At 57.2% G+C, this 56,065-nt stretch carries 56 protein-coding genes, 1 other RNA gene and 1 pseudogene (2 of these 58 cut by a window edge); 32 read left to right on the forward strand and 26 right to left on the reverse strand.

Translation table 11 applies throughout. The features are described from left to right. The 4 genes from btuD to selO form a co-directional block, all read left to right on the forward strand. On the forward strand, positions 1-148 hold the 3' end of the coding sequence (gene btuD, locus FHN83_RS21195) for a vitamin B12 ABC transporter ATP-binding protein BtuD (protein WP_139564836.1). 608 nt of this gene lie to the left of the window's left edge; only the last 148 of its 756 coding nucleotides appear in the window; the start codon falls outside the window, past its left edge; its stop codon occupies positions 146-148. Between the two features lie 72 nt (positions 149-220). Continuing rightward, positions 221-685, forward strand: a complete 465-nt coding sequence (locus FHN83_RS21200) for an NlpC/P60 family protein (RefSeq protein ID WP_039029079.1) — start codon at positions 221-223, stop codon at positions 683-685. A gap of 286 nt (positions 686-971) precedes the next feature. Further along, positions 972-1,685 (forward strand): EAL domain-containing protein, encoded by a 714-nt coding sequence (locus FHN83_RS21205; protein WP_039029080.1) that lies wholly within the window; start codon positions 972-974, stop codon positions 1,683-1,685. A gap of 61 nt (positions 1,686-1,746) precedes the next feature. Then, entirely contained in the window at positions 1,747-3,189 is a 1,443-nt protein-coding gene (gene selO, locus FHN83_RS21210) for a protein adenylyltransferase SelO (RefSeq protein WP_039029081.1), read from the forward strand. Here selO and FHN83_RS21215 read toward each other — a convergent pair. The 8 genes from FHN83_RS21215 to FHN83_RS21250 form a co-directional block, all read right to left on the reverse strand. Next, on the reverse strand, positions 3,186-3,965 hold the full coding sequence (locus FHN83_RS21215) for a heme ABC transporter ATP-binding protein (protein ID WP_139564837.1): 780 nt from the start codon (positions 3,963-3,965) through the stop codon (positions 3,186-3,188). The genes selO and FHN83_RS21215 overlap by 4 nt on opposite strands. Further along, the gene (locus tag FHN83_RS21220) at positions 3,958-4,950 is read right to left on the reverse strand and encodes a FecCD family ABC transporter permease (RefSeq protein ID WP_139564838.1); all 993 of its coding nucleotides are present in this window, start codon (positions 4,948-4,950) and stop codon (positions 3,958-3,960) included. The genes FHN83_RS21215 and FHN83_RS21220 overlap by 8 nt, the downstream gene beginning before the upstream one ends. Further along, positions 4,950-5,771, reverse strand: a complete 822-nt coding sequence (locus FHN83_RS21225; RefSeq protein ID WP_139564839.1) for a heme/hemin ABC transporter substrate-binding protein — start codon at positions 5,769-5,771, stop codon at positions 4,950-4,952. Before FHN83_RS21225 ends, FHN83_RS21220 begins: the two co-directional genes overlap by 1 nt. After that, on the reverse strand, positions 5,768-6,796 hold the full coding sequence (locus FHN83_RS21230) for a hemin-degrading factor (protein WP_139564840.1): 1,029 nt from the start codon (positions 6,794-6,796) through the stop codon (positions 5,768-5,770). The genes FHN83_RS21225 and FHN83_RS21230 overlap by 4 nt, the downstream gene beginning before the upstream one ends. 44 nt (positions 6,797-6,840) lie before the next feature. Then, entirely contained in the window at positions 6,841-8,826 is a 1,986-nt protein-coding gene (locus FHN83_RS21235) for a TonB-dependent hemoglobin/transferrin/lactoferrin family receptor (protein WP_139564841.1), read from the reverse strand. A 69-nt stretch (positions 8,827-8,895) separates the two neighbouring features. Next, entirely contained in the window at positions 8,896-9,132 is a 237-nt protein-coding gene (hemP, locus tag FHN83_RS21240; RefSeq protein ID WP_039029087.1) for a hemin uptake protein HemP, read from the reverse strand. A gap of 166 nt (positions 9,133-9,298) precedes the next feature. Continuing rightward, positions 9,299-10,345, reverse strand: a complete 1,047-nt coding sequence (aroH, locus tag FHN83_RS21245; protein WP_139564842.1) for a 3-deoxy-7-phosphoheptulonate synthase AroH — start codon at positions 10,343-10,345, stop codon at positions 9,299-9,301. A gap of 153 nt (positions 10,346-10,498) precedes the next feature. Further along, positions 10,499-11,332 (reverse strand): pyruvate, water dikinase regulatory protein, encoded by an 834-nt coding sequence (locus FHN83_RS21250; protein WP_139564843.1) that lies wholly within the window; start codon positions 11,330-11,332, stop codon positions 10,499-10,501. 338 nt (positions 11,333-11,670) lie between these two features. Between FHN83_RS21250 and ppsA the strand changes: the two genes are divergently transcribed. Both ppsA and FHN83_RS28265 read left to right on the forward strand, forming a co-directional pair. After that, a complete protein-coding gene (gene ppsA, locus FHN83_RS21255) occupies positions 11,671-14,049 on the forward strand; it encodes a phosphoenolpyruvate synthase (protein WP_039029089.1) in 2,379 nt (792 codons plus the stop codon). A 546-nt stretch (positions 14,050-14,595) separates the two neighbouring features. Continuing rightward, positions 14,596-15,654 carry a hypothetical protein gene (locus FHN83_RS28265; RefSeq protein WP_176556510.1) on the forward strand — a complete coding sequence of 353 codons (1,059 nt, stop codon included), beginning with the start codon at positions 14,596-14,598 and terminating at the stop codon, positions 15,652-15,654. Between the two features lie 23 nt (positions 15,655-15,677). Here FHN83_RS28265 and rprA read toward each other — a convergent pair. Both rprA and ydiK read right to left on the reverse strand, forming a co-directional pair. Next, positions 15,678-15,788, reverse strand: an RNA gene (gene rprA / locus FHN83_RS21265) — antisense sRNA RprA. 188 nt (positions 15,789-15,976) lie between these two features. Then, positions 15,977-17,089, reverse strand: coding sequence for an AI-2E family transporter YdiK (ydiK, locus tag FHN83_RS21270; protein ID WP_039029091.1), 1,113 nt, complete (start codon positions 17,087-17,089; stop codon positions 15,977-15,979). A 206-nt stretch (positions 17,090-17,295) separates the two neighbouring features. Here ydiK and FHN83_RS21275 point away from each other — a divergent pair, with 206 nt between their 5' ends. Next, positions 17,296-20,352 carry an FAD-binding and (Fe-S)-binding domain-containing protein gene (locus FHN83_RS21275; protein WP_139564844.1) on the forward strand — a complete coding sequence of 1,019 codons (3,057 nt, stop codon included), beginning with the start codon at positions 17,296-17,298 and terminating at the stop codon, positions 20,350-20,352. Next, a complete protein-coding gene (gene menI / locus FHN83_RS21280; RefSeq protein ID WP_139564845.1) occupies positions 20,349-20,759 on the forward strand; it encodes a 1,4-dihydroxy-2-naphthoyl-CoA hydrolase in 411 nt (136 codons plus the stop codon). Before FHN83_RS21275 ends, menI begins: the two co-directional genes overlap by 4 nt. A 431-nt stretch (positions 20,760-21,190) precedes the next feature. Here menI and FHN83_RS21285 read toward each other — a convergent pair whose 3' ends face one another. Together FHN83_RS21285 and FHN83_RS21290 are read right to left on the reverse strand one after the other, a co-directional pair. Beyond that, positions 21,191-21,832: a winged helix-turn-helix transcriptional regulator gene (locus tag FHN83_RS21285; RefSeq protein ID WP_139564846.1), complete on the reverse strand. Its 642-nt coding sequence runs from the start codon at positions 21,830-21,832 to the stop codon at positions 21,191-21,193. A gap of 85 nt (positions 21,833-21,917) precedes the next feature. Next, complete coding sequence (locus FHN83_RS21290) at positions 21,918-22,577, reverse strand: helix-turn-helix domain-containing protein (protein WP_139564847.1); 660 nt, start codon at positions 22,575-22,577, stop codon at positions 21,918-21,920. 501 nt (positions 22,578-23,078) lie between these two features. On the opposite strand from FHN83_RS21290, the gene FHN83_RS21295 reads away from it, so the two are divergent. The 6 genes from FHN83_RS21295 to FHN83_RS21320 are packed head-to-tail and all read left to right on the forward strand — an operon-like array spanning position 23,079 to position 29,137. Beyond that, positions 23,079-23,609, forward strand: a complete 531-nt coding sequence (locus tag FHN83_RS21295) for a fimbrial protein (RefSeq protein ID WP_139564848.1) — start codon at positions 23,079-23,081, stop codon at positions 23,607-23,609. 59 nt (positions 23,610-23,668) lie between these two features. After that, positions 23,669-24,346, forward strand: coding sequence for a molecular chaperone (locus tag FHN83_RS21300; RefSeq protein ID WP_139564849.1), 678 nt, complete (start codon positions 23,669-23,671; stop codon positions 24,344-24,346). A 44-nt stretch (positions 24,347-24,390) separates the two neighbouring features. Continuing rightward, positions 24,391-26,898: a fimbria/pilus outer membrane usher protein gene (locus tag FHN83_RS21305; RefSeq protein ID WP_139564850.1), complete on the forward strand. Its 2,508-nt coding sequence runs from the start codon at positions 24,391-24,393 to the stop codon at positions 26,896-26,898. 24 nt (positions 26,899-26,922) lie between these two features. Beyond that, the gene (locus FHN83_RS21310; protein ID WP_139564851.1) at positions 26,923-27,930 is read left to right on the forward strand and encodes a fimbrial protein; all 1,008 of its coding nucleotides are present in this window, start codon (positions 26,923-26,925) and stop codon (positions 27,928-27,930) included. A gap of 13 nt (positions 27,931-27,943) precedes the next feature. Next, positions 27,944-28,456, forward strand: coding sequence for a fimbrial protein (locus FHN83_RS21315; RefSeq protein WP_139564852.1), 513 nt, complete (start codon positions 27,944-27,946; stop codon positions 28,454-28,456). A 42-nt stretch (positions 28,457-28,498) separates the two neighbouring features. Then, positions 28,499-29,137 carry a LuxR C-terminal-related transcriptional regulator gene (locus FHN83_RS21320; RefSeq protein ID WP_139564853.1) on the forward strand — a complete coding sequence of 213 codons (639 nt, stop codon included), beginning with the start codon at positions 28,499-28,501 and terminating at the stop codon, positions 29,135-29,137. Positions 29,138-29,191: 54 nt separating this feature from the next. Here the strand turns inward: FHN83_RS21320 and FHN83_RS21325 are convergent, their stop codons facing one another. Beyond that, complete coding sequence (locus FHN83_RS21325; protein ID WP_139564854.1) at positions 29,192-30,763, reverse strand: methyl-accepting chemotaxis protein; 1,572 nt, start codon at positions 30,761-30,763, stop codon at positions 29,192-29,194. Positions 30,764-31,238: 475 nt separating this feature from the next. Between FHN83_RS21325 and sufA the strand changes: the two genes are divergently transcribed. The 7 genes from sufA to ldtE all read left to right on the forward strand — a co-directional run bounded on the left by sufA (position 31,239) and on the right by ldtE (position 37,871). Continuing rightward, on the forward strand, positions 31,239-31,607 hold the full coding sequence (gene sufA / locus FHN83_RS21330) for a Fe-S cluster assembly scaffold SufA (RefSeq protein WP_138368803.1): 369 nt from the start codon (positions 31,239-31,241) through the stop codon (positions 31,605-31,607). An 8-nt stretch (positions 31,608-31,615) separates the two neighbouring features. Further along, positions 31,616-33,103, forward strand: coding sequence for a Fe-S cluster assembly protein SufB (gene sufB / locus FHN83_RS21335; protein WP_139564855.1), 1,488 nt, complete (start codon positions 31,616-31,618; stop codon positions 33,101-33,103). A gap of 16 nt (positions 33,104-33,119) precedes the next feature. After that, complete coding sequence (gene sufC, locus FHN83_RS21340; RefSeq protein WP_039029104.1) at positions 33,120-33,866, forward strand: Fe-S cluster assembly ATPase SufC; 747 nt, start codon at positions 33,120-33,122, stop codon at positions 33,864-33,866. Then, the gene (gene sufD, locus FHN83_RS21345) at positions 33,841-35,112 is read left to right on the forward strand and encodes a Fe-S cluster assembly protein SufD (protein ID WP_139564856.1); all 1,272 of its coding nucleotides are present in this window, start codon (positions 33,841-33,843) and stop codon (positions 35,110-35,112) included. The genes sufC and sufD overlap by 26 nt, the downstream gene beginning before the upstream one ends. After that, on the forward strand, positions 35,109-36,329 hold the full coding sequence (sufS, locus tag FHN83_RS21350) for a cysteine desulfurase SufS (RefSeq protein WP_139564857.1): 1,221 nt from the start codon (positions 35,109-35,111) through the stop codon (positions 36,327-36,329). The genes sufD and sufS overlap by 4 nt, the downstream gene beginning before the upstream one ends. 14 nt (positions 36,330-36,343) lie before the next feature. Further along, on the forward strand, positions 36,344-36,760 hold the full coding sequence (sufE, locus tag FHN83_RS21355; protein WP_139564858.1) for a cysteine desulfuration protein SufE: 417 nt from the start codon (positions 36,344-36,346) through the stop codon (positions 36,758-36,760). Between the two features lie 97 nt (positions 36,761-36,857). After that, positions 36,858-37,871 (forward strand): L,D-transpeptidase LdtE, encoded by a 1,014-nt coding sequence (ldtE, locus tag FHN83_RS21360; RefSeq protein ID WP_139564859.1) that lies wholly within the window; start codon positions 36,858-36,860, stop codon positions 37,869-37,871. Positions 37,872-37,933: 62 nt separating this feature from the next. Here the strand turns inward: ldtE and lpp are convergent, their stop codons facing one another. From lpp to FHN83_RS29020, 3 genes are all read right to left on the reverse strand, one after another. After that, on the reverse strand, positions 37,934-38,170 hold the full coding sequence (gene lpp, locus FHN83_RS21365) for a murein lipoprotein Lpp (RefSeq protein WP_001082307.1): 237 nt from the start codon (positions 38,168-38,170) through the stop codon (positions 37,934-37,936). Between the two features lie 310 nt (positions 38,171-38,480). Then, positions 38,481-39,902, reverse strand: coding sequence for a pyruvate kinase PykF (gene pykF / locus FHN83_RS21370; RefSeq protein ID WP_139564860.1), 1,422 nt, complete (start codon positions 39,900-39,902; stop codon positions 38,481-38,483). Between the two features lie 7 nt (positions 39,903-39,909). Then, positions 39,910-40,185 (reverse strand): hypothetical protein, encoded by a 276-nt coding sequence (locus FHN83_RS29020; protein ID WP_419146424.1) that lies wholly within the window; start codon positions 40,183-40,185, stop codon positions 39,910-39,912. Here FHN83_RS29020 and FHN83_RS28270 point away from each other — a divergent pair. The 5 genes from FHN83_RS28270 (at position 40,080) to fumD (ending at position 43,325) form a co-directional block, all read left to right on the forward strand. Then, positions 40,080-40,322 (forward strand): hypothetical protein, encoded by a 243-nt coding sequence (locus FHN83_RS28270; protein WP_176556511.1) that lies wholly within the window; start codon positions 40,080-40,082, stop codon positions 40,320-40,322. The two genes, FHN83_RS29020 and FHN83_RS28270, sit on opposite strands and share 106 nt — an antisense overlap. 163 nt (positions 40,323-40,485) lie before the next feature. Further along, a complete protein-coding gene (locus FHN83_RS21375; protein ID WP_039029110.1) occupies positions 40,486-41,508 on the forward strand; it encodes a methionine ABC transporter ATP-binding protein in 1,023 nt (340 codons plus the stop codon). After that, positions 41,501-42,169 (forward strand): methionine ABC transporter permease, encoded by a 669-nt coding sequence (locus FHN83_RS21380; RefSeq protein WP_032617773.1) that lies wholly within the window; start codon positions 41,501-41,503, stop codon positions 42,167-42,169. Before FHN83_RS21375 ends, FHN83_RS21380 begins: the two co-directional genes overlap by 8 nt. A 28-nt stretch (positions 42,170-42,197) precedes the next feature. Beyond that, positions 42,198-43,010 (forward strand): MetQ/NlpA family ABC transporter substrate-binding protein, encoded by an 813-nt coding sequence (locus FHN83_RS21385; RefSeq protein ID WP_039029111.1) that lies wholly within the window; start codon positions 42,198-42,200, stop codon positions 43,008-43,010. Between the two features lie 105 nt (positions 43,011-43,115). Further along, positions 43,116-43,325: a fumarate hydratase FumD gene (gene fumD, locus FHN83_RS21390; protein ID WP_032617775.1), complete on the forward strand. Its 210-nt coding sequence runs from the start codon at positions 43,116-43,118 to the stop codon at positions 43,323-43,325. Here fumD and FHN83_RS21395 read toward each other — a convergent pair. The 4 genes and pseudogenes from FHN83_RS21395 to FHN83_RS21410 form a co-directional block, all read right to left on the reverse strand. Next, positions 43,306-43,992 (reverse strand): amino acid ABC transporter permease, encoded by a 687-nt coding sequence (locus FHN83_RS21395; RefSeq protein WP_039029112.1) that lies wholly within the window; start codon positions 43,990-43,992, stop codon positions 43,306-43,308. The two genes, fumD and FHN83_RS21395, sit on opposite strands and share 20 nt — an antisense overlap. Next, positions 43,986-44,753 (reverse strand): amino acid ABC transporter permease, encoded by a 768-nt coding sequence (locus FHN83_RS21400; RefSeq protein ID WP_139564861.1) that lies wholly within the window; start codon positions 44,751-44,753, stop codon positions 43,986-43,988. Before FHN83_RS21400 ends, FHN83_RS21395 begins: the two co-directional genes overlap by 7 nt. Next, positions 44,753-45,629: pseudogene (locus FHN83_RS21405) on the reverse strand (amino acid ABC transporter ATP-binding protein). The gene FHN83_RS21400 and the pseudogene FHN83_RS21405 overlap by 1 nt, the downstream one beginning before the upstream one ends. 1 nt (position 45,630) lies before the next feature. Further along, positions 45,631-46,449, reverse strand: a complete 819-nt coding sequence (locus FHN83_RS21410) for an ABC transporter substrate-binding protein (protein WP_139564862.1) — start codon at positions 46,447-46,449, stop codon at positions 45,631-45,633. Positions 46,450-46,686: 237 nt separating this feature from the next. Here FHN83_RS21410 and FHN83_RS28275 point away from each other — a divergent pair, with 237 nt between their 5' ends. The 4 genes from FHN83_RS28275 to FHN83_RS21425 all read left to right on the forward strand — a co-directional run bounded on the left by FHN83_RS28275 (position 46,687) and on the right by FHN83_RS21425 (position 49,513). Further along, on the forward strand, positions 46,687-46,848 hold the full coding sequence (locus FHN83_RS28275; protein WP_072036633.1) for a hypothetical protein: 162 nt from the start codon (positions 46,687-46,689) through the stop codon (positions 46,846-46,848). A gap of 160 nt (positions 46,849-47,008) precedes the next feature. Beyond that, positions 47,009-48,337, forward strand: a complete 1,329-nt coding sequence (locus tag FHN83_RS21415) for a sensor histidine kinase (protein WP_139564863.1) — start codon at positions 47,009-47,011, stop codon at positions 48,335-48,337. After that, positions 48,330-48,941, forward strand: coding sequence for a response regulator transcription factor (locus FHN83_RS21420; RefSeq protein ID WP_139564864.1), 612 nt, complete (start codon positions 48,330-48,332; stop codon positions 48,939-48,941). Before FHN83_RS21415 ends, FHN83_RS21420 begins: the two co-directional genes overlap by 8 nt. Positions 48,942-49,030: 89 nt before the next feature. Beyond that, on the forward strand, positions 49,031-49,513 hold the full coding sequence (locus FHN83_RS21425) for a GlcG/HbpS family heme-binding protein (RefSeq protein ID WP_139564865.1): 483 nt from the start codon (positions 49,031-49,033) through the stop codon (positions 49,511-49,513). Between the two features lie 84 nt (positions 49,514-49,597). Here FHN83_RS21425 and FHN83_RS21430 read toward each other — a convergent pair whose 3' ends face one another. After that, a complete protein-coding gene (locus FHN83_RS21430; RefSeq protein WP_032617828.1) occupies positions 49,598-49,738 on the reverse strand; it encodes a hypothetical protein in 141 nt (46 codons plus the stop codon). Between the two features lie 128 nt (positions 49,739-49,866). Between FHN83_RS21430 and FHN83_RS21435 the strand changes: the two genes are divergently transcribed. After that, entirely contained in the window at positions 49,867-50,685 is an 819-nt protein-coding gene (locus FHN83_RS21435) for an MBL fold metallo-hydrolase (RefSeq protein ID WP_139564866.1), read from the forward strand. Positions 50,686-50,728: 43 nt separating this feature from the next. Continuing rightward, a complete protein-coding gene (locus tag FHN83_RS21440; RefSeq protein WP_138368814.1) occupies positions 50,729-51,364 on the forward strand; it encodes a carbonic anhydrase in 636 nt (211 codons plus the stop codon). Between the two features lie 40 nt (positions 51,365-51,404). Here FHN83_RS21440 and FHN83_RS21445 read toward each other — a convergent pair whose 3' ends face one another. The 5 genes in view from FHN83_RS21445 to hisD are tightly spaced (at most 11 nt apart) and all read right to left on the reverse strand, a layout consistent with a single transcriptional unit that may run on beyond the window. Beyond that, entirely contained in the window at positions 51,405-52,571 is a 1,167-nt protein-coding gene (locus FHN83_RS21445; RefSeq protein WP_139564867.1) for a cupin, read from the reverse strand. 11 nt (positions 52,572-52,582) lie between these two features. Then, positions 52,583-53,371, reverse strand: a complete 789-nt coding sequence (locus FHN83_RS21450; RefSeq protein ID WP_139564868.1) for an HpcH/HpaI aldolase family protein — start codon at positions 53,369-53,371, stop codon at positions 52,583-52,585. Beyond that, entirely contained in the window at positions 53,364-54,080 is a 717-nt protein-coding gene (locus FHN83_RS21455) for an alpha/beta fold hydrolase (RefSeq protein WP_039029123.1), read from the reverse strand. Before FHN83_RS21455 ends, FHN83_RS21450 begins: the two co-directional genes overlap by 8 nt. Before the next feature lie 8 nt (positions 54,081-54,088). Next, positions 54,089-54,853, reverse strand: a complete 765-nt coding sequence (locus tag FHN83_RS21460) for an SDR family NAD(P)-dependent oxidoreductase (protein ID WP_139564869.1) — start codon at positions 54,851-54,853, stop codon at positions 54,089-54,091. Positions 54,854-54,856: 3 nt separating this feature from the next. Beyond that, positions 54,857-56,065, reverse strand: partial view of a histidinol dehydrogenase gene (hisD, locus tag FHN83_RS21465; RefSeq protein WP_139564870.1) — the 3' portion only. 114 nt of this gene lie beyond the right edge of the window; 1,209 of the gene's 1,323 nt are visible here — the last part of the coding sequence; its start codon lies beyond the right edge, outside the window; it ends in the stop codon at positions 54,857-54,859.

Here is a 56,065-nt window from a genome sequence, read left to right on the forward strand (position 1 = left end):
CTGGCTGCTGAAGCGGGGCCAGCTGATTTCCAGCGGGGCGCGTGACAGCGTTCTGACGCCGCCCAATCTGGCTAAAGCTTATGATATGTCTTTCCGCCGTCTGGACATCGAAGGTCACAGAATGATCATTTCGACGTACCAGGAATAACCGCTTGTTGCACAGCGACATATTCACAGGCTAAATTACGGAAAATCCAAAAAATCAGAGGATTCGTCGGGAATGCGATTCTGTTTTCTATTGGTAGCCGCGCTATTTCTTGCAGGATGCAGCAGCCATCGCGCACCGCCGCCGAACGCGCGGCTGTCTGATTCTATCGCGGTGATTGCGGGTCTCAACGATCAACTGCACAACTGGGGCGGTACGCCTTACCGCTACGGTGGCATGACGCGCGGCGGTATTGATTGTTCGGGGTTTGTCTTGTTGACGTTTCGCGACCAGTTTGCGTTGCAGTTGCCGCGAGAAACGCGACAGCAGGCGACAATAGGCACCGAGATTGATAAAGAAGATCTGTTGCCTGGCGATCTGGTGTTCTTTAAAACCGGCTCTGGCGAAAGCGGCCTGCACGTCGGGATATACGATACCGATAATCAATTTATTCATGCCTCGACCAGTCGCGGCGTGATGCGCTCCTCTCTCAATAATGTTTACTGGCGCAAAAACTTCTGGCAAGCCCGACGCATTTAATCTCGTCGCGCCGGCCTGGCGCGACGCCGATCCTTTGTTTAAATGAGATTCGTTTCAGGACATTAATTCTGGATCTCCAGCAGGCGGAATTAATTTGAATCAATTCTGGCAGTTAGGGAAAACTGGCTATTAAGCTTTATCCAGGATAAGATTATTTTCAGGACTAAGGAAAATCCGAAAATTAAATGGAACGAATGAGATTATTCTTTATAAAATCCAAATGGTTGAATTACTTCAGCATATGTTTCAGGATGTCTTGTATCGTCTTTAAATCAGGACGGACGCCATGATTGTGATGCTGGATATTGCTTATCAAACAGAATTTTTATTAGTCCCCGCGCGCCATGATTCAGGGGCGCTTAAAGGTCTTGAAATAAACGTCAATTTTGTTGGTGTTAACAGCCCTGTGCGCATTCCTACTGAACTGGTGCGCCCGTTGTTAACGCCTGCGCAAGAGTTGATGCTTTTTCAGGAGCAACTTGCGCTGCTCGAAACCTGCAAACTCTTTTTTATTCAGCAACAGCTCCTGGCGTGGATAAATATCTCCCCGGTGATTGTTGAATATCTGCTAACAGAAGAAGAAGGTGTTTCAATATGTGAACGTCATCCGTGGCTGGAGTTCACCATTTATGAGAACTATCCGGATCTCAATAAAGGCAATTTGAATACCTCGCTAATGAATTTCGCACTGCGTTTTCCGCTGGTGTTAGGCAATTTTGGTGCCGGGGATGCCTCAACCAAAGCCATTTTTGACGGCATGTTTAAACGCGTGGCGCTGGATAAAAACTTCATTCAGCAACAGCTCACTCAAAATACCTTCGATCCTTTCTTACGGGCGATCTTTATCCAGATATCGCCGTACTGTCAGTCACTGATGGTAGCGGGCGTGGATGATGACGTTGCGCTGCGGCGGCTGTCGGTGTACGGCTTTAGCGCCATGCAGGGCAGCCTGTGGCCTGCCGTTCCCCTTGAGCGTATAACCTCCCTGGTGCAGGTATAACCCTTGTCTTACCCGGTGTTTAACCGCTGATAAACCCACTACACTAAAAGCAGGAGGACCTATGACCCTGTCTTTTACCGCGCACTGGCATGATGAATTACCCGGTTTTTATACGGCACTGAAACCCACTCCCCTGAATAATGCCCGCCTGATCTGGCATAACACGGCGCTGGCCGCCGAACTGGCGATCCCGGAATCGCTGTTCAGGCCGGAGCAGGGTGCCGGCGTTTTTGGCGGCGAAACGCTGCTGCCCGGCATGCAGCCGCTGGCGCAGGTGTACAGCGGACATCAGTTTGGCGTCTGGGCCGGTCAATTAGGTGACGGGCGAGGGATCCTGCTCGGCGAACAGCAGCTCGCCAACGGACAAACCATGGACTGGCACCTGAAGGGCGCCGGGCTCACGCCGTACTCACGTATGGGCGATGGTCGCGCCGTTCTGCGCTCTACCATCCGCGAAAGCCTGGCCTCGGAGGCGATGCACGCCCTGGGAATTCCCACCACCCGCGCGCTGTCGATTGTCACCAGCGACACCCCGGTGGCGCGTGAGACCATGGAGCAGGGCGCGATGCTGATCCGCGTAGCTCAGAGCCACGCCCGTTTCGGCCATTTCGAACACTTCTACTATCGCCGCGAGCCGGAGAAAGTGCGCCAGCTGGCGGACTTTGTCATTCGCCATCACTGGCCCCAGTGGCAGGACGAGGCCGATAAGTACATCCTCTGGTTCCGCGACGTGGTGGCACGTACCGCGTCGCTGATCGCCTGCTGGCAGACGGTGGGCTTTGCGCACGGCGTGATGAATACCGACAACATGTCGATCCTCGGCCTGACCATCGATTACGGTCCTTACGGTTTTCTCGACGACTACCAGCCGGGCTATATCTGCAACCACTCCGACTATCAGGGGCGTTACAGCTTTGATAACCAGCCTGCGGTGGGCCTGTGGAACCTGCAGCGTCTGGCGCAATCGCTCTCACCCTTTATCGACGTTGACGCGCTTAACGACGCGCTGGACAGCTATCAGGAAGTCTTGCTCCAGCAGTACGGCAAGCTGATGCGCCGCAAGCTGGGGCTGATGACTCAGGAGAAGGGCGATAACGAGCTGCTGAATAACCTGTTTGCGCTGATGGCCCGGGAAGGCAGCGACTATACCCGTACGTTGCGCATGCTGGGCCAGACCGAGCAGCACAGCGCCGCATCACCGCTGCGCGATGAGTTTATCGATCGTCAGGCGTTTGATGACTGGTTTGCGACCTACCGCGCGCGTCTGCAGCAGGAGAACGTGGCGGACGAGGTGCGTCAGGCGCAGATGAACGCAGTCAACCCGGCTATGGTATTACGTAACTGGCTGGCGCAGCGGGCGATCGAGCAGGCGGAGAAAGGCGATTACGCCGAGCTTCACCGCTTACACGAAGCCCTGCGGACGCCGTTTGCCGACCGCAGTGATGACTATGTCAGCCGTCCGCCGGACTGGGGCAAACGGCTGGAAGTAAGTTGTTCCAGTTAAGGTTTGAGAAAAACCTGGGGGCTGGCATTAAGCGGATGCTGCCCCACCTGCACCTGCGCGCCGTACCAGCGCGTCAGGTCGTCACCCTGTAACACCTCCTGTGGTGTCCCCTGCGATACAATTCTGCCGTCGTGCAGCAGCACCATCCGATCTGCCCATAAGGCCGCCAGATTGAGATCGTGCAGCACCACGCAGACGTACAGTGTTCCCTCCTGAACGAGAGCCTTTAGCAGACGCAGCAGATGCTGCTGGTGATAGAGATCCAGGGCCGAGGTGGGCTCATCGAGAAACAACCAGCCGCGCGGCGAGGCGGCATGCCAGAGCTGAGCCAGCGCCCGGGCGAGCTGCACCCGCTGCTGCTCTCCCCCCGAGAGGGCCGCATACTGGCGACCGGCAAGCGGCTGGCAGCCGGTAAGCTGCATCACCTCGCTGACGATCTGCAGCTCGGGATGTTGCGTCCACGGTGAGCGCCCCATGCCGATCACCGCCTCAACCGGCCAGTCAAAACCGAGCTGGGTTTGCTGGCGCATCACCGCCCGCATCCGGGATAAACTCTGTGTACTCCAGCCGTCCAGCGCTTTGCCGTTCAGCAGACAGCGCCCTGAATCCGGTTTGAGAAAACCGGTTAACAGGCGCAGCAGGGTGGATTTACCCGCGCCGTTAGGGCCGATCAGTGCCACCAGCTCTCCCGGCAAAAGGGACAGCGAAACATCGCGTACCACCGTCCGGCCTGCCACCCTGTAGGTCAAACCGTCGGCAACCAGGGATTCAGCCATGCTGGCCTCCACGACGAAAAATAAGCCACAGGAACCAGGGCGCGCCGAGAATGCTGGTCAGCAATCCCACCGGCATCTCCGCGGGGGCCACCAGCGTGCGTGCAGCGGTATCGGCGATCAGCAGCAAAAACGCCCCCGCCAGCACCGAGCCGGGGATCACCGCCCGGTGATCTGACCCCAGCCACATGCGGATCAGGTGCGGCACCACCAGGCCAATAAAGCCGATCACGCCGCTGACCGCCACCGCGGCGGCCACCAGCAGGGCGCTGCATAAAAGCAGGATGCGCTGGACGATCCGCACATCGACGCCCAGATAGTGCGCCTCTTCCTCGCCAAGCTGGAGCAGATTCAGGGCAGCCGCCAGACGCCAGATCATCAGCACCGTCGGGATCATCAGCGAGGTCACCGCCAGCAGGGTGGACCACTGGGCCTGGCCGAGGCTGCCCATTCCCCACAGGGAGAGCTGGCGCAGCTGGGCGTCGTTACTCACCCAGGAGAGCACGCCCACCGCCGCGCCGCACAGGGCGTTGATGGCGATGCCTACCAGCAGCAGGCGCGAGAGGGAATTCTCCCGCCGTTGGCTGAGCAGAAAAATGACGACCGTTGCCGCCAGCGCGCCGAGAAAGGCCGCCAGCATCGGGGCATAGAGCATCAGCAGGGCGGGCAGGGTGATGGGCAGCACCACCCAGAGCGCGACGGCGCAGGCGGCACCGCTGCTGATCCCAAGCAACCCGGGGTCGGCGAGGGGGTTACGAAACAGCCCCTGCATCACGCAGCCCGCCAGCGCCAGCGAGCCGCCAATCACCAGCGCCAGCAGCACGCGCGGCAGGCGAATGGTGAGCCAGATCTGGCGCAGCGCCTCGTCGCCTCCGCTCCAGAGCAGGTTCACCGGCAGGCGCAACGCGCCAAAACCGGTGGCCAGCAGCGTCATCAGGGCCAGCATCAGCGCCAGCCCCCACAGCGAGCAGAGAATATGGCGAGGCATCAGGGCAGTTGCTCAGCTTTGCTGCGCAGCTGGCCAATCGCCTGCGGGGTACGCACGCTGAACCCGAGCAGCGCCATATCGTCAATCTGTAACACCTGCTTATTACGCCCTGCAGGGGTTTGCGCCAGACCTGGCAGCTTCCACAGATTCTCTTCTCCGCCCATCGCTTTTACCCCGTCCTGCGAAATCACCACCAGATCGGGCTGGCTGGCGATCACCCCCTCCTGAGAGAGCGGCTGGTAACGGGAGAAGCCCTGCATGGCGTTTTGCAGACCCGCGGCGCGGATCGCCGCATCGGCGCCGGTATTCTGCCCGGCAGCCATGGCGGTCATCCCGCCGTGATTGAGAATGAACAGCACCCGCTTGTTAAGCGGGGAGGAGGGCATCGCGGCCAGCTCCTGATTCAGACGCTGGCGCAGGGCTTCCCCTTCGGAGACGCGGTGCGTCGCCTGCGCTATCACGCGCACTTTCTCGTCGATGACGCTGAGCGCATTGCTGCCCGGCACCGTCACCACCCTGATGTTGCTTTGCCCGACCTGTTTGAGCGCCAGGGAAGGCTGCGCCTGGGCGCTGGCTAACACCACCGTCGGGCGCATCGCCAGGATCCCCTCGGCATTGAGCTGGCGCAGGTAGCCCACGTCCGGCAGCGAGTTGGCCTGCTCCGGCCACTGGCTGGTGCTGTCGCGCGCAACCAGTGAATCCCCGGCCCCCAGAGCGTAGACAATCTCCGTGACGTCCCCGCCAAGGGCAACGATCTTCTCCTGCGGGGCGGCAAAGGCGGCCAGCGGCAGCGCGGCAATCAGGGCAAGCAGTTTTCTCATGCGGCCAGCCCTTTCACCGTCAGGGCGTCAATCTGGGCACGCCACTGGCGCTGCTCGGGCTCGCCTTCCGTACGCTGACCGTACAGCTGGGCGATCTGCGTTCCGTCGGCGGCAAACAGCTCAAGGCTGGTAACGTGGCCGTCGGCGGTCGGTTTACGCGTCACCCAGGTCTCGGCGATGGTCTCTTCCAGCAGATGCAGGGTGAAGGCCGGGTTAAAGATGTTCAGCCAGCCTTTCATCGGCACCACTTTCTCCACCTTGCCGGTGAAGATCTGCACGCAGCCGCGGTTGCCGACGAAGATCATTATCTCATTAGCGTCCTGACGGGCGGTGTCCAGCAGCTGCGCCAGGGCGCGGTTATCCACCTGACAGGCCAGATCGTCACCCACCAGGCGGAACGCCTGCTGACGGGTCAGGCCGTGGCGCTTAAGCAGGCCGAAGAACTGGTGTACGTCGGTCATGGCGCGCCACTCGCTGTCTACCGTTGCGGCATCGGCGTTTGCCACCTCTGCGCTCACCTCGGCAGCCTTCAGCGCCAGCGGCGGGTTATCGGCAAAGATAAAGCGGGTCAGCACGTCGCCCCAGGCGGAGATATCGGTGTTGTCGGTAGTGTAGACCTTCAGCAGCGCATCGCCCTGATGGTCAAAAAACTGGATGCTCTGACGTTCGCCGCGGGCAGTGGTTTCGCTGATATGGAACACGCTCGCCCACTGGTTGAGGAACAGGCGCAGATCCAGTGCGCGCGGGTTGAGCACCAGCCCGGCATGGCCGTTCAGGTGCTGGTTGGTAAAGGTGCCCACCTGCTCGTGAACCGCATAGTCGTTGCGGCAGATGCATTTGGTTTCACCCGTCGCTTCCAGCGCGCCGATGATCTCACGAATGTCGCCATGCAGACGCCAGGCATCGTGGCCCACCCGCGCATAGGTCAGTTCGGCTTCGCTGATGTTCATCAGCGCGGCGATATCACGCGCGTAATTCCCTGGGTTTTCTTCTTTTAATTCAAGCCAGCGTGTGTAGTGATTCATTGTCTCTTCCTTCCGGATAAATGCCCCGCAGCCGGGGCAGGGTATTACCACTGATAACTTACGAAAATCTTGCCGTTGCGCCCATCCTGCGGGATGCCCTGCGGCGACCAGTACTCTTTGTCGAAGGCGTTGCCCAGCACCAGAGTGGTGGTGACGCCTTTCAGCGCCTGCTGGCCCTGATAGCTGACATAGAAATCGTTCACCGCATAGCCCGGCTGGTGGCTGTAGCTGCTGCTCACGTGGGTGGAGCGATCGGCGAAGGTGCCAATCCAGCCCACGTTGAAGCCGCTCTGCGCCAGCGGAATGTCCAGCTTGCTGGAGACGGTATCCGGGCTGATGCTGGAGATGTACTCCCCGGTGTCGGTGTCTTTGCCCCGGGTGCGGTTATAGGCCACATCCAGGCTGAACAGGCTGGCGGAGTATTTCGCCATCATGTCCCAGCCCCAGATTTTGGCGTTCGGCACGTTGTACGACATGGTGGTCGCGGCGGCGAAATCGACGGTGGTGGAGATGTAATCTTTGGCGTTGGTATCAAAGTAGCTGGCTTTGAACTCCAGCGCATCGTTGGCGAGCATCAGATCGTCAAAGCGCAGGCCAAATCCGTACTCCTGGGTTTCGTTGGTTTCCGGGCGCAGATTCGGGTTCGGCACCCAGTAGTTGGTGTAGAACCGGCCAATGGAGAAGTGCTTCGCGTCGTTGTACATCTCGCCCATCGTCGGGGCACGGAAGGCCTGGGCATAAGAGCCGAACATCATCAGCCAGTCGGTCGGGGAGACGGTGATCCCGGCGCGTGATGACCACTTATCGGCGTCCACGTCCTCGTAGCCGTCGCTGCTGCCGCGGTAATTATCGTAGCGGGTGCCGCCCAGCAGGGTGACGGGCAGATCGCGCAGGGTGATCTCATCCTGCAGCCAGCCGGAGCTGAAGTCGATGCTCGCATCCGGGAAGCCGGTGGTGGCGCCAGAAGGCGACTGCTCCTGACGGTAATACTCGCCGCCGTAGGTCAGCAGGTGCGAGGCGAAAGAGTCGGCAAACAGGCGAGTGCGGTTTTCCACTTTGCCGCCTTTGGTGGTCTGCTCGCGGTACTCCCCGGTGCCGTCGATGTTCTGGGCATTAATTCGCGCTTCAGACCAGTAGATCCGGGCATCGGCGTTCAGCCAGTCGTTGCCTTCCGGGGCGATGTGATACCCCAGTTGCGCATCACGCTGGATGGTGGAGCGGTCGGTCATCGGGTTGCTGCTGTCGTCGGCCTCGATGGTCTGTGGGTTTTTGGGCTCCTGCGCCGCGTTGTTGTAATAGCGCAGCGAGCCGCTCAGGGACTGGGCCTGATCCATCTGCCAGCTGCCTTTTGCCAGCATATTGTTGATTGATTCGTCGTTCGGCGCGGTCTCGCCGCCGCCCTGGCGGATATCCCCGCGATCCCGGCTCGACCAGGCCACCAGACCATCGAGAGTATCGGTCCGGCCAAAGGCGCTGGCCCCCATGCCGAGGCTGTGATCGCCGGTAGCGGCGGTGCCAAACACGCGGAAGCCGCTGCTCTGGCCGGGCTGGAGCAGGTCTTTTGCATCGGCGGTGTCATAGGCGATCACCCCGCCCATCGCACCGCTGCCGTACAGCAGGGCGGACGGGCCGCGCACGATCTCAATGCGCTTGATCAGCGCCGGGTCAAGGAAGGTGCTGTTCAGGTGGCCGGTATCGGTGCCCTGACGGACGCCGTCCACCAGCACCAGCACGCCGCGACGATCGTAGCCGCGCAGATTGACGTCCTGGCCGTTGGTGCGCCCGGTGCCGTCAAGGGTCAGGCCCGGGACGTGGCGCAGCAGATCGGCGGCAGAGCTGGCGGTTTGATTTTCCGGGGCGGTGGCGTCAATGACGCTCACCATCATCGGCGCTTCAAAGGCGCTGCGGGCGTTACCGGTGGCGGTCACCGTCATGTCGTCGGTGGCGGCAAGGGCTATTCCCGGCAGGGCGGTGGTAATGGCCAGCGCCAGCAGCGACGGGCGTAAAGACGCGGTATTCAGGTATGGCATGAGCCACTCTCCATTTAAAAGTGAAAAGCGCTGGCTGCCTGGGGGAACCTGGGTGGCTGGCGAAGGTGCTTATTTTGTGAGGATTAATTTTCCGGCATGTGTCTGGCGCAACAGGTAGTGCTGGCCGTCATGCTCGATAATGACGCGTCCTTCCTCGCCCAACAGCTGTTTACTGTTAATGCGACGATCGTTCGCGTCCGGGGCAGGCTGTGTTTTGTCTTCAGGACGAGTGAGCGTTGCTGCGGTGTTATCCATACGTGACATAATGTTTTTCAAAATAGCAATCAATGTAACAATGATAATCATTATCAACAAATCATTTTTAACGGCAAGCGTTTTATGAAAAAACAGTGACGGAGGGAACGTTAAAGGGTTGTGCGGGATGAAAAAAGCCGGGTGGCGCTTCGCTTACCCGGCCTACAAAAGCGAAACCGTAGGCCGGGTAAGGCGTAGCCGCCACCCGGCGCAGACGTTAAAAACGGCTATCCACCGCTGCCGCAAGTTTATCCAGCAGCACTTCGGTATCTTCCCAGCTCAGGCAGGGGTCGGTAATGGACTGACCGTAGGTAATCGGCTGGCCGACCACCACTTTTTGCGTGCCTTCGCGCAGGAAACTTTCGGCCATAATCCCGGCAATGGCGCTGGAGCCGTTGCGGATCTGCTGGCACACCTCGTCGCAGACGTCCAGCTGGCGGCGGTGCTGTTTCTGGCAGTTGCCGTGGCTGAAATCGATCACCAGCTGCTCCGGCAGGTCGAACTCGCGCAGGGTGTCGCAGGCTTCGGCGATATCCTGCGGATGATAGTTCGGCTGTTTACCGCCGCGCATAATGATGTGGCCGTACGGGTTGCCGCTGGTTTGATAGATGGTCATCTGGCCGTTCTTGTCCGGAGACAGGAACATATGGCTGGCGCGGGCGGCGCGGATGGCATCCACCGCAATGCGGGTATTGCCGTCGGTGCCGTTTTTGAAGCCCACCGGGCAGGAGAGCGCCGAGGCCATTTCACGGTGGATCTGGCTTTCCGTAGTGCGTGCGCCAATCGCCCCCCAGCTGATGAGATCGGCGATAAACTGTCCGGTCACCATATCCAGGAATTCGGTGGCGGTCGGCACGCCAAGTTCGTTAACCTGCAACAGCAGTTTGCGCGCCAGCTGAATGCCGTGATTGACCCGGTAGCTGCCGTTTAAATCGGGATCGGAGATCAGCCCTTTCCAGCCCACCACTGTGCGCGGTTTCTCAAAGTAGGTGCGCATCACGATCTCAAGCCGCGCCTGGTGCTTATCCCGCAGCCCTTTCAGGCGCTGGGCGTAATCCATCGCGGCATCAAGATCGTGAATGGAGCAGGGACCTACGATCACCAGCAGGCGGCGATCGTCCCCGTTCAGGATTTTTTCAATACGCTTACGTGACGTTGTCACGTGGTCGGCCACTGCCGCAGAAACAGGGTATCGCTGGGCCAGTTCTGCTGGCGTCACCAGGCTGTCGATACGCGCTGTGCGGAGTTCATCGGTTTTATTCATGGTATTTCTCAGAATGTAGTGCTTCATCGGTAACTTACCGGGAAGTGATGGGCATCACCTTAAACCAATCCCCGCTGATTTCAAGTGCAGGGCACAAGCGTGCCCTGTTATGGGTAGCGAGTATAAAGGATTGTGAACCAATGTACTAGCCTGTTAGTACATGCGGCGGTTCAGCCCCATTATGTCAAGGATCTTGGTGGCAATTTCTTCTACCGAATAGTTGGTACTGTTGAGACAGGGAATGTTGTTCTTCCGGTACAGGGCTTCCACTTCAGCCACCTCCATCCGGCACTGGCGCATCGACGCATAGCGGCTGTTTTCCCGACGCTCTTCGCGAATTGCTGCCAGACGTTCCGGGTTAATGGTCAGACCAAACAGCTTGTGCTGGAGCGGTTTCAGCGCCGCCGGCAGGACCAGATTATCCATATCATCGGCAATAAAGGGGTAGTTTGCCGCGCGGATGCCGAACTGTAACGCCAGATAGAGGCTGGTGGGGGTTTTGCCGCAGCGCGAAACGCCGAGCAGAATGACCTGGGCCTGATCGAGGTTGCGCATCGAGATGCCGTCATCGTGGGCGAGGGTGTAGTCGATGGCGGCGATACGGGCGTCGTACTTAATGATATTCGTCGGGTTCAGACCGTGGGTGCGGTGCGCCACCGGGGTAGGGTCCAGCTTCAACTCCTGCTGCAGCGGGGCCACCAGCGCCTGGACGATGTCCTGGCAGAAGCCTTCGCTTTGCAGAATGATATTGCGGATTTCCGGGATCACAATCGAGTAGAACACCAGCGGACGCTCGCCGGTCTGCTGGAAAATGGCATCAATTTGATCTTTCACCGCTCTGGCGCGGCTCTCGTTTTCCACAAACGGCAGGGTGATGCTGTTGATGGAAACCGGGAATTGCGACATCACCGCATGGCCCAGCACTTCGGCGGTGATCGCCGTACCATCGGAAATATAAAAAACGTGGCGATCGACAGCATTATCCATTTTGCACACTCGGTATATCAGATGTAATTGACTGAAAGCATAAATTAAAAAAGTAAATTACAACAGTCAACGGGCGCGGGAAATTCAAAATGAAACGCTATTTTTATTTTTAATGAAAGGGGTGTTTCATTTTTCAAAATCACCCTAAAGTCTGAGTTTTTTTGTGGGAATCCATAGGAATCATCAGGTTAGCATTTAAGCGGGAACAGTCTGAAAAGCGAAAAAATAAAAGTGCTTACACGATTCACCGTTTTTTTAGCGCGATTAAATATGACAGTATAAATACGCAGTAAGGAGTTTCTTAAAACCCGTTCATATATCATAAAAGGATTGTTTCGATGTCCAACAATGGCTCGTCACCGCTGGTGCTTTGGTATAACCAACTCGGCATGAATGATGTAGACAGAGTTGGAGGCAAAAATGCCTCCCTGGGTGAAATGATTACAAATCTGTCCAGTATGGGTGTCTCCGTACCGAATGGATTTGCTACCACCGCCGATGCTTTTAACTATTTTCTGGATCAAAGCGGCGTAAACCAGCGCATTTACGAACTACTGGATAACACGGACATTGATGATGTCTCCGAGCTTGCCAAAGCCGGGACGCAGATCCGCCAGTGGATCATCGACACACCTTTCCAGCCTGAACTGGAAAAAGCCATCCACGACGCCTATAACCAGCTCTCCGCTGATGATGCTCAGGCCTCCTTTGCCGTGCGCTCCTCCGCCACCGCAGAAGATATGCCGGATGCCTCCTTTGCCGGTCAGCAGGAGACTTTCCTTAACGTACAGGGCTACGATGCGGTTCTGGTGGCGGTTAAACACGTGTTTGCTTCCCTGTTTAACGACCGCGCCATCTCCTATCGCGTGCATCAGGGCTACGACCACCGCGGCGTTGCGCTGTCGGCAGGCGTGCAGCGCATGGTGCGTTCGGATCTGGCCTCATCAGGCGTGATGTTCTCTATTGATACCGAATCGGGTTTCGATCAGGTGGTCTTTATCACCTCCGCCTGGGGTCTGGGCGAGATGGTGGTGCAGGGTGCGGTCAACCCTGACGAATTCTACGTACACAAGCCAACCCTGGCAGCGGATCGCCCGGCTATCGTGCGTCGCACCATGGGTTCGAAAAAAATCCGCATGATCTACGCCCCGACCCAGGAGCACGGCAAGCAGGTCCGTATTGAAGACGTGCCGCAGGAACAGTGCGACCGCTTCTCGCTGACCGATGCCGAAGTGCAGGAGCTGGCGAAGCAGGCGGTGCAGATTGAGAAGCACTATGGCCGTCCGATGGATATCGAATGGGCCAAAGACGGTAACACCGGCAAGCTGTTTATCGTCCAAGCGCGTCCGGAAACCGTCCGCTCCCGCGGCCAGGTGATGGAGCGTTACACCCTGCATGCCCAGGGCAAAATCATCGCTGAAGGCCGTGCCATCGGCCACCGCATCGGCGCTGGCCCGGTGAAAGTGATCCACGACATCAGCGAAATGAACCGTATCCAGCCGGGCGACGTGCTGGTCACCGACATGACCGACCCGGACTGGGAACCGATCATGAAAAAGGCGGCAGCGATTGTCACCAACCGTGGCGGCCGTACCTGTCACGCGGCAATCATCGCCCGTGAGCTGGGTATTCCGGCGGTTGTTGGCTGCGGCGACGCCACCGAACGCATGAAAGACGATGAGAATGTCACCGTCTCCTGTGCCGAAGGCGACACCGGTTACGTCTACGCCGAACTGCTGGACTTCAGCGTGAAGAGCTCCAGCGTGGATACCATGCCGGATCTGCCGCTGAAGATCATGATGAACGTCGGCAACCCGGACCGTGCTTTTGACTTTGCCTGTCTGCCTAACGAAGGCGTTGGCCTGGCGCGTCTGGAGTTCATCATCAACCGTATGATCGGGGTCCACCCGCGTGCGCTGCTGGAGTTCGACGACCAGGATCCGAAGCTGCAGAAAGAAATTCGCGAGATGATGAAGGGCTACGACTCGCCGAAAGAGTTCTACGTCGGCCGTCTGACCGAAGGGATCGCGACCCTTGGCGCTGCCTTCTTCCCGAAACGCGTGATCGTGCGTCTCTCTGACTTCAAATCGAACGAATACGCCAACCTGGTGGGCGGCGAGCGTTACGAGCCGGAAGAAGAGAACCCGATGCTGGGCTTCCGTGGCGCCGGTCGTTATGTCTCTGACAGCTTCCGCGACTGTTTTGCCCTGGAGTGCGAGGCGGTGAAACGCGTGCGTAACGAGATGGGCCTGACCAACGTCGAGATCATGGTGCCGTTCGTGCGTACCGTGGATCAGGCGAAGGCGGTGGTTGACGAGCTGGCGCGTCAGGGGCTGAAGCGCGGCGAGAACGGACTCAAAATCATCATGATGTGTGAGATCCCGTCCAACGCCCTGCTGGCAGAGCAGTTCCTTGAGCACTTCGACGGCTTCTCTATCGGCTCGAACGATATGACGCAGCTGGCACTGGGTCTGGATCGCGACTCCGGCGTGGTCTCCGCGCTGTTTGATGAGCGTAACGAAGCGGTGAAAGCGCTGCTGTCGATGGCTATCCGCGCCGCGAAGAAACAGGGCAAGTACGTCGGCATCTGTGGCCAGGGTCCTTCCGACCATGAAGACTTTGCCGCATGGCTGATGGAAGAGGGGATCGACAGCCTGTCCCTGAACCCGGACACCGTGGTACAAACCTGGCTCAGCCTGGCCGAACTGAACAAGTAACGTCACGCTTCAGCACCGAATAAAGGCGAGGACTTTGGTCCTCGCCTTTTTTTATGCTTCATGCTCAGGACATTAACCGTTACGTTATCGCTCTGTTTACCAGTGCGGTTTCTTTAAATATTTCAACTGATTAAAAAATAGCCAGCGATATTAACGCTGATTTTATTTGATGCATTTGTGCTATTCAGGGCGGTCAGCGTTGACTGTTTTATCCTGTAAGAACATTCTTAGCGGGCACAAGTGAACGACGCTTTATTAATAGTGGTGGGAGCTAACAAATAATTAATATTAACACGCGATGGAAAGCTAAATATTCTCAAGGCTCAATGCGAAACACAAATACGCTGCATTTATGGAACGTTTCAAACATTGTGAAACAGGTGCGGTGTGTGAGCAGTGCTTTATCCCACTGTATTGTTGCATGGGTTCTGGTATTGAAATTTAGGGTGTTATCACCGTTGGTATAATGCCAGTTATCACGGTTAAAGAGTTGATTGTGCTTCTTCAGCGTCAGCAAATAGTTGCTGACGTATCGGGGTGATCCTTATGAATATGATCGTCCCGCTCTGTTCTGTTAATTTAAGTGTGGAATTTAAAATGAAACGTTCTGTCTTAGCTTTGCTTATTCTTAGTTCTTTTGCTGCCTCTGCTCACGGTAATCACGGTAATCACGGTGGCGGTCATATGGGCGGCCATTCTTTTAATAATCATTCTTTCAATGGTCATGGTTTTAATGGTCGTAATGCAGGACGCATTAATAATGGGCACACCTTTAACGGCTTTTCGCGCGGCTCAATTAACATGGGTGACACCAGCCGTACTATTGCTGTAAAAGACGGTGCGATAGTGGGTACCAAAACGACCACTATGGGTAATGTCACACGACTGGAAACTAACGTTATTTCTGCAGACTATCGCTCGCATTCTGTCGCGGTAACCAACGGCACGAAGACGGCGGTAGCAACGGGTAGCTATAAAGACGGTATGGGTGGTATCAGCGTGCATGGCGTGAATAATGGTGTGAATACTGTCGGTCATGTCTCTTTATACAACGATGTTGCAAATGCCGCTTATCGCACCAGTGTGGTTAAAAACGACGAAGTGACCCGTGTTGGCCTTAACGTTGTCTCTCCAACTCAGCGTTCACATATGGTCGATGTGAAGAGTGGTGACTACTCCCATGTTCACACGCGTGGTTCCCTTGACACTGAAGAGGGCGTGCGTGGCTGGAACAAGTCAGTTACCAAAGAAGGCCAGTATGGTTTTGAACGTTCTGTTGATGCTAAAGGCATTGCAACTGTCGCTGCCTTTGGTCCAGCGCATTACGCTGAGATTGTCGCCAATCTGAACACCGGTAAATACAAAGCGTTTAGTGATATCACTCCACCGACGCCTGTACCAACCCCGACTCCAACCCCAACGCCGACGCCAGCACCAGCACCGACGCCAGCACCAGCGCCGACGCCAGCACCAGCACCGACGCCAGCACCGACGCCAACACCAGCGCCAGCGCCAACCCCTGTCACACCTGACATGCCTGTTACCGCTCACATCTCATATGTGAACGCTGATAACGACTACGTTTTGTACTGGTGGAATGTATAACAGGCAGGAGCATGAATTTTATTATAAAAAAAAGCCCATCGTGGGAGATGGGCAAAGACTACACACAGCAATTCGTTGTTTCACTCAGGGGATTTCCATGCTTATAAATCAAGATGTTGTTGATTCATAACCGTGACCTAATAGTAGGCATAGCGAATTTTTGCGTCGATCAGATTCGTCTCAATAGTTTAAAAAGCATGAAGAATTTATGAAGTAGATTGAAGGAATTAGGGGCGCTGAAGGGTTTAGTGGTGCTTAATGCCAAGCTAATTGATAAGTGTTGCTTAACATTCTGGTGGGCGTACCCACCAGAATGGGAGATTTACTGTTTCGGCTCGTCCGTTTCGTGAAGCGTGGCAAGCAGGACATCGGGATCGGTTGGCGGTAGCGGGACTTCGTGCACCCAGGCGGAGAAGAGTCGCCAGGAGACGGCCAGCAGCACCGGTCCGATAAACAGACCGATCATGCCGAAAGCGATCAACCCACCGATCACGCCGGAGAGGATCAGAATCAACGGCAGATCGGCCCCCATGCGGATCAGTAGCGGGCGGATCACGTTATCCATCGTACCCACCACGCAGCTCCAGACCAGCAGCACCGTGCCCCAGGTGGTATCCCCGCTCCAGTAGAGCCAGATAATTGCCGGAACCAGAACCAGCAATGGCCCCAGCTGCATCAGACAGGTTAACAACATCAGCACCGTAAAGAGGGTGGCGTAAGGCACCCCCGCGATCGCCAGACCAATACCGCCCAGCACCGACTGCACCAGCGCCGTCACCACCACGCCTAACGCCACCGCGCGCACCGCCTGCGCCGCCAGCAGCATCGCCGCGTCGCCGCGCGTCGAAGCCAGACGGGTGGCAAAATGACGCACCCCAAGGGCTACCCGCTCTCCGCGCCAGTAGAGCAGGGCGCTGAACAGCAGCATCAGCACGCAGTGCACCACAAAGCGGCCCAGATGGGCAGCGGTACCCACAAACCAGGTGGTGGTGGCGCCAATATAGGGCCGCACTTTCGCCATAATGGCGCTGCCGCCCATGTCCAGCAGGTTGTGCCAGCCGGCATAGAGCTTGTCGCCAATCAGCGGAATGTCGTTCAGCCAGGCCATTTCCGGCAGCGTCATATCGCCGCTGGTGATGCTGGAAATGAGCGGGCCGCTGCCGTCCACCAGGCTATTCACCAGTAACGCAACCGGGATAACAAACAGCAGCACCAGCAGCAGCGTCATCACCAGCACCGCCAGCGTGCGGCGACCAAACAGTAAACGCTCGAGGCGAATGAACAGCGGCCAGGTGGCGATCACCACGGTCCCCGCCCATGCAAAGCCAAGAATAAAGGGTTGAACAATCCACAGACACGCAATAATCATGATTGCCAGGAACAGCACCGACAGCAAAACTTGTGCAACGTCCCTGGGCTGGTGTCGATTGACCATAAATGAAATTCACCTTGTGAGAACACCGGCAGACCGGCGAGAACATGAAACCGCATCACTATAATCATTAGTGATTTCAGCCATTTTTAACAGGCAGATTCTGCCTGTAATTCTGTCGGGCGGATACGTTTAAAATGTGATACAAAATGTGAGACACAACGCAAACGATTATCTACAACTATTCAGATTGGGCAGGGTCGACAGTAATGATCCCACAAATTTCTCAGGCACCCGGCGTCGTTCAGCTGGTGCTGAATTTTTTGCAGGCACTGGAGCAACAGGGTTTTACCGGCGATACCGCCACACGTTATGCCGACCGGCTGACGATGGCGACCGACAACAGTATCTACCAGCTACTTCCCGATGCAGTCGTTTTTCCCCGTTCTACCGCTGATGTGGCACTCCTTGCCCGTCTGGCGTCCCAGGAGCGATTCGCTTCGTTAATCTTTACCCCTCGCGGCGGCGGCACCGGCACCAACGGCCAGGCGCTGAACACGGGGATCGTTGTCGATATGTCCCGCTACATGAACCGCATCATTGAGATCAACCCGGAAGAGGGGTGGGTGCGGGTGGAAGCCGGGGTCATTAAGGATCAGCTGAACCAGTACCTGAAGCCGTACGGCTATTTCTTTGCGCCGGAGCTGTCGACCAGTAACCGCGCCACCCTCGGCGGCATGATCAATACCGACGCCTCCGGTCAGGGGTCGCTGGTGTACGGTAAAACCTCCGATCGCGTCCTTGGCGTGCGGGCGGTGCTGCTGGGCGGTGATATTCTCGATACCCAGCCGATGCCGGTTCAGCTTGCCGAAACGCTCGGAAAAGACAACACCACCACCGGGCGCATCTATCGCACCGTACTGGAACGCTGTCGCGACAACCGCCAGCTGATTATCGATAAATTCCCGAAACTGAACCGCTTCCTGACCGGCTACGATCTGCGCCATGTCTTTAATGACGATCTCAGCCAGTTCGATTTGACCCGCATCCTCACCGGTTCCGAAGGGACGCTGGCCTTTATCACCGAGGCGCGTCTCGACATCACTCGTCTGCCCAAAGTCCGCCGCCTGGTGAATGTGAAGTACAACTCCTTCGACTCTGCGCTGCGTAACGCGCCCTTTATGGTGGATGCCCGCGCGCTGTCGGTGGAAACCGTCGACTCCAAAGTGCTTAACCTGGCGCGGGAAGATATCGTCTGGCACTCGGTCAGCGAGCTGATTACCGACGTGCCCGACAAAGAGATGCTTGGCCTCAACATCGTTGAATTTGCCGGCGATGACGCCGGGCTTATCGAAAGCCAGGTCGAGAACCTGTGCCAGCGCCTGGACGAGCTCATCGCCCGGGGCGAGGGCGGGGTAATTGGCTGGCAGCTTTGCAACGATCTCTCCGGCATCGAGCGTATCTATGCGATGCGTAAAAAAGCGGTGGGGCTGCTGGGCAACGCCAAAGGGGCGGCCAAGCCGATCCCCTTTGCCGAAGATACCTGCGTCCCGCCGGAAAACCTGGCGGATTACATCGTCGAGTTCCGCGCGCTGCTCGACAGCCACGGCCTGAGCTACGGCATGTTTGGCCATGTCGACGCCGGGGTGCTGCACGTGCGCCCGGCGCTGGATATGTGCGATCCGCAGCAGGAGATCCTGATGAAGCAGATCTCCGACGACGTGGTGGCGCTCACCGCGAAGTATGGCGGCCTGCTGTGGGGCGAGCACGGGAAGGGGTTCCGCGCGGAATACAGTCCGGCCTTCTTTGGCGAGCAGCTGTACGGCGAACTGCGCAAAATCAAAGCCGCCTTTGATCCGGACAACCGCCTCAACCCCGGTAAAATCTGCCCGCCAGAAGGCATTGACGCCCCGATGATGCAGGTGGACGCGGTCAAACGCGGCACTTTCGACCGTCAGATCCCCATTGCCGTGCGCTCGTCCTGGCGCGGGGCGATGGAGTGTAACGGCAACGGCCTGTGCTTTAACTTTGATGTTAAAAGCCCGATGTGCCCGTCTATGAAGATCACCAGCAACCGCATCCACTCGCCGAAGGGGCGTGCGACTCTGGTACGCGAGTGGCTGCGTCTGCTCGCCGACCGCGGCGTGGATCCGCTGGCGCTGGAAAAAGAGCTGCCGGAAAAACGCGCCAGCCTGCGGACTCTCGTCGAGCGCACCCGCAACAGCTGGCATGCGCGCAAAGGGGAGTATGACTTCTCCCACGAGGTGAAAGAGGCGATGTCGGGCTGCCTGGCCTGCAAAGCCTGTTCCACCCAATGCCCGATTAAGATCGACGTCCCGGAGTTCCGCTCGCGCTTCCTGCAGCTCTATCACAGTCGTTATCTGCGCCCGATGCGCGATCATCTGGTGGCCACGGTGGAGAGCTATGCCCCGCTGATGGCCCGCGCGCCGCGCACCTTTAACTTCTTTATCAACCAGCCGCTGGTGCGCAAACTCTCCGAGAAGCATATCGGCATGATCGACCTGCCGCTGCTCTCCACGCCGTCATTGCAGCGTCAGATGGTCGGCCACCGCTCCGCTAACCTGACCCTCGAGCAGCTTGAGACCCTGAGCGCCGAGCAAAAAGCGAAAACGGTGCTGGTGGTGCAGGATCCCTTTACCAGCTATTACGATGCGCAGGTGGTGGCCGATTTTATTCGTCTGGCCGAGCGGCTGGGGTATCAGCCGGTGCTGCTGCCGTTTTCACCGAATGGCAAAGCGCAGCACATTAAAGGTTTCCTCAACCGCTTTGCGAAAACGGCGCAAAAAACCTCGGACTTCCTGAGCCGGGTGGCGCAGCTGGGCATGCCGATGGTGGGCGTCGATCCGGCGCTGGTGCTCTGCTATCGCGATGAGTACAAACAGACGCTCGGCGACAAGCGCGGCGAGTTCCACGTGATGCTGGTGCACGAGTGGCTGCCATCGGTTGTCAACGCGCAAACCGCGCCGGAGACCAGCGGCGAGCCGTGGTATCTGTTCGGGCACTGCACCGAAGTAACCGCGCTGCCGGGGGCGCCTGCGCAGTGGGCCGCTATCTTTGCTCGCTTTGGCGCGAAGCTGGAGAGCGTCAGCGTGGGCTGTTGCGGTATGGCCGGAACCTACGGCCATGAGGTGGTGAACCACGCCAACTCGCTCGGGATCTACGAGCTCTCCTGGCACCAGGCGATGCAGCGTCTGCCGCGTAACCGCTGTCTGGCGACCGGCTACTCATGCCGTAGCCAGGTCAAACGCGTCGAGGGCAGCGGCGTGCGCCATCCACTGCAGGCCTTACTGGAGATTATGGGATGATGTGGAAACGCGCGGTCACGTTGCAGGCGTTAAACGCCATGAGCGACGGAAATATGGTGGGATTGCTGGATATCCAGTTTACCCGCATCGGCGAGGATGAACTGGAAGCCACTATGCCGGTGGACAGCCGCACCCATCAGCCGTTTGGCCTGCTGCACGGCGGCGCCTCTGTGGTGCTGGCCGAAACCCTGGGTTCGGTGGCGGGCTATCTCTGCACTGAAGGGGAGCAGAAGGTGGTGGGGCTGGAGGTGAATGCCAACCACATGCGTTCCGTGCGCAGCGGTCGAGTGCGCGGGGTCTGCCGCGCGCTGCATACCGGCGGGCGCCACCAGGTGTGGCAGATTGATATCTTCGATGAACAGCAGCGTCTGTGCTGCTCGTCGCGGCTCACCACCGCCGTAGTATAAAAAAAGGCCGCGAATGCGGCCTTTTTGCTTTTCCATCTCGTTGAAATAGCATCGCTTCCTGGCGGGCCGCAATTTATGCTAATTCGCACCCTCGGATTTATGAGACTATTCCTATGCTCCTTCAAGAGCTAAGCCATATTGAGTGCCGGAGATAAGCGCCGGATGGAGCGAGAAGCCCTTAAGATTACCTCAGGTAGTCTTAAGGGCTTTCTTTTTGGTACTCAGTAATCGTTGTTAATGTCCTGCATGGCAGACAGGATAACCAGCCCGGTAATGACGACGGCAACGACGGCGATGGTCACAAGTGCAATGAGCATTTTCCCCTCCGTATGCTGCCCTTTTGCCAAAGCATAGCGCACCAGGAGGGGATCGCCTCAGCCATCCGACTGAGATTCGGAATACGCTTACAATGCGAACATGTGCGAATTCACTCAATATTTAGTGGGGAGTTTGTTAATTTTAATCAGTCGGCCCTCTTCCATTTCCACATAACCGCCGGCTTTCAGATCGGCCAGAATACGCATTACGCCGCTGCGTGAAAGCTGCGTCTTATCCCGGATATACCTCTCTGCGGTGATCTTTTCGCGAAAACTCTCATCCTCATTCATCAGTTCAAGCAGGTGCTTGCGGATTAATTCATACGCCGTTGGCGTGCCCTCGGGCATGATGTGGTGGTAGAGCCGGTTATAGACAAACATCAGATGGCTGGAAACCAATCCCCACAGATCCTGCTGCTGGCAAATAGCGTTGACCTTATCGGCCGGAATAATGCCAATTTTGCACGGCTTGATGGTTTTGAAATAGTCGTCGAAATAGATATCCGTCAGGTTCGCCAGGCCGAAAACCGCAGGGCTGGTGGCGGTTGACAGCAGCATATTGTTGCTCCGGCGATAGATCGCCACGCTCCCTTCAATGATCAGGTAACAGATCCCCTGACCTTTAACACACAGATCAAAGCGTTCCCCCCGCTGGGCGTCGTAAATGGTGGCGTGGGGTTGCAGATGGTTAATAAGTTCCTGAGACCAGGGCGACCCACGCGGAACCGAACCGGGCGGCGTTGTTGGCGATGACATAAAATAACCTGCGAGCTGAGAGTGTCGTAATGACGATTATTATAGTGCCACTCGGCTTTGATTAGCTCGGGTTACGCAGCGCGGATCAATATTTTTGCGGCAGGTGGTGAATATCCAGCAGTACACCCCGCTGCATGGTGATATATCCCCCGGTACGCAACTCTGACAGAATGCGCATGATGCCGCTTCGGGAAAGATAGGTGCGGCTCTTTATGTAAGCCGCCGCGGTGGTATTGAGCCGGACCGAATCGGGTTCCTGTAATAGCTCCACCAACTGCACCCGAATAATGTCATACGCGGACATTTGCGATATTTGCGAGCAGTGTTCATATATGCGGGAAACCGTGTAGATCAGCAGCCGGGAAAAATATTCCCATAACCCATCATTGGCGATGATTTGATTAAATAACGCCAGCGGCATACGGGCCACTTCAGAATCTTCCAGCGCCCTGGCATATAAATGCTCCGAGCACAATTGGCTGCTCACTCCCAGGATAAAGGGTGCGGATTCTGAATTCAGCACCACGCCATCGCCACGGCGATGCAGCGCCACACTGCCTTTTAATAACAGCCAGCACTGGCGAACATCCGCCTCGTAATAATGCACCACTTCGCCCTTATTAATCGTCATGGTCTCGGTAAAAGGTCGAAGATGCGCAATAAGTTTTTCTATATCGGCAAAAGGTTTTAACGCCAGCGAAGATGTGTTGGGACCGGCCTTTACCGCCGTCATACGGGTATTCATCAGGTGACCTCAATCTTAGCGAAATTATTGGCTGGTTATTACCGGGTAGGATTATCTTAAAAAGCATTGACACAGGGAATATGTGGGTTTGGTCTAAAAATAGACCGGGCATAAGCAATACGCCTTAACATATTGATTGGTCATTCTTTTTTCGCTGAGTCTATTAATAGACCCGACAAGGGAAGGTATTGTTCTATTCATAAGAATGAGATGAGACCCCTCGTGATGCGCGGAATTTCTTCAGTGAAGCCAGCGAAAAGAAGCCGTCCCAAAGTCTACAACTAGACTGAAAAACAATTTGAGTTTGGGAAAGTCTTTATATAAATTGCCGCCATGTGAGTAAAAAACAGACAGTGTCTTTTATATGCAGACAGGGTATTGTTCTTTTATTTACACCCAGGAACCAGCATAACGGGCATACAAAAATAAAAGGTGATGAACACCTTATGGATGCTTTTGCCCAAAAATGGTGATGACAAAAGTAATTAAGGAAATAATTTTATGAAAAAGAATATTATTATTGTTGCGTTAACAACTCTCGCTGCCGTTTCGTCCTCTTCTGTCTTCGCGGCAGCAGGGACGGTTAATTTTTCCGGGAATATTCTTGACTCGGCCTGTGAGGTTGCTGTTGCATCGCAAAACCAGAACGTAAACCTTGGCAATATTGATAGATCAGAGTTTCAAATTAAAGGGGACAAAACCACCGCAAAAGACTTCGACATTATATTAAAAGATTGTCCCGTTACTGTCACATCAGCGAAAGTCCGTTTTGACGGTGCGCCGGATTTAGTTAACCCGAGCCTGCTGGCCATTAATTCTTCAGTTGCGGGTGCGGCGACAGGGGTGGCGATTAATCTGATGTCGGCAGATAAAGCCGATCTGCCCCTGCACGGCGAAAACAACTACAACTATGTTCTGAGCAGCACCCAGGATAATATCCTGAAGTTTTATGCACAGTATATTTCCACGGCGTCAAGCGTGACGGCGGGGCCAGCAAACTCTGTCGCCAACTTCTCTGTTGTTTATAACTGATTTCCTGACCGGATATCAGATGGGGCCGGAAAACGGCCCCGTTGTTACTGAGGTATGTAATGAAATTTGTTCACAAAACCCTGCTCGCCAGTCTGCTTATTGTGACCGGCATATCAACTGCACGGGCAGGTATCGTTATTGGCGGAACGCGCCTCGTCTTTGATGGCAGTAAAAAAGAAGCGTCTATTAACGTAAATAATCCTGATAACTCACCGTATCTGATTCAGTCGTGGATAGAGGCGGCGGGTGACAGCACGCAAAAGCCGCCTTTTATTATTACGCCACCTCTTTACCGGCTGGATAAAGGACAGCAAAACGTTGAGCGGGTGGTATTAACCGGGGCATTACCTCAGGATCGTGAGAGTCTGTTCTGGCTGAATATAAAATCGATTCCTTCAGCAACCACAGTGGAGAATTCGCTGCAAATTGCCGTAAAAACGCGAATTAAACTAATTTACCGTCCGGCAGCATTAAAGCGCTCAACACCAGAGGAGCAGGCCGATAAATTAACCTGGCGACGCAGTGGAAATAAAATAGAGGTTACTAACCCTACCGACTATGTCATGAATTTCAACGAAATTACCGTCGGGGGTAAAAAAGTGCCGGAAGCAACCTGGATATTGCCGCATTCACAAACGGCAATCTCTCTGCCTGCACAAATCACGTCAGGTGCAGTGGTATTTAAATTGATCAACGATTTTGGCGGTACAGGGGAAGCACATACGGCAAACCTGTAACTAATAACAGGGGTTAAAGGTGATATTCATGGAGCAGCGTTAAGATGGACATCAGCGGATATAAAATCACGTGGCTGGCATGGTTTATTACCCTTGCCCTGGCGAGTGGTTTAAATAAAACTCAAGCACGAGAATTTTTTAACCCGGATTTAATCGAGCTCGATAATCCAGGCATCGACAAGGCCGATCTACAGGGTTTTGAAACAGGTTCCCAGGCGGCAGGTATTTACCATGTTGATATTATTCTTGACGGTCAGTTAACGGATACCCAGGACATCACCTTTAACAAAGTCAGTGATACGCAGGGGGAGGCGCGGCTTGAGCCCTGTCTGAGCGTCGAAATGCTGAGTAAATGGGGCGTTAAGACGGAGCAATTTCCACAGCTTAATCAGCCCGGTACGCCATGTGCGCGTCTGAGTGCCATTCCCCAGGCCAGCACTGATTTTCAGTTTACCAGCCAGCGCCTGGTGATCAGCGTCCCGCAGGCTGCGCTGTCGATGCAGGCCAGAGGCTATGTCCAGCCTGCGCTGTGGGATGACGGGATCACCGCCGCGATGCTCAACTACTCGCTGAGCGGCGCAAACAACCTGAACAAAAACGGCGGCAATGACAGCAGCCAGTACGCCAACCTGCGACCGGGCCTCAATATCGGCCCCTGGCGACTGCGCAACTACACCACTTGGTCACGGGACAACGACGGCCACACGCAGTGGGATAGCGTCTATACCTATGCCCAGCGCGGCATTGTCCCGCTGAAAGCCCAGCTGACGCTCGGAGACAGCTCCTCTCCGGCCGACGTGTTTGACAGCCTGCCTTTTCGCGGCGGACAGCTGGCGTCAGACGATGACATGCTGCCGGATTCGCTCCGGGGATACGCTCCGGTGGTGCGCGGCATTGCCAGAACCAACGCGCAGGTGATTATCCGCCAGAACGGCTACCAGATTTACCAGAACTATGTTGCACCGGGCGCGTTTGAAATTACCGATATGTACCCGACCGGTGGCGCAGGGGATCTCGACGTCACCATTAACGAGGCCGACGGCAGCGTACAGCACTTTACCGTGCCCTTTGCTTCCCTGCCGGTTTTGCAGCGTGAAGGGCAGCTGAAGTACGCCGTCACCGGCGGGCAGTACCGCTCATGGGATAGCCGCGTCGATAAGACGCCGTTCAGCCAGCTGACCGGGATCTACGGACTTCCGTATGGCCTGACCCTGTACGGCGGTTTTCAGGGCGCGAGTAAATACCAGTCGCTAGCCGCCGGGCTGGGGAAAAATATGGGCGATTTCGGCGCCTTTTCCGCGGATGTCACCCAGGGCTGGTCCACGCCGAAAGATGAGCAAAAATCGAACGGTCAGTCCTGGCGGGCGCGGTACAGCAAGAATTTCATTGGCACCGGGACCAACTTTGCCATCGCCGGCTATCGCTACTCCACCCGCGGCTTTTACGGGATGCAGGAGGTGCTGGACTCCTATGGCAGCGACAGTGCGCTCATTGAAAGGCGTCGTAACCGTGCCGAGCTAACCATGAGCCAGTCCCTGGGCAATAACCTCGGCTCTTTGATGTTAAGTGCGATGAGGGAAGATTACTGGAACGATGGCCAGTCGAAGACCTCATGGAGCCTGGGCTATAACAACTTCTGGCGTAGCGTCAGTTACGGTTTGACCTACACCTACAGTCACAACGGGAGCAACAGCGACGGTCGGTATGCTAAAGACCAGATGGTCGCTTTCAATATCAGCGTTCCGCTGGCGGCCTTCCTGCCGCAGACCTGGGTGAACTACAGCGTCACCGCCAGTAAGAACGGCGGCACCACGCACAATCTGGGGATCAACGGCACCGCGCTGGAAAATAATGCGCTTAGCTGGAACGTCCAGCAGGGTTACGGCACCAACAATGTTGGGTATACCGGCAACGTTAACGGGGATTACAAAGGCACCTACGGTGAAGTGACCGCTGGCTACAGCTACGACCAGCACAGCGACCGGCTGAATTACGGCCTGCAGGGTGGGGTGGTTGCCCACGAAGACGGCATCACCTTTTCTCAGGCGCTGGGCGAAACCAACGTGCTGATCAAAGCGCCGGGAGCAGCCGGGGTAGGGGTGCAAAACCAGTCAGGGGCCAGGACGGATTACCGCGGTTATACCCTGAGCGGCAATATTACCCCGTACCGGAAAAACGATATCTCGCTGTTGACCGACACCCTGCCCGCCGACGTCGAACTGGAACAGACGGTGCAGACCGTGGTGCCAACCCGGGGGGCGATTGTGCGGGCCAGCTATGTCGCCAGCGTCGGGCAGCGGATCCTGATGACGCTCACCCGGCAAAATGGACAGCCCGTTCCGTTCGGGGCAATTGCCACGGTGAACGGGGCGCAGAATTCGGGCTTTATTGTCGGCGATAGCGGGCAGGTTTATTTAACCGGCTTGCAGCCGGATGTGAAATTGACCGTGAAGTGGGGCGAAGGTGAACAACAGCGTTGCCAGGCTCATTACACTCTTAATAACAAGCAACCCGCCAGCGATATTATTCGTGCCGATGTTGTTTGCCGTTAAATAAATTTATGTGGATTACTCGAAATGTCTATTATCAGACGTCTGTTAATTTTGCTGGGGGGCGTATTTCCGCTGTACGGTTATGGGTGTAATTACACCACTATCGGCGCCCCTTATTCCGTTAATTACGGCAATATTATCGTCCAGCGCGATGTTCCCGTCGGGCAGGCGATAAGCAACGAAATTTATGGCTCGATGGCGCTGGCATACAGCTGCACGGCAACCGGAAATGAAGGCTCAACCACCGGGATGAAAAGCGGGGTATTAACCTATGCGTTTACCTCCGCTAATGGTCGCCGGGTGTATCAAACCAACCTGCCGGGCGTTGGGGTCTCTATCGGTTACTATGAGAAAACCACCGCCGGACCAAACTCATTCAGTGGCGATACCTGGCTCGGGGCCGATCTGTTCACAGCCTCATGGTCGTCGAATCCGAATGAGGTGGATGCCAGCAACTTCCAGCCGATCATCCAGTTCTGGAAAACCGGCAATATCACCTCGGGTTCTGTAACCGGGCAACTGGCGTCGTTTGTGGCCTGGACCGAGCAATATCGGGGTGGGGCGGCGGCCCCGGAGATCCCGGTTTATGCGGGAACCGGTTCGATTACCCAGGTGGCCTGTGACATCACGACGCCAAATCTGGTGTTCCCCCTGGGCGACATACCGGCAGGCGATTTCGGCGATACCGTTGGCACCGTCCCGGAACGGGGGCAGAACACGCAGAACCTCGGCCTGAACTGCGACAGTGGCGCCAATATTAACGTCACGCTGAGCGGCGTTCAGTACCCAGGCTTCAGTGATAACAGCGTGCTGGCGCTATCCGGACAGGGCTCGCCGGGCGTTGCTGACGGTGTCGGTGTGCAACTGCTTTATGACGGCAGGCCGCTGGTACTTAATAGCACCATTGCGCTGAAACAGACGACAGGCGGTCAGGAGAGTTTCGCAATCACCGCCCGCTATTATCAAACCAAAACCTCGGTAAGCACCGGAACCGCAAATGCCAGTGCCACCCTGATCCTCACCTATCAATAAAAGGAAAAGGTCGATGACGCTCAATATCATCGCGGTCGCGTTCGCCTGCCTGTTTACCGCCGGGGCGGCAGCAACGGATGCGGTCAATATCGCCGTAAAAGGCAGAATTGTGGCCTCGCCATGCGTGTTTAACGGTGGAAACTCGATTGTGAACGTCAGCCTGGGGAATATGCAGGCGAAAAATATGGCGACACCGGCTTCATCATCCACGCCCGTGCCTTTCAGTCTGACCTTTACCGACTGCCCGGCAGCAACACAAAGCGTGACGGCCACCTTTACCGGCACCGCCGATCCTGTTGCCGGGACTAATTATTACAAGAACAGCGGTTCAGCGACGAACATCGCGCTGGGCATTATTGAAACCAGCTCAGGGAGCTTAAAAGGCCCGGGTAACAGCATTACCCAAAATATTGCTGCCGATCGTACCGCCACCATGAATATGCAGGCGATTGCTTATTCCGATACCGGCGGTGTCACCCCCGGCACCCTCAGCGTCGCGGTGGTCGCGACGCTGGAATACAACTAATTCTGAATACGAAAGACGATAAACAGGAAGTGGAGGAGAGATATGACCATCAACGTGCTTATTAAAGAGACAGAGACACTTTACTGTTATGCGCTGAAAAATTTCATTGCCGATGTATTCAGAACACAGTTTCTGAGTGAGATTAATTTTATTACGGAATTTACCCGGGAGAGCATCAGCGAAGCCGATATTATTGTGCTCTCTCTTTGCCGTGGCGAGCCTTTTATCTGCACGCCCGAATTACTGGCCCGCAATAAAGGGGTGATGATTGGTCTGGTCAGTGGTGAACAGTACGAAAAAGAGACGTTACCGGGCTGTTTTAAAGAGATGGTTTTCATCTCGCGGGATGCCCCGTTAAACGACTTTCATCAGGTTTTTCGGGCGGCATGGCAAACCCTGCAGAGCGACGAGCAAAAGAGCGACACCCCCTCATGCGCCGATTGCCATCACCGGACGTTATCGCCCCGGCAAACCGTGATCATGGCGAGCCTGTATCAGGGGCTGTCGACGCCTGAAATCGCCAAAAAGCTGCATATTGATTACAAAACGGTGTATGCGCATAAGTATGACGTTATGCAGAAATTCCAGTTGGGCAGCGACCACGACCTGCAGGTGCTGCTGTCCAGAATGCGGGAAAAAAATACCCAGATAAACTTGCTGCGCGAATGCCTGAGAACGTAACGGGGTGCTGGCATGCAACAACCAGCCCACAGGGGCTGGTTGTCTGGCAAAGCGTCAGACGCTTTGCGGCTTCACTCTGAATACCGCCACGCTTTGTGCCAGCAGATCCGCCTGATCGTTAACCCCTGCGGCGGTGGTCGCGACCTCTTCTACCAGCGCGGCGTTTTGCTGCGTGACGTGATCCATCTGAGTGATTGCCACCCGGATCTGCTCCACGCCCCGGCGCTGCTCCTCGGAGGCGAGGGCAATACTCTCCATCACCTGGTTCACCTTGCCAACGGAATTGCTGATTTCAAGCATCGTCTGGCTGGTTTTACCGGCAAGCGCAGCACCTTCCTGGATATAGAGGGTCGATTCGTTAATCAGGGTGGTGATCTCTTTGGCCGATTCGGCACAGCGACGGGCGAGATTGCGAACTTCCCCTGCCACCACCGCAAAGCCGCGGCCCGTCTGCCCGGCGCGCGCCGCTTCAACGGCGGCATTCAGCGCCAGGATATTGGTCTGGAAGGCGATGCCGTCGATCACGCTGATAATGTCGACCATCTTCTGCGCGCTCTGGCTGATGGCGTCCATTTTTTGCGTGACATCCTGCATCTGCTTTTCGCCCGCGCTGGCGATTTTCGCCGTATTCTGCGCCATCTGTGAGGCATTAAGCGCGTTATCGGTATTCATTTTCACCGTAGAGGTGATCTGCTCCATGCTGGCCGCCGTCTCGACAACGGCTGCGGCCTGCTCTTCCGTGCGCCGGGACAGATCGTTATTCCCGGAGGCAATCTCCTGCGTACCGATATTGATCGTCTCCACGCCGTTTCTAATCGACCTGACGGTGTCGTTCAGTCCGGCCTGCATAGCCTGCAGCGAGGCGCACAGTTGCCCGATTTCATTGGTGCTGGTGACGCGGATCTCCCCGGTCAGGTTTCCGTTGCCAATATTGTCAAAGTGGTGCGCGACCTCCTGTAATGGGCGTATTAGCATTTTCCGCATCCAGATATTGATCATAAAGAACATAATAATCGCGACGACGATCATGCCCGACATCAGAATTAACGAAAATGAATAAGAGTGATTGCTGAACTGAATCACCTTATCTAATGCTGACTGAGTTTTGGCAATATAGGCGGTATAATCGCTGTCCCACTGCTGACGCGCATTTTTAATCTGCTCGCGGTGACTGTCCAGAAACGTTTTTATTTCCTGAGGGGATGCACCTGAATTGAGTGCTCCCTGATTTAATTTAACCGTATCAACCATTTGATTGTAGCTGCGGTTCATCTGCTGGCCTAGCTCTGGCAACGTGGTAGTCAGGCCTGGGATCTCAACAAACAGGTGATATTGCCGATCGGCTTCTTTAAGCAGGGTGTTGATTTTATTCATTGTTTCCGGCGTATCAACCGGCTCGTTATGGAGCCTGGCCTGAAACGTTGAGTCAATCAATATACGCACGCTTAACAGATTATCGCGGGTGGCATTCAACGCTTTTTGTTCGCTGGAGTTATAACTCATCTTTGTCACATAGCTGTTGCTGAGCTTGAGGAAATAAAGCCCCAGCCCGCTGGAGAGCACAAGCATAAGGGTAAATAATCCCAGCACGATCATTAACCCTGAGCTAATTTTTAAATTTTTCAAGTCGACTCCTTTAATATGGACTGAAGCAATTACATTTCTCAGGGTGTTTATCGGCAAGGGTGAGAGCGGATTGAGGTGATAAAGCGGATATTCAGGCAAAACGCGAAATACGCATTAAATAGCCAGAATGACATCGTTGCGCAGAAGAGAAAGTTGATGATCCGTATGCCTATAAAACCGATGTTCACGGGGCAATCCGGTGAGCGTAAAAAGAGCTATCCCAAAAATAGGCATTTTCTATACATATTTTCGCTTTTGACCATTTCTGCCGATTTCCTTCCGTAATCCTCAGCATTATCAACAGATTAAACATTCACCTTCAGGCCTGATAAGCCCGTCAGCAGGGTCTATGCTTAATGAAAGTAAGCAAAAAGGGCGATTAAGCCGAATGACCCTGCAACTGAGGGGTTGAAGTGATAATCATTATCACTAACATGGTGTTATGCCCTGGGGGCGCAATACATGAGGTGGACTTATGGAACAGCATTCAGAAACGTTTGATCCGACAGATTTCGCGTGGCGTGGATTATCGCTTACGCCTGCCGCTGCGGCGCACATTCGCGACCTGGTCAGCAAACAGGCAGGCATGCTTGGCGTGCGGTTAGGGGTGAAGCAGACCGGGTGCGCCGGTTTCGGCTACGTCCTGACGACCGTCAGCCAGCCGGAGAAAGACGATCTGGTCTTTGAACATGACGGCGCCCGACTCTATGTGCCGCTACAGGCGATGCCGTTTATTGACGGTACGGAAGTGGATTACGTGCGCGAAGGCTTGAACCAGTTATTCAAATTCAATAACCCGAAAGCCCAGAACGAATGCGGCTGCGGCGAAAGTTTTGGGGTATAGGCGGTATTATGTCTCGACATACTGAAGCAACTGACGATGTCAACACCTGGTCCGGTGGCCATATTAATTATAAAGAGGGCTTCTTCACCCAATTGCAGACCGACGAGCTGGCAAAAGGGATTAATGAAGAGGTCATTCGCGCCATTTCGGCCAAACGTAATGAACCCGACTGGATGCTGGAGTTCCGCCTGAATGCGTTCAGGGCCTGGCTGGAGATGGAAGAGCCGCACTGGCTGAAGGCGCACTACGACAAGCTGAACTATCAGGATTACAGCTACTACTCTGCGCCGTCCTGCGGCAACTGCGACGACACCTGCGCCTCCGAGCCCGGTGCGGTGCAGCAGACCGGGGCCAACGCCTTTTTAAGCAAAGAGGTGGAAGAGGCCTTTGAACAGCTCGGCGTGCCGGTGCGTGAAGGGCGCGAAGTGGCGGTCGACGCCATCTTCGACTCCGTGTCGGTGGCCACCACCTACCGGGAAAAGCTCGGCGAGCAGGGAATTATTTTCTGCTCCTTCGGGGAAGCCATCCACGATCACCCCGAGCTGGTGAAGAAGTACCTCGGTACCGTGGTGCCGGGCAACGATAACTTCTTTGCGGCCCTCAACGCGGCGGTCGCCTCCGACGGCACCTTTATCTACGTGCCGAAGGGCGTGCGCTGCCCGATGGAGCTCTCCACCTATTTCCGCATCAACGCCGAGAAAACCGGCCAGTTTGAACGCACCATCCTCGTCGCCGACGAGGGCAGCTACGTCAGCTATATCGAGGGCTGTTCCGCCCCGGTGCGCGACAGCTACCAGCTGCACGCTGCGGTAGTGGAAGTGATCATCCATAAAGACGCGGAAGTGAAATACTCCACGGTGCAGAACTGGTTCCCGGGGGATAACAACACCGGCGGCATCCTGAACTTCGTCACCAAACGCGCCCTCTGCGAAGGTGAAAACAGCAAGATGTCCTGGACCCAGTCGGAAACCGGCTCCGCCATCACCTGGAAATACCCGAGCTGCATTCTGCGCGGGGATAACTCCATCGGCGAGTTCTACTCCGTGGCGCTGACCAGCGGACATCAGCAGGCCGACACCGGCACCAAGATGATCCACATCGGCAAGAACACTAAATCGACCATCATCTCGAAAGGGATCTCGGCGGGTAAAAGCCAGAACAGCTATCGGGGCTTAGTCAAAATCATGCCGACGGCGACCAACGCCCGTAACTTTACCCAGTGCGACTCAATGCTGATTGGCCCGGACTGCGGGGCGCACACCTTCCCGTACGTCGAGTGCCGCAACAACAGCGCCCAACTGGAGCACGAGGCGACGACCTCGCGGATTGGCGAAGATCAGCTCTTCTACTGCCTGCAGCGCGGCATCAGCGAAGAAGACGCCATCTCGATGATTGTCAACGGCTTCTGTAAGGATGTGTTCTCTGAACTGCCGCTGGAGTTTGCCGTGGAAGCACAGAAATTACTGGCGATTAGCCTTGAACACAGCGTCGGTTAAGGATTAAGGAAAGCACATGTTAAGCATTAAAGATTTACAGGTCAGTGTGGAAGATAAAGCGATCCTGCGCGGCCTGAGCCTTGAGGTTCGCCCGGGCGAAGTGCATGCCATTATGGGCCCTAACGGCTCCGGGAAAAGTACGCTGTCGGCCACCCTGGCCGGGCGCGAAGATTACGAAGTGGTTGGCGGATCGGTGGACTTTAAGGGCAAAGATTTGCTGGAGCTGTCGCCGGAAGAGAGAGCCGGGGAGGGCATCTTTATGGCCTTCCAGTATCCGGTGGAGATCCCGGGGGTCAGCAACCAGTTCTTCCTGCAGACCGCGCTGAACGCGGTGCGCAAATACCGCAGCGAAGAGGAGCTGGATCGCTTCGACTTCCAGGACCTGATGGAAGAGAAAATTCAGCTGCTGAAGATGCCGGAAGATCTGCTTACCCGTTCGGTCAACGTCGGTTTTTCCGGCGGGGAGAAGAAGCGTAACGACATCCTGCAGATGGCGGTGCTCGAGCCTGAGCTGTGCATCCTCGATGAAACCGACTCCGGGCTGGACATCGACGCCCTGAAGATCGTCGCCGACGGCGTTAACGCCCTGCGCGACGGCAAGCGGTCGTTCATCATCGTCACCCACTATCAGCGCATCCTTGACTACATCAAGCCTGACTACGTTCATGTGCTCTATCAGGGGCGAATTGTGAAATCCGGTGATTTCACGCTGGTCAAACAGCTGGAGGAGCAGGGCTATGGCTGGCTTAGCGAACAGCAGTAACGCGCTGCAGCAGTGGCATCGTCTGTTTGAAGCGCAGGGCCAGACGCGCTCGGAGCAGGCGCAACAGCACCTGCAGCAGATGCTGCGCCTCGGGTTGCCGACGCGTAAGCACGAAAACTGGAAATACACCCCGCTGGACGGGCTGCTCAACGGCGAGTTCGTGGCGCGTCCGGCAAGCGTAGAGCCTGGCGACCGCAATGCGCTGGCGCTGACCCTCGACGCCACACGGCTGGTCTTTGTCGACGGGCGCTTTAACGCGGATCTGAGCGACAGCACCGACGAGAGCGGGTTCGAAGTGGTAATTAACGACGAACGTCAGAGCCTGCCGACAGCGGTTCAGCCGGAGCTGTTCCTGCATCTGACCGAAAGCCTGGCCCAGAGCGTCACCCATATCAGCGTGAAGCGTGACCAACGGCCTTCTAAGCCGTTGCTCCTGCTGCATATCACCCAGGGGCTGGCAGGTGAGGAGATCAACACCGCTCACTATCGCCACCATCTGGAACTTGCCGAGGGGGCAGAAGCCACGATCGTTGAACATTACGTCAGTCTCAACGACATGCGCCATTTCACCGGCGCGCGCCTGACCATGAACGTGGCGGCCAACGCCCGGCTGCACCATATCAAGCTGGCGTTTGAGAATGCGGCGAGCCACCACTTCGCCCATAACGATCTGCAGATGGCCGCCGATGGGTCGGCGTTCAGCCACAGCTTCCTGCTGGGCGGCGCGGTCCTGCGCCATAACACCAGCACCCAGCTGAACGGCGAAAACACCACCCTGCGCATCAACAGCCTGGCGATGCCGGTGAAAAACGAGGTGTGCGACACCCGCACCTGGCTTGAGCACAACAAGGGCTACTGCAACAGCCGTCAGCTGCATAAAACCATCGTCAGCGACAAGGGGCGGGCGGTCTTTAACGGGCTGATCAACGTGGCCCAGCACGCCATTAAAACCGACGGGCAGATGACCAACAACAATCTGTTGATGGGCCGCCTGGCGGAGGTGGACACCAAACCGCAGCTGGAAATCTACGCCGATGACGTGAAGTGCAGCCACGGTGCCACCGTGGGCCGGATCGACGACGAGCAGATGTTCTATCTGCGCTCCCGCGGGATCGACAAGCAGGCGGCGGAGAAGATGATCATTTACGCCTTCGCTGCCGAACTGACCGAAGCCCTCGGGGATGAAACATTAAGACAGCAGGTGCTGGCGCGTATCGGCCAGCGTCTGCCGGGAGGTGTGGCATGAATTTCCCTGTAGAGAAAGTGCGGGCGGATTTTCCCGTCCTGACCCGTGAAGTGAACGGTCTGCCGCTTGCCTATCTCGACAGCGCCGCCAGCGCGCAAAAGCCTGCCCAGGTGATCGAGGCCGAAGCGGAATTTTACCGGCACGGCTACGCGGCGGTGCACCGGGGGATCCACACCCTCAGTGCCGAAGCGACCCAGCGGATGGAAAACGTCCGCACCCGGGCGGCGGCGTTCTTAAATGCCCGCTCGCCGGAGGAGCTGGTCTTTGTACGCGGCACCACCGAGGGGATCAACCTGGTGGCGAACAGCTGGGGCAGCGCGGAGGTCCACGCGGGCGATAACATCATCATCACCCAGATGGAGCACCACGCCAACATCGTCCCCTGGCAGATGCTGTGCGAGCGCGTCGGAGCCGAACTGCGGGTGATCCCGCTGAATCAGGACGGCACCTTACAGCTTGAGCGGCTGGATAGCCTGCTGGATGAACGCACCCGGCTGGTGGCCATCACCCAGGTCTCCAACGTGCTGGGCACCGAAAACCCGGTGGCGGAGATTATCGCCAAAGCCCATCTGGCAGGGGCGAAAGTGCTGATCGATGGCGCCCAGGCGGTGATGCACCATACGGTGGACGTGCAGGCGCTGGACTGCGACTTCTACGTCTTTTCCGGGCACAAGCTCTACGGGCCAACCGGCATCGGCGTCCTCTACGTTAAAGACGAGATTTTACAGGCCATGCCGCCGTGGGAAGGGGGCGGGTCGATGATCGCCACCGTCAGCCTGAGCGAAGGCACCACCTACGCCCGCGCGCCGTGGCGCTTTGAGGCGGGCACGCCGAATACCGGGGGCATTATCGGGCTGGGCGCGGCGATGGAGTATGTGTCAGACATTGGCCTTGATGCCATCGCCGAGTATGAGCAGATGCTGATGCGCTACGCGCTGGCGGAGCTTGCCAGCGTGCCGGATCTGACGCTGTACGGCCCGGCAGATCGCCTTGGCGTCATTGCCTTTAATCTCGGCAAGCACCACGCCTACGACGTTGGCAGTTTTCTTGATAACTATGGGGTGGCGGTGCGCACCGGACACCACTGCGCCATGCCGCTGATGGCGTTCTATGAGGTACCGGCGATGTGCCGCGCGTCGCTGGTGATGTACAACACAACGGAAGAGGTCGACAGACTGGTGGCAGGGCTGAAGCGTATCCACCGTCTGCTGGGCTAACAAGAGGGCAAGAGATGGCTGCATTGCCAGACAGAGACAAATTGCTGCGCAACTTTACCCGTTGCGCAAACTGGGAAGAGAAGTACCTCTACATCATCGAGCTGGGGCAGCGTCTGCCTGCCCTGAGCGAAAGCGACCATGTTCCGGAAAATAGTATTCAGGGCTGTCAGAGCCAGGTGTGGATAATAATGCACCAGAATGAAGCCGGGATGATTGAATTAGCGGGTGACAGTGATGCGGCAATAGTAAAAGGCCTTATTGCCGTCGTGTTTATTTTATATCAGCAGATGTCCCCTCAGGATATTGTCGCCTTTGACGTCCGCCCGTGGTTTGAAACAATGGCGCTCACCCAGCATTTAACGCCGTCCCGTTCTCAGGGGCTTGAGGCGATGATCCGCGCAATCCGCTCCAAAGCTGCCAACATTAGCTAAACTATCTAAACAGCCCTCATTCTGTTCCGCGAGACGGCTCCCGCCTCGCGGATTTTTCAGCTTTCTGACGATCCGTCAGTGAATAAGGAATCTCAGTATGAAGCGCGCGTCTCTATTAACTCTTATTCTCTTTGGTTCGCTCAGCGCGCTTAATAGCGCCTGGGCGGTGGATTATCCTTTGCCACCGGCGGGCAGCCGGCTTATCGGGCAAAACCAGACGTATATTGTTCAGGAAGGTGATAATAACCTGCAGGCAATAGCGCGTCGGTTTAATACCGCTGCGCATTTAATACTCGAAACCAATAATACCATCGCCCCGGTCTATCCGGCGCCGGGAACGGTCATCACCATTCCGTCGCAGATGCTGCTGCCGGATACCCCCCGGGAAGGGATTGTGGTGAACCTGGCGGAGCTGCGGCTCTACTACTATCCGCCGGGTGAAAACAGCGTGCAGGTCTATCCGCTGGGGATTGGTCAACTGGGGCTGGAGACGCCGGTGTCCACCACGCGAATCAGCCAGAAGATCCCGAATCCGACCTGGACGCCAACGGCGGGCATCAGAGCGCGCTCGCTGGCGCAGGGCATCAAACTGCCCCCGGTGGTACCCGCAGGGCCTAATAACCCGTTAGGACGCTTTGCGCTGCGTCTGGGCATAGGCAACGGTGAATACCTGATCCATGGCACCAGCGCGCCGGACAGCGTCGGGTTGCGGGTCAGCTCCGGCTGTATGCGCATGAACGCCCCGGATATCAAAGCGCTTTTCGCCCAGACCCGGGTCGGTACACGGGTGCAGATCATCAATGAGCCGGTAAAGTTCTCGGTTGAGCCGGACGGTAAGCGCTACGTTGAAGTGCATCGTCCGCTGGCAATGGTAGAGGGAGAAAACCCACAGACGGTGTCAATCGCGCAGTCCAGCGCCTTTACGTCATTTGTCTCACAGGGCGGCAGCGATAAGCTGCTGGTGAATAAAGCCTTGTCCCGTCGGGCAGGTCTCCCGGTAGTGGTATCAACAGGAGCCGGGCAGGCGGTGAACAGTACGGGGCTGTCGGCGCAGAACACGCGCTTGCCGGTGGCGGCGTCGCAGGGTGGGCAGGAGCAGGCGATTCAGTAGAGCAAAATGCGGGGCAAAAAAAATGGCGCACAATGTGCGCCATTTTATTAACACAGGTACTATTACTTACGGTATTTAGTAGCCTGGTTGTCCAGACGCTGGTTAGCGCGTGCTGCGTCATCTTTAGCAGCCTGAACGTCGGAACGCATTGCGTTCACGTCGTTGCTCAGCTGGTCAACTTTAGCGTTCAGAGTCTGAACGTCAGAAGACAGCTGATCGATTTTAGCATTGCTGGAGCAACCTGCCAGCAGAGTAGAACCCAGGATTACCGCGCCCAGTACCAGTTTAGTACGATTCATTATTAATACCCTCTAGATTGAGTTAATCTCCATGTAGCGTTACAAGTATTACACAAAGTTTTTTAGGTTGAGAATATTTTTTTGATGGGAATATGCCTATTTTTGATCGTTCGCTCAAAGAAACACCTGTTTTGACTATTTCGTCAAAAATGTTGTGTTAAAACAGACAATTTTCATCGGATTCATCTTAGAAAACGTACCCGTTAAATAGAAAAACCCGATTTGCTTTTTTAATAAGTTTGGCTGATAGCGGAAATAAAAAAAGCGCCCCGAAGGACGCTTTTTAAACAAATTAATTCGTTCGGTATTATTACAGGACGTGAACAGATGCGGTATTAGTGGTGCCGCTTGGAACCAGCGCACCCGAAACCATTACTACCACGTCGCCTTTCTGCGCCAGGCCACGCTCAACCAGCTGCAGGGCCACTTCTTTACCCAGACGGTAGAAATCGTCAGTAGAAGCGATCTCTTTCACCAGGTGTGGAACTACGCCTTTGCTCAGCACCAGCTGACGCGCGGTCACTTCGTTAGTGGTCAGCGCCAGGATAGTCGCGTTCGGGAAGTATTTACGTACGGCTTTCGCAGATTTACCGCCCTGGGTCGCCACAACGATCAGTGGGGCTTCCAGTTTCTCGGCAGTTTCTACCGCGCCACGGCACACCGCTTCGGTGATGCGCAGCTTACGGCTGTCGTTGTTGTTGTCCAGACGGCTCTGCATTACGCGGTCGGTACGTTCGCAGATGGTCGCCATGATGGATACGGCTTCCAGCGGGTATTTACCCTTCGCGGACTCACCGGACAGCATAACGGCATCGGTACCGTCGAGGATGGCGTTGGCCACGTCGCCAGCTTCAGCGCGGGTTGGACGTGGGTTTTTGATCATGGAGTCCAGCATCTGCGTCGCGGTGATAACCACTTTACGCGCGCGAACACACCTCTCGATCATCATCTTCTGCGCGAAGATAACTTCTTCAACCGGGATCTCAACGCCCAAGTCGCCACGCGCAACCATGATGCCGTCAGACGCTTCGAGGATTTCGTCGAAGTTGTTCAGGCCTTCCTGGTTTTCGATTTTTGAGATGATCTGGATGTTTTCGCCGCCGTGGGCTTTCAGGTGCTCACGGATCTCAACGACGTCAGAACGTTTACGGATAAAGGACGCCGCAACGAAGTCAACGCCTTGCTCGCAACCGAAGATCAGGTCCTGTTTGTCTTTCTCAGCCAGCGCTGGCAGTGCGATGGAAACGCCCGGCAGGTTAACGCCTTTGTTTTCGCCCAGGTCGCCGTTGTTCAGTACTTTACAAACAACGTTTTTGCCTTCGATAGCGGTGACTTCCATACCGATCAGGCCATCGTCCACCAGAACGGTGTTGCCGACGGAGAGATCGCTGGTGAAGCCTTCATAGGTCACAGCAACGATGTCGCTGTTGCCGACAACAGACTTGTCTGTGGTGAACGTGAAGGTCTGGCCCGCTTTCAGAGAAACGTCGTTGCCGCCTTCCAGTTTAATGGTACGAATTTCTGGACCTTTGGTATCCAGCAGGATTGCTGCTTTTTTACCGGTCTTGCTCATCACGTTGCGCAGGTTCTGGATGCGCTGGCCGTGTTCAGCATAGTCACCGTGAGAGAAGTTCAGACGCATCACGTTCATGCCGGCGTCCAGCATTTTGGTCAGCATCTCTTCAGATTCGGTTTTCGGGCCGATGGTGCAAACAATTTTCGTCTTTTTCATGACAGTCTTAGTCTTTAAGTTGGGAAGGATATGGAATTCTCGCTCCGGGGGCGCAGGGCCTCAGAGTCAAACCTGTGTTGCGAAATTTTTTATGACACGCAGTAAGGATAGGTGACATCAATTGAGCGTGCAGAAGAATGTGTGCCTGTGTTTCAGCCCAGGAGGAGAGGGTAAGTTGTGTGCGTTGTTTTTTGTAGTCCAAGCGCTGAAACCATTCATCAGGAGTTTGGCGCGCATTATACGCTGAAAGATGCGCAAAAGGAAAATGAAAACAGCGTTTCAAAAATTTTATATGCAGTTTCACAAAGGATTGTTATCAAGGCGTTAAGGTTCGCTGCACGGATGTTGCGCCAGCGAAAAACCTTAAGGCAAATGTCCCATTTTTATGGCCATTACCCATTGCCGCTCCTCAACTATTGATTGCTGAAAATAAGCAATATGGCGATTCCCACGCGCCACGCGGCATATCACTCAAAGTTATAAGATATTCCTTTTCATTCATTTAAAAGCTAATAACGGCTGTTTACTATCATTTGGACATCCATACTGCTAAACCGCCACAGGCGAACGGATTACCCGAATAATGATTGTACTCAGGAATATTTCGAAGATTTTTGACAACGGAAAAGTGGCGCTGACGGCCGTTGATAATGTGAACCTGGCGATAGAGCAGGGACAGATTTATGGAATTATTGGCTACAGCGGCGCGGGCAAAAGCACCTTAATTCGCCTGCTTAACGGCCTCGAAAAACCGACCACCGGCAGCGTGACCATTAACGGCCAGGACATCTCGGCGGCGAAAGGCGAAACCCTGCGCCAGGCGCGGCTGAAAATCAGTATGGTGTTTCAGCACTTCAACCTGCTGTGGTCGCGCACCGTGAGCGAGAACATCGCTTTCTCCATGCAGATTGCCGGAGTGCCAAAGGCCAAAATTAAAGCCCGCGTGACGGAACTGGTTGAGCTGGTGGGGCTGAAGGGCCGCGAACAGGCCTATCCGTCCCAGCTGAGCGGCGGACAAAAGCAGCGCGTCGGCATTGCCCGCGCGCTGGCGAATAACCCTGATGTGCTGCTCTGCGATGAGGCCACCTCGGCGCTGGACCCGCAGACCACCGATCAGATCCTCGATCTGCTCCTCGACATTAACCGTCGTTTTAAGCTGACCATCGTGCTCATCACCCATGAGATGCACGTGGTGCGCAAAATCTGCGACCGCGTGGCGGTGATGGAAAACGGCAAGGTGGTGGAGGAGGGCGAGGTACTGCAGGTCTTTACCCACCCGCAGCAGCCGATTACGCAACAGTTTGTGCGCCAGGTGAGCCAGTACGCGGAGGAAGAGACCTTCAATACCGAGCTGGCAAACGATCTGGAAGGCACCGTTATCAAGCTGACCTTTACCGGACACAGCACCCATAAGCCGGTGGTGGGTGAACTGACGCTGCGCTACGGCCTGCCGTTTAACATCCTGCACGGCAAAATGACGCAAACCGCTCACGGCGTATTCGGCCAGCTCTGGCTGCACGTGGTGGCAACGGAAGAACAACTGAACAATATCCTCGCCGATTTGCAGCACAGTGATATTGAAGGCGAGGTAATTAAACATGGCTGAGAATCTCTTCCCGCACCTGAAATGGGACCAGCTCTGGGCCGCCACCCTGGAAACGCTGTACATGACGGCGCTCTCCGGCGTCGCCACCTTTGTACTGGGTCTGGTCCTCGGCCTGGCGCTTTTTTTAACCGCCCGCGGTGGGATGTTCCACAACCGCACGGTCTACAGCGTCATTTCGATTGTGGTGAACGTGTTCCGCTCTATCCCGTTCATCATTTTGATTGTGCTGCTGATCCCCTTCACCAAAACCGTGGTGGGGACCATCCTCGGGGCGAACGCCGCACTGCCCGCGCTGATTGTCGGCGCCGCGCCGTTCTATGCCCGTCTGGTGGAGATTGCCCTGCGTGAAGTGGACAAAGGGGTGATCGAAGCGACGCGCTCGATGGGGGCCCGTCTGAGCACCCTAATTTTTCGGGTTTTACTGCCGGAATCATCGCCCGCCCTGGTCTCAGGGATCACGGTGACGCTGATTGCCCTGGTGAGCTACAGCGCCATGGCAGGGGTGATTGGTGCCGGTGGCCTGGGAAATCTGGCTTATCTGGAAGGATTCCAGCGCAACCATGGTGACGTCACGCTGGTGGCAACGGTGACCATTTTGATCATCGTTTTCATTATCCAGTTCTGCGGCGACATCATTACTTCACTGTTAGATAAAAGATAAACACGAATAACACACAGGAACCATCATCATGAAAAAGACACTGACGTTGATCGCCGCAGCAACCCTGAGCGCCCTGAGCTTTGCCTCCTGGGCTGACACCCTGACCGTGGGCGCGTCCAACACACCGCACGCCGAAATTCTGGAGCAGGCGAAGCCGATTCTGGCGAAACAGGGTATCGATCTGGAGATCAAACCGTTCCAGGACTACATCCTGCCGAACACCGCCCTGGCGGGTCGCGACATCGACGCCAACTACTTCCAGCACATCCCTTACCTGAACAGCGTGCTGAAAGATCACGCCGGGGATAAAGAGTACGATTTCGTCAGCGCCGGTGCGATCCACATCGAGCCGATCGGTATCTACTCTAAAAAGTACAAATCGCTGAAAGATCTGCCGGAAGGCGGCAAAATCATCATGCGTGATGCGGTCTCTGAAGAGGGTCGTATCCTCTCTATCTTCGAGAAAGAGGGCGTGATCAAGCTGAAGCCAGGCATCGACAAAGTGACCGCGCGCATCAGCGATATCGTTGAGAACCCGAAAAAGCTGCAGTTCACCCCGAACGTTGAAGCCTCTCTGCTGCCGCAGATGTACAACAACGATGAAGGCGCTGCGGTCGTCATCAACGCTAACTACGCCATCGACGCTGGTCTGGATCCGGTTCACGACCCGATTGCGGTAGAGAGCGGTGAAAACAACCCGTACGCCAACATCATCACCGTCCACCGTGGCGATGAGAAGAAGAAGGACATCGTAGCGCTGGTAGACGTCCTGCACTCCAAAGAGATCCAGGACTGGATCCGCACCAAGTATAAAGGCGCGGTGATCCCGGTTAACAACTGATTTATCAGCTTGATTTCAAAGCCCGGCGGGTCTCCTGCCGGGCTTTTTTTGTATACGGGCGATGAATGAATTAAGCTGGCGTTTTAAGGCAATGGAGTGAAAGTCATGGGCAATGTAACCAAAGACGAAGCGCTGTATCAGGAGATGTGCCGCGTGGTAGGCAAAGTCGTGCTTGAAATGCGGGATTTAGGGCAGGAGCCAAAGCATATTGTCATCGCCGGGGTACTGCGCACCTCGCTGGCGAACCAGCGGGTGAAACGCAGTGAACTGACCACCCAGGCGATGGAGACCGTCGTTAAAGCGCTGGCCGGTTAAGCTGCCAGCGTTTTGCCAGCTGTTCGACCCCACAGCACAGCAGGTAATAGACCACACCGGTAAAAACAAAAATAGCCGCCGGGTAAATCTGCACCCGGTTGTTCACCTGGCCTGCCACGGTGGTCAGCTCCGGCACATTGACAATAAACGCCAGCGATGTGTCCTTCAGCAGGCTGATAAAAATCCCCAGCAGCGAAGGCAGCGTGTTGCGCAACGCCTGCGGCAGCAAAACGAACCCCAGGGTCTGCAGCGCACCAAACCCCTGCGCCTGCGCCGCTTCATATTGCCCGTCCGGCAACGCCCCCAGCCCGGCCAGCACCGAGTGCATCACCGCGGCGGCGGTAAACCACGCCAGCGCCAGGGTGACGGTCAGCGCCCCCGGCAGATCGCCGCCGGTCATCAGCGGCAGCAGATACCACAGCCAGAAGATGACAAAAATCAGCGGGATGCCGCGGATGATCTCCGCCCAGACAAACAGGGTTTTGCGTATCACTCCCGGAAAACGCCACGCCAGCCCCGCCAGCGCAACCCCGGCCGGTAGCGCCAGCGCCGCAGCGCCGAAGGCCATCAGCAGCGTCAGCAGCACGCCGCCGGGCTCCCCGGCCGCAGCCCGCCCCCAGAGCAGGTAATCCAGGTTATCGGTAATCACGTTCAGTCCGGCTAACATCTCTCTTCACTCCGGGTGGCTGGGGCGACGTTTTGACGCCGCCGGTTTGCGGGGCCCAGTCTGGTCAGCACCATGCCCATCACCACGCCGGTGAGCAGGTACAGCACCGTGCCGATGGTGAAGGCCTCCAGCGCGTGGGCGTTATAGCTCTCAATCTGGCGCACCTGATAGGTCAGTTCCGCAAAGCCGATGCCGCTGGCCAGGGACGAGAGTTTCATCAGGTTGAGATACTGCCCAACAACCGGTTGCCAGGCGTTCGCCAGCCCCTGCGGCAGCAGAATATGCCGCAGCAGCGGCCAGGCAGAAAACCCCTGCGCCACGGCGGCTTCGCGTTGCCCGGCAGAGACGGCGCGCAGGCCAGCGCTAATCTCCTCCGTCAAAAACGCCGAGGTAAAGACCCCGAGCCCCCAGGCGGAGCAGAGAAACTCTGGCGTAAACCACCACACCTGGCCCGGCAGCACCGACCAGAGGTGATCGTCCATCACCAAGGCGCGGAAACCCTGCGGGAGCCCGTTCCAGGCGGCGAAGTACCAGAACAGCAACTGCACCAGCAGCGGGGTATTGCGAAACAGCGACACCCACACGGCGACAATCGTTGCGCCAGGGCGGCCTCCGGCGAGTCGCAATCCCAGGCAGACGAGGGTGATGAGGCTGGCGACGGCCATCCCGGCGAGCGTCACCCACAGGGTGGTCAGAAAACCGGACAGGATCCACGTCAGAGGCTGGCCGGTCAGCACCCCCTGCCAGTCGAGGGCGGGCATCAGGACGCTCCCGGATGCAGCGGATTGAGCACCTTCTGTAGAAAACGCTGCGTGCGGGGATGCTCAGGATGCTGAAAGAACTGCGCCGGGGGTGCCACTTCCAGAATGTGTCCGCCGTCGATAAACACCACCCGGTCGGCAATCTCCCGGGCGAACTGCATCTCATGGGTGACGACAATCATGGTGATCCCGCTGTGGGCGAGGGCTTTCATCACCAGCAGCACTTCGCCGATCATCTCGGGATCGAGGGCCGAGGTGGGCTCATCAAACAGAACGATCTGCGGTGAGGAAGCCAGGGCGCGGGCGATGGCCACCCGCTGCTGCTGCCCGCCGGATAACGCCTCCGGGTAGTGGTCGGCTTTATCCGGCGGCCACCCGCTGCTGCTGCCCGCCGGATAACGCCTCCGGGTAGTGGTCGGCTTTATCCGCCATCCCCACCTGCGCCAGCAGCGCGTCGGCGCGGGCATCGGCCCCGGCTGGCTGCCAGCCGTGAACATGCTTCAGCGCCAGGGCGATGTTTTGCCGCGCCGTCAGATGGCTGTACAGATTGAACTGCTGGAAGACAAAACCCACCCGGCTGCGCAGCTGGCGCAGCGCCTGGCGGGGAAGCTGGCGGGTGGATTTCCCGTCGATCAGAATGTCGCCGGAGGTCAGCTCTTCCAGCTGGTTGATAAGGCGTATCAGCGTCGATTTGCCGGAACCCGACGGGCCAAGAATGGCGACCACTTCACCGGGCATCACGCTGAGGTTGATGCCTTTCAGCACTGGGCGATCGCCGTAACGTTTCACTACGTCACTAAAGGTGACGCTGGCCTGCTCCAGATGTGAAAAATCCGCGGCACGGGCCGCGGAGCGAGAAAATAGACCTGACAGCATGTTACTGGGCTTCTATTTTAAAGGCGCGCGGCTGCGGGGAGGGCGTCTGTGGGCCAAACCAGACATCGTAGATTTTTGCCGCGTCGCCGTTGTTCTCCAGCTTCACCAGCTCATCGTTCACCACCTTCAGCAGCGCGGTTTCGCCTTTTTTCACCCCGACGCCAATCTCCTCTTTACTCAGCAGGTCCGGGAGAATTTTAAAATTCGCCTTATCCGGTGCCTGGGCCAGCAGCCCCGCCAGAATGGTGCTGTCCTGAGTGATCGCCTGCACGTTGCCGTTGCGCAACGCCGTCAGCGCCAGCGGAATATCGTCATAGGAGAGCACGCGGGACTGCGGGAAGCGCTGATGCAGCGCCTGCTCCCCGGTGGTACCTTTCACCGCCCCGATACGCGCCTTGCTGTAGGCGTCGAGTTTATCCGCGCCGCTGGCCGGAACCAGGATCTGCTGGCCGGTAACAAAGTACGGCGTTGAAAAATCAATCACCTGGGCGCGCTCCGGGGTGATGGTGATATCGGCCACGATCAGATCCGCCTTGCCGGACTGCAGCAGCGGGATGCGGTTCGCCGGGTTGGTGGCGACCAGCTCCAGTTTTACCCCGAGAGTTTTCGCCAGCGCTTTAGCAAAATCGACGTCATAGCCGACGATCTCGTGGCTTTTCGCATCTATCGAGCCAAACGGCGGGTTGGCATCGAAGGTGGCGACCTTAACGACCCCCGCCGCCTTGATATCCGCCAGCTGGTCGGCCTGCACCTCTGCAGAAAGGATCCCGCCTGCGGCCAGTAAAGCCAGTACCAGCGCCCGTTTTGTGTGTATTGCCATAAATTCCTCTGCACCTGTTTTTGTTTTGTCCTCATACGCTCCCATAACCGGCCCTGGCCGCCAAATGCCAATATCGACTTTGCTATTTGAAAAAACTCATTAGTGAACAGCGTGTTACATGGCGGTAAAAGAAAACTGCTTTTGCGCCTGGCGCAAATCCTCTGCCGGAATAGGCATTTCTCAGGGGGGCAGAATGCTGGTTAACTGCATTCAGGCTGAGCAAACGAGGACAAGGCAATGGGCAAATTGATGAGTACGTTACGGCGGTTTTTTACCGCAAGATCGGAAGAGAACAGCGCGCAGCGTATTATTGAATCCATTCTGCCGGCAGCCAGCCTGTATGGCGTGGATATCGCCAACATCGATCCGGAGTGGTTCCATGACAAAACGTCACGCTGAACACCGTCAGGTGCGGGAAACCTACTGGAATGAGGTGTGCGTTCTTCACCGCACCGCCTGCCATTCTGGACGCTGACATCCAAAATTCACCGCAAGTTTTGTCCCCGGCCTAGCTTCCTGCTAAGGTCTCTGGCGTCTTCCTCCAGCGCCAGTTAAATAAATGAACAGCAAAAAATTTCTGCAACGTGGGCTTCTGATCTGGCTGATGCTCTGCCTGCTCAGCAGCGTGCTGCTGTATGCCGAACTGATCCGCCGCCAGTTCTGGGAACTCGACCGTGAATTTGCCACGGCGTATACGGAGATCGGCGCGGTTCTCACCCAGAATGAATCGGTGCTGCCGCTGTTGAATGGCGATGAAGATCTGGCGGCGCTGGGCAAAAAATTCCCGCAGATACATGGCCTGCAAAAGACCCAGGGACGTGCCCTCGACGCCGCCCGGGTTGAACCCCTGTCCGGCACGCAGTACTGGCTCTACAACCCCTGGCGACAGATCCGGGTGCTGATCGACCTCGCGCCGGTCATCAATGCCTGGCCCAGGTTTACCCGCATCACCCTGGATCTTACTGGCCGTTTGCCGTCCCCATCCACGGACGCCTTCTGGCACTGGCAACGGCAATTTCCCCAGCATACTCAACCCTTCGTGCTGCTGGCCGACGCCCGACCGGCGTGGCTGAACGTGACGCTGCTGCCGTTTTTCCTGCTGTTTGTCGGCTGGGCTGTTGTGGTGGCGGCAGGGGGGCTGATCCTCTGGCAGCGCAAGCAGCGCCAGAATGCCGATCGGCGCGCCTGGTACTATCAACACGCCCGGCTCAATACCCTGGGGGAGATCACCGCGGGCATCGTGCATGAGATCAACCAGCCCCTGACGGCCGTTCAGACCTGGATCCAGGGCGCGCAGCGCCAGCTGGATCAGGATAACCCCGCAGCGGTGTCCCAGGCCCTGGGCTCGGCGCTGGTGCAGACCCGGCGGATTAGCGAGCTGCTGACCCGCTTTCGCGAGCACGTTACCCAGGATGCCGTCACCTTAGGTGAAGTGGATCTCGCCGAGTGCTGGCAGCACGTCGGCAACCTGCTGGAGCACGAACGCACCGCCAGACATATTCGCCTTACCCATGATTTTGCCGCCGATGCCCGAACCCTCTGCGCCGACCGGCTGTGGCTGGAGCAGGTGCTGCATAACCTGCTCAGCAACGCCATTCAGGCCCAGCAGGACCGCGCGGCGGGCTGGGTGCATATCCGCAGCCATCGCGAGGGCGAACGCGTTCACGTCGAGATCGCCGACGGCGGCCCGGGCTTTACCCCGGAAGCACTCCACAACGCCTTTATGCCTTTTTACAGCGGGCGGGAGGGCGGTACGGGGCTGGGGATGACCTTAACGGAGTCTTTAGTTACCCGAATGAACGGCACGCTCGCGCTGGACAATGCGCCGGAAGGCGGAGCCAGGATCAGATTGCAGTTTGCTCACCACGGGAGTCAGGAACATGGATAACGTCATCTGGTTAATTGATGATGATGCGTCAGTCAGGGAGTCGCTGGTTTTTCTTTTCACCGGGATGAACTGGCGCGTGGAGCCTTTTGAGAGTATTGCCGCCTTTACCGCCGCGCAGCAGGCAGGAAAAGAGCTGGCCGGCTGCCTGCTGCTGGACATGCGCATGCCGGGCAAAGGCGGGCTGGCCTGGCTGGAAGAGGGGAAATGGCCGTGGCCGCTGCTGCCGGTGATCCTGATGACCGGTCACGGCACCATTGATGCCTGCCGCCGCGCGTTTCACAACGGGGTGTTTGAGTTCTTCACCAAGCCGCTGGACGCCGACAAGCTGATCGAGTCCATCACCGCCGCGCTCGCCGAAAGCCAGCGGCGCGTGGGGGTATGGCAGGAGGCGAAACGCGTGAAGACGCTGTTTGAGCAGCTCACCTCCCGGGAGCATGAAGTGCTGCTGGCGTTAATGGAAGGCAGCAGTAATAAAGAGGTCGCCGCCCGGCTGAATCTCTCGCCCCGGACGGTGGAAGCGCACAGGGCGGCGGTGTTCCTCAAGCTGGGCGTTTCCAGCCTGGTGCAGGCCATCCGGGAATACGACAAATTGCAATCCGTATAACTACCAGGATCACCCCGTAGTCAACCGAATAACATTTCTTCGCCCGCTTCGATACGCTGCATCTGTTTCCACTTACCAGAGGATGTGCGATGAAAAAGTTAATGATGGCGGCAGTGTGTGTAGCAGGGATGGTCAGCGTATCGGCGCAGGCACAGTCCGTGGCGCAGAAGAGCCTTTCCCTGAGCCAGGCGAACGCGTTAGCCAGCGCGGCGATTCAGGCCTGTACGGCCAAAAATTATCAGGTCAGCGTCACGGTGGTGGATCGCGCCGGGGTGGTGAAAGCGGTACAGCGCACCGATAACGCCGGTCCACATACCCTGAAAGCCAGCGAGATGAAAGCCTTCACCGCGCTCAGCACCAAAAACGCGTCGGGGAAAGTGATGGAGTCGGCCCAGAGCAATGCGGGCGCGCAAAACTTAAAAGATATCCCGGGTTTCCTGTTACTGGCGGGTGGGCTGCCGGTGAAAGAGGGTGATGAGGTGATTGGTGCCATCGGTATTGGCGGTGCGCCGGGCGGGCATCTGGATGAAGCCTGTGCCCAGCAGGCGATTGAAAGCCTGACGAAGTCGTAGTCAATCGCCCGGCGGCGCTTCGCTTGCACGGGCCTACGGTTTTGTAGGCCGGGTAAGGCGCAAGCCGCCACCCGGCGTTTTACATCAGATCTTGCAGGCGTCGCCGCAATCATCGTCCGCGACAATCGCCTGCGCTTTTTTATCCGCATCTTCAAGGCGTTCCGCGTTACGTTCTTCGGCTTCATCCAGCCCGTCAAACACCAGATTGTTGAGATCAATTTCCATCATTTACCTGCTTTGTTCGGTTATTGTTCCAGGTCGTATTATAGAGCAAAAGAATGGGATGAGGCACCCCAGCGCACATAAGGATAATCCTTGCCATACTGATGACTCACCCGCGCTCAGGAGGAGTGATGATCGTCTTATGTAAAACCTGCGGCACGTCCTATGACGCCCCCCGCGAACCCCAACGCTGCGCCATCTGCGACGATGAACGCCAGTACGTGCCCGCGACGGGCCAGGCGTGGGTAGATTTTGCCACCCTGACCCGTACCCATACCAACAAGTGGCAACAGATCGAACCCGACCTGCTAACGCTCAAAACCGTGCCCGCGTTTGCCATTAGCCAGCGCGCGATCCTGCTGCGCACCCCGCAGGGGAACGTGCTGTGGGACTGCATCGCCAACCTCGACCCCGCCACCCACGCGCTGATAACCGCCCTCGGCGGGATCGACGCTATCGCCATCTCGCACCCGCACTATTACACCACCATGCAGGACTGGGCGGAGGCCTTTAACGCCCCGGTGTACCTGCACGCCAGCGATCGCGAGTGGGTGATGAGAGGCAGCCCGGCGCTGCGCTTCTGGGAAGGGGACTCGCTGGAGATCGCCCCGGACGTGACGCTGCACAGGCTGGGCGGCCATTTTGCCGGAGGCACGGTGCTGCACTGGAACCGCGCCAGCGGCACGCTGCTGGCGGGAGATATCCTGCAGGTGACCCCCGGAAAAGACGCGGTGTCGTTTATGTGGAGCTACCCGAACATGCTCCCGCTGCCGGCAAGTGAGGTGGCTGACATCGCCGCGCGGCTGGAAAACGTCCCCTTCGAACGGCTCTATGGTGCCTTTGAAGGGCAGAACATTTCCGGGAATGCGCGGGAGATTGTTATGCGGTCGGTGCAGAAATATATTGCTTGTCTGAACTCGGGGCCGGTGGGTAAACTCCAAAAACCGTGATCTCGATCATGCCTGTACAATCACAAAAAAATGAGACATTGCTATGCAACATATCATTGAAGGTTTTCTCAGCTTTCAAAAAGAAGTTTTTCCGCAACGTAAAGACCTGTTCCGCAGTCTGGCGTCCAGTCAGAATCCCAAAGCGCTGTTCATCTCCTGTTCTGACAGCCGCCTGGTGCCGGAATTAGTCACCCAGCAGGAGCCGGGACAGCTCTTTGTCATTCGTAATGCTGGCAACATCGTGCCACCGTTCGGGCCAGAGCCGGGCGGCGTTTCCGCCACCATCGAATACGCGGTTGTGGCGCTGGGCGTTACCGACATCGTGATCTGCGGCCACTCTAACTGCGGCGCGATGAAGGCCATTGCCGACAACGCTAACCTCGAGCCGATGCCTGCCGTTTCACACTGGCTGCGCTACTCCGATGCGGCGAAAGCAGTCGTGGAAAACAAAACCTGGGATAACCCGACCGACAAAGTGAATGCCATGGTGCAGGAGAACGTCTTCGCCCAGCTGAGCAACATCAAAACTCACCCGTCCGTCGCGGTCGGCCTGCGTAACAACGCCATTCGCCTGCACGGCTGGGTGTACGATATCGAAAGCGGCGACATTCGCGCCCTGGATAAAGAGACCAAAACCTTCGTCTCTCTGTCCGAAAACCCAGGCGTTTACTTCGAGTAACGTGCCGAATTCAGGGCGGGGTAACCCGCCCTGATATCCCTCACGGCAGTGCTTCGAGCTTCAGCCCCGCGCGCTTCGCCGTTTCCGGTAACAGATCCATTGCCGTAACAAACCCATCCGGATCCAGACAGCGGTTCGCCGCTCTTGCCTGCTTCAGTATCTCCCGATCCCAGTACACGCGCTTACGCTGATCGCCCTCCGTCGTCAGAATGCACTCCATGTCGCCCTCCAGGGCGCGGTAGCGCCGCCAGCTGTTCGCCGGGATCGAAATAACCGAACGCTCAGGGGCGACAATGCTCACCTCTTCGCCTTCTTCATTCCAGGTCACCTCCAGCGTGCCCTTGAAGACCATGATCACCTGCACGTCCGGGCAGAGGTGGCGGCCCACCACGTGGTCTGACTTCAGGCGCAGCCACTCAACGGAGAAGCCGTGCGGGTTAACGATAGCCGGTTCCGCGTGTTTATCCTGGCTAATGCCAAAGCCGATCACCGGGGCGAGCTCGCCGCCGTGGCCCGGCAGCACCGAATCGAGTAACCCCGCCGCCGACCAGCGACGATCCTCCCCGGTCACCGCCCGCTGGCGCATCTCCTCCACGGAGTAGTGGCGCAGGGCGGCGATTTCGTGCTCCGGCAGCGGGGTCAGCAGCCCCGCCGGCTCCGGCAGGGTATCCCCCGCATTGACGTCGAGGAGCATATTCTCCTTGCTCAGGTAGAGTCCGTACTCGCTGGCCGCGGCCAGAATCGACGGATGCCAGATGATCCCCCCGGTGTTATTCCCGCCCAGCACCGTGTAGACCATGCCGCAGGTCTCTTCTTTACTGACGTTGGTGAAGCCGCGGAAGATCCAGGTCGGGATAGAGAGGATGGCCGGGGCGCTGAACTCGGCTTCGTTTTCGCCGTTGGCTCCCCAGCGAAAGCGCCAGGTTCCCTCATGGATCAAAAACACTTCGGCGGTGAAGTGCAGGTGCAGGTTATTGGTCACCCCTTTTGGCATCGCCGCCGCGCCGATGTTGAAGCCGTGCGGTTCCGGGATATTGACCACCTGGGCGGACGACTGGGTCACGCCCGGGCCAATAAAGGAGTAGTTCTGTTTCAGGTGCGAGCCGGGAAGCTTGCAGTCGATAAAGGCCAGATTGCAGGACACCATATCTTCAGGGGCAACCAGACGGCTGCGGGCCAGTTCCGGGGTAATGTGACGTGCTTTCATGTTCTCTCCTGTTAATAGCCTGATGCGCCGGATTTAGGGATCGCGTTGCCGCGCGCCAGGGCGATAGCCTCGCGTGAGGCGCGGCCAAGTTGCATGACATCGTTCGCCGGGGTGACAAACTGAAAACCTTCGTTGATGCGCCGGGCGGCGGCGTCGCCGGAGGTACAAAAGATCCCGGCGATTTTCTGCCACTGACGACAGCGGCTGACCACCAGCTCAATGGCGGCCAGCATCTCAGGGTGCTGAGATTCGGCGCTGGCGCTGCCGGTCAGGGTTAACGAGAGATCGTTCGGGCCGATAAACACCCCGTCCAGCCCCTCGGTGGCGAGGATCGCATCGAGATTAGCCAGCCCGTCGCGGGTTTCGATCATCGCCAGGGTCAGAATTTCATCGTTGGCGTGCTGCGGGTAATCGGCCCCGCCGTAGAGCAGGCCGCGGGCCGGGCCAAAGGAGCGGTTGCCCAGCGGCGGATAGCGGCAGGCGGCCACAAAGCGCCGGGCCTGTTCCGGGGTGGAGATCATCGGGCAGATAATGCCGTAGGCCCCTGCATCCAGCATGCGCATGATCTGCGCCGGGTCGTTATCGGAGACCCGCACCAGCGGCACCGCCGGGGTAGCGGAGAGCGCCTGCAGCATCGACAGCGCGCTGGCGAAGTCGATCATGCCGTGCTGAAGATCGACGGTGACCGCGTCAAAGCCCTGATGGCCGACGATCTCGGCGCTGTAGCCCGACGGGATCGCCAGCCAGCCGTTAATAATGGCGCTGCCGTCCGGCATTGCCCTGAGTCTGTTCTTACGCATGTAAACACTCCTGGATCCAGTGACGTAGCGGGAGGGCAACCTCGTCGGGCGCTTCGAGCAGGGTGAAATGCCCGGCACAGGCGACGGTAACGTGCTTCACCTGAGGCGCGCTCTGCGCCACCCGCTGGTGGTGATGAGGCGTGCAGATGGGATCGTGCAGGCCGTTGATAACGATGATGGGGCAGGCGAGGGCGGCCAGCGCCGCGCGATTATCCCGCCGGGTAATGGCGATCTCGGTCTGGGTGGCGAGGGTATCGAGGCCACTCTCCTCTGCCATCAGACAAATAAGATCCTGCAGGGCCTGGTCATCCACGCGCGACGGCGCAACGTACTTCGGCCACAGGCTGGCGGAGAGCCAGTTTGTCAGCCCCTGCTGCCGGGCAGCGCGCACCGCCTCGCGGCGGGGAGCGGCATTTTCTGGCGCATCCGCAAGGGGGTTAACCGACAGCAGCGCCAGCCCGGCAATGCGCCCGGGCGCGTCGGCGACCATCTGTAGCGCCACAATCGCCCCCAGCGAGAAGCCCGCCAGCAGAAAGCGCGGCGGCAGTTCGCTCAGCAGCGAGCGGGAGGCTTGCGCCGCCGAGGTAGCGTCCGCAAGCGTAATGCACCGCACGTCAGAGACCTTGAGCCTGTCGAGCACCGGCTGCCAGAGGCGCGGGTTACAGAGCGTGCCGCCGATCAGCACCAGCGGCAGGGCGTGATTATCCATATGTCTCCTCAGGTTGCGGTCCAGCCGCCGTCGACCATCAGCGCGCTGCCGGTGATCATCCCTGCGGCACCGGAGGCGAGAAACACCACCGGACCCATCACGTCCTCCACCGTGCCGGTGCGTCCGAGCTTGATGTTCTCCAGTACGTAGCGGCGAAAGTCGGGGTCAGCCAGCGACGAGGCGGTTAGCGCCGTCTCAATAAAGGTCGGGCAGAGGGTGTTGACCCGGATCCCGTCCTCGCCCAGCTCCAGCGCCATGGCTTTGGTTAACCCTTCCAGCGCAAATTTCGACGCGCAGTAGACGCTGCGCTTCGGGCCACCGACGTGGCCCATCTGCGAGGAGATGTGGATGATGGAACCCGCAATGCGCGCCTCGCGCATCCGGGCCGCTACCCGCTGGCTGACAAAAAAGGTGGCCCGCAGGTTGATCGCCATGACCGCATCGAAGTTCGCCTCGCTGACCGCCAGAAACGGCTCGTGGCGTGCCAGTCCGGCGCTGTTCACCAGAATATCGAATGCGGGCAGGGCATCGGTTACGGCCTCAACCTGGGCGACATCGGTGATATCCAGCACCACTGGATGCAGGCGCAGATCGCGCTCGGCGGCGAGGGTTGTGGCCGCCTCCAGCGTCTGGCGATCCCGGGCGGCGATCCATACCTGCGCCCCGGCATGGGCCAGCGCGACGGCGCAGGCGAACCCCAGCCCTCTGGAGCCGCCCGTCACCAGGGCACGCTTGCCGTGCAGGCTAAAGGAGGGCATCTGAGGAAAGGTCATGGCTTATACCTTCTCTCTGACCGGCGCAGGGGTGGCGTAAGGCACCTCCACCTGACCGTAGCGGCGCACGCGGATATTGGCCTGCTCGGCGTGACCGGCGAAGCCTTCCAGCAGGGACAGGCGCGAGCAGTAGCTGCCGATCTCGGCGGTGGCCTCGTCGCTGAGCACCTTCTGCCAGGTACAGGTTTTCATGAATTTGCCCACCCACAGACCGCCGGTGTAGCGCGCCGCTTTTTGCGTCGGCAGGGTGTGGTTGGTGCCGATCACCTTGTCGCCGTAGGCCACGTTGGTGCGCGGGCCGAGGAACAGCGCGCCGAAGTTGGTCATGTTGGCGAGGAACCAGTCGTCGCGGTTAGTCATCACCTGCACATGCTCGGAGGCGATGCGGTCGGCTTCGGCGAGCATTTCGTCGTAGCTGTCGCAAACGATGATCTCCCCGTAGTCGTGCCAGGCCTGACGGGCGATGTCGGCGGTGGGCAGTTTTTCCAGCAGGCGCTCGATCTCCCGCAGCGTCTCTTTGGCAAGCGCCATCGAGTTGGTCAGCAGAATGGCGGGGGTGGTGACGCCGTGCTCGGCCTGCCCCAGCAGGTCGGTGGCGCACATTTCAGCATCCACGGTGTCGTCGGCAATCACCAGCGTCTCGGTCGGACCGGCAAAGAGATCGATCCCCACCCGGCCAAACAGCTGACGTTTGGCCTCCGCCACAAAGGCGTTGCCGGGGCCGACCAGCATATCCACCGGAGCCAGCGAATCGGTGCCGAGCGCCATCGCGCCGATGGCCTGGATGCCGCCTAAGGCGTAGATCTCAGTGGCCCCGGCCATTTTTTGCGCCGCCACAATAGCAGGGGCAGGCTCGCCGCCGAACGGCGGGGCACAGCTGACGATGCGCGAGCAGCCCGCCACGTTGGCGGTGATAATCGACATATGCGCCGAGGCCAGCAGGGGATATTTCCCGCCAGGGACATAACAACCCACCGCATTAATAGGAATGTTTTTATGCCCGAGAATCACGCCCGGACGGGTTTCAATTTCCAGATCGAGCAGACAGCCTTTTTGCGCCCGGGCGAAATTAAATACCTGTTCCTGAGCGAATTCGATATCGTGAATATCCTGGCGGCTCAGTTTATTGATACAGGCATTAATTTCCGCGTCGCTCAGACGATAATCCTGTCGATCGTAGCGGTCGAACTTAACCGATAATTCGCGAATGGC

Origin of the sequence: Leclercia adecarboxylata (genome assembly GCF_006171285.1) — a bacterium.
Taxonomy (GTDB): Bacteria; Pseudomonadota; Gammaproteobacteria; order Enterobacterales; family Enterobacteriaceae; genus Enterobacter; species Enterobacter barmai.

Bases quoted from the DNA above. Each gene is read 5' to 3' on its own strand.
- ydiK (WP_039029091.1), bottom strand. From the start codon at position 17,089: ATGGTCAATCGACACCAGCCCAGGGACGTTGCACAAGTTTTGCTGTCG.
- FHN83_RS21440 (WP_138368814.1), top strand. From the start codon at position 50,729: ATGCAACATATCATTGAAGGTTTTCTCAGCTTTCAAAAAGAAGTTTTT.
- hemP (WP_039029087.1), bottom strand. From the start codon at position 9,132: ATGATTATCATTGTTACATTGATTGCTATTTTGAAAAACATTATGTCA.
- FHN83_RS21295 (WP_139564848.1), top strand. From the start codon at position 23,079: ATGAAAAAGAATATTATTATTGTTGCGTTAACAACTCTCGCTGCCGTT.
- FHN83_RS21315 (WP_139564852.1), top strand. From the start codon at position 27,944: ATGACGCTCAATATCATCGCGGTCGCGTTCGCCTGCCTGTTTACCGCC.
- FHN83_RS21230 (WP_139564840.1), bottom strand. From the start codon at position 6,796: ATGAATCACTACACACGCTGGCTTGAATTAAAAGAAGAAAACCCAGGG.
- sufC (WP_039029104.1), top strand. From the start codon at position 33,120: ATGTTAAGCATTAAAGATTTACAGGTCAGTGTGGAAGATAAAGCGATC.
- FHN83_RS21375 (WP_039029110.1), top strand. From the start codon at position 40,486: ATGATTGTACTCAGGAATATTTCGAAGATTTTTGACAACGGAAAAGTG.
- ppsA (WP_039029089.1), top strand. From the start codon at position 11,671: ATGTCCAACAATGGCTCGTCACCGCTGGTGCTTTGGTATAACCAACTC.
- FHN83_RS21285 (WP_139564846.1), bottom strand. From the start codon at position 21,832: ATGTCATCGCCAACAACGCCGCCCGGTTCGGTTCCGCGTGGGTCGCCC.
- FHN83_RS21420 (WP_139564864.1), top strand. From the start codon at position 48,330: ATGGATAACGTCATCTGGTTAATTGATGATGATGCGTCAGTCAGGGAG.
- FHN83_RS21290 (WP_139564847.1), bottom strand. From the start codon at position 22,577: ATGAATACCCGTATGACGGCGGTAAAGGCCGGTCCCAACACATCTTCG.
- FHN83_RS21220 (WP_139564838.1), bottom strand. From the start codon at position 4,950: ATGCCTCGCCATATTCTCTGCTCGCTGTGGGGGCTGGCGCTGATGCTG.
- FHN83_RS21215 (WP_139564837.1), bottom strand. From the start codon at position 3,965: ATGGCTGAATCCCTGGTTGCCGACGGTTTGACCTACAGGGTGGCAGGC.
- FHN83_RS21235 (WP_139564841.1), bottom strand. From the start codon at position 8,826: ATGCCATACCTGAATACCGCGTCTTTACGCCCGTCGCTGCTGGCGCTG.
- FHN83_RS21445 (WP_139564867.1), bottom strand. From the start codon at position 52,571: ATGAAAGCACGTCACATTACCCCGGAACTGGCCCGCAGCCGTCTGGTT.
- FHN83_RS21320 (WP_139564853.1), top strand. From the start codon at position 28,499: ATGACCATCAACGTGCTTATTAAAGAGACAGAGACACTTTACTGTTAT.
- FHN83_RS21450 (WP_139564868.1), bottom strand. From the start codon at position 53,371: ATGCGTAAGAACAGACTCAGGGCAATGCCGGACGGCAGCGCCATTATT.
- menI (WP_139564845.1), top strand. From the start codon at position 20,349: ATGATGTGGAAACGCGCGGTCACGTTGCAGGCGTTAAACGCCATGAGC.
- ldtE (WP_139564859.1), top strand. From the start codon at position 36,858: ATGAAGCGCGCGTCTCTATTAACTCTTATTCTCTTTGGTTCGCTCAGC.
- FHN83_RS28265 (WP_176556510.1), top strand. From the start codon at position 14,596: ATGAATATGATCGTCCCGCTCTGTTCTGTTAATTTAAGTGTGGAATTT.
- FHN83_RS21300 (WP_139564849.1), top strand. From the start codon at position 23,669: ATGAAATTTGTTCACAAAACCCTGCTCGCCAGTCTGCTTATTGTGACC.
- FHN83_RS21400 (WP_139564861.1), bottom strand. From the start codon at position 44,753: ATGCCCGCCCTCGACTGGCAGGGGGTGCTGACCGGCCAGCCTCTGACG.
- FHN83_RS21395 (WP_039029112.1), bottom strand. From the start codon at position 43,992: ATGTTAGCCGGACTGAACGTGATTACCGATAACCTGGATTACCTGCTC.
- aroH (WP_139564842.1), bottom strand. From the start codon at position 10,345: ATGAATAAAACCGATGAACTCCGCACAGCGCGTATCGACAGCCTGGTG.
- FHN83_RS21225 (WP_139564839.1), bottom strand. From the start codon at position 5,771: ATGAGAAAACTGCTTGCCCTGATTGCCGCGCTGCCGCTGGCCGCCTTT.
- FHN83_RS21275 (WP_139564844.1), top strand. From the start codon at position 17,296: ATGATCCCACAAATTTCTCAGGCACCCGGCGTCGTTCAGCTGGTGCTG.
- selO (WP_039029081.1), top strand. From the start codon at position 1,747: ATGACCCTGTCTTTTACCGCGCACTGGCATGATGAATTACCCGGTTTT.
- sufD (WP_139564856.1), top strand. From the start codon at position 33,841: ATGGCTGGCTTAGCGAACAGCAGTAACGCGCTGCAGCAGTGGCATCGT.
- FHN83_RS21460 (WP_139564869.1), bottom strand. From the start codon at position 54,853: ATGACCTTTCCTCAGATGCCCTCCTTTAGCCTGCACGGCAAGCGTGCC.
- FHN83_RS21415 (WP_139564863.1), top strand. From the start codon at position 47,009: ATGAACAGCAAAAAATTTCTGCAACGTGGGCTTCTGATCTGGCTGATG.
- sufB (WP_139564855.1), top strand. From the start codon at position 31,616: ATGTCTCGACATACTGAAGCAACTGACGATGTCAACACCTGGTCCGGT.
- FHN83_RS21425 (WP_139564865.1), top strand. From the start codon at position 49,031: ATGAAAAAGTTAATGATGGCGGCAGTGTGTGTAGCAGGGATGGTCAGC.
- FHN83_RS21305 (WP_139564850.1), top strand. From the start codon at position 24,391: ATGGACATCAGCGGATATAAAATCACGTGGCTGGCATGGTTTATTACC.
- FHN83_RS28275 (WP_072036633.1), top strand. From the start codon at position 46,687: ATGGGCAAATTGATGAGTACGTTACGGCGGTTTTTTACCGCAAGATCG.
- fumD (WP_032617775.1), top strand. From the start codon at position 43,116: ATGGGCAATGTAACCAAAGACGAAGCGCTGTATCAGGAGATGTGCCGC.
- sufS (WP_139564857.1), top strand. From the start codon at position 35,109: ATGAATTTCCCTGTAGAGAAAGTGCGGGCGGATTTTCCCGTCCTGACC.
- FHN83_RS21435 (WP_139564866.1), top strand. From the start codon at position 49,867: ATGATCGTCTTATGTAAAACCTGCGGCACGTCCTATGACGCCCCCCGC.
- FHN83_RS21200 (WP_039029079.1), top strand. From the start codon at position 221: ATGCGATTCTGTTTTCTATTGGTAGCCGCGCTATTTCTTGCAGGATGC.
- FHN83_RS21380 (WP_032617773.1), top strand. From the start codon at position 41,501: ATGGCTGAGAATCTCTTCCCGCACCTGAAATGGGACCAGCTCTGGGCC.
- sufA (WP_138368803.1), top strand. From the start codon at position 31,239: ATGGAACAGCATTCAGAAACGTTTGATCCGACAGATTTCGCGTGGCGT.
- FHN83_RS21205 (WP_039029080.1), top strand. From the start codon at position 972: ATGATTGTGATGCTGGATATTGCTTATCAAACAGAATTTTTATTAGTC.
- pykF (WP_139564860.1), bottom strand. From the start codon at position 39,902: ATGAAAAAGACGAAAATTGTTTGCACCATCGGCCCGAAAACCGAATCT.
- FHN83_RS21310 (WP_139564851.1), top strand. From the start codon at position 26,923: ATGTCTATTATCAGACGTCTGTTAATTTTGCTGGGGGGCGTATTTCCG.
- FHN83_RS21430 (WP_032617828.1), bottom strand. From the start codon at position 49,738: ATGGAAATTGATCTCAACAATCTGGTGTTTGACGGGCTGGATGAAGCC.
- FHN83_RS21385 (WP_039029111.1), top strand. From the start codon at position 42,198: ATGAAAAAGACACTGACGTTGATCGCCGCAGCAACCCTGAGCGCCCTG.
- FHN83_RS21455 (WP_039029123.1), bottom strand. From the start codon at position 54,080: ATGGATAATCACGCCCTGCCGCTGGTGCTGATCGGCGGCACGCTCTGT.
- FHN83_RS21250 (WP_139564843.1), bottom strand. From the start codon at position 11,332: ATGGATAATGCTGTCGATCGCCACGTTTTTTATATTTCCGATGGTACG.
- FHN83_RS21410 (WP_139564862.1), bottom strand. From the start codon at position 46,449: ATGGCAATACACACAAAACGGGCGCTGGTACTGGCTTTACTGGCCGCA.
- sufE (WP_139564858.1), top strand. From the start codon at position 36,344: ATGGCTGCATTGCCAGACAGAGACAAATTGCTGCGCAACTTTACCCGT.
- lpp (WP_001082307.1), bottom strand. From the start codon at position 38,170: ATGAATCGTACTAAACTGGTACTGGGCGCGGTAATCCTGGGTTCTACT.